Origin of the sequence: Staphylococcus cohnii subsp. cohnii (genome assembly GCF_002902365.1) — a bacterium.
Taxonomy (GTDB): Bacteria; Bacillota; Bacilli; order Staphylococcales; family Staphylococcaceae; genus Staphylococcus; species Staphylococcus cohnii.
Window position 1 is genome coordinate 1 of sequence record NZ_PPQC01000068.1, and the last position, 43,564, is coordinate 43,564.

34 protein-coding genes, 1 pseudogene and 1 riboswitch are annotated in these 43,564 nt (G+C 32.9%); of the genes and pseudogenes, 30 read left to right on the top strand and 5 right to left on the bottom strand.

The window, feature by feature from the left end; translation table 11 throughout:
• Positions 1-720: 720 nt before the first annotated feature.
• Complete coding sequence (locus tag CD032_RS11975) at positions 721-2,031, bottom strand: LLM class flavin-dependent oxidoreductase (RefSeq protein WP_019468470.1); 1,311 nt, start codon at positions 2,029-2,031, stop codon at positions 721-723.
• 19 nt (positions 2,032-2,050) lie between these two features.
• Positions 2,051-2,803, bottom strand: coding sequence for a 3-oxoacyl-ACP reductase (locus CD032_RS11980; protein WP_019468469.1), 753 nt, complete (start codon positions 2,801-2,803; stop codon positions 2,051-2,053).
• 106 nt (positions 2,804-2,909) lie between these two features.
• Positions 2,910-3,008: riboswitch (TPP riboswitch) on the bottom strand.
• A 203-nt stretch (positions 3,009-3,211) separates the two neighbouring features.
• On the opposite strand from CD032_RS11980, the gene rpsP reads away from it, so the two are divergent.
• From rpsP to rplS, 4 genes are all read left to right on the top strand, one after another.
• Positions 3,212-3,478 (top strand): 30S ribosomal protein S16, encoded by a 267-nt coding sequence (gene rpsP / locus CD032_RS11985; RefSeq protein WP_019468468.1) that lies wholly within the window; start codon positions 3,212-3,214, stop codon positions 3,476-3,478.
• A gap of 403 nt (positions 3,479-3,881) precedes the next feature.
• On the top strand, positions 3,882-4,388 hold the full coding sequence (rimM, locus tag CD032_RS11990) for a ribosome maturation factor RimM (protein ID WP_019468467.1): 507 nt from the start codon (positions 3,882-3,884) through the stop codon (positions 4,386-4,388).
• On the top strand, positions 4,388-5,125 hold the full coding sequence (gene trmD / locus CD032_RS11995; RefSeq protein ID WP_103211515.1) for a tRNA (guanosine(37)-N1)-methyltransferase TrmD: 738 nt from the start codon (positions 4,388-4,390) through the stop codon (positions 5,123-5,125). Before rimM ends, trmD begins: the two co-directional genes overlap by 1 nt.
• 103 nt (positions 5,126-5,228) lie before the next feature.
• Entirely contained in the window at positions 5,229-5,579 is a 351-nt protein-coding gene (rplS, locus tag CD032_RS12000; RefSeq protein ID WP_019468465.1) for a 50S ribosomal protein L19, read from the top strand.
• A gap of 89 nt (positions 5,580-5,668) precedes the next feature.
• Here rplS and CD032_RS12005 read toward each other — a convergent pair whose 3' ends face one another.
• Positions 5,669-8,293, bottom strand: a complete 2,625-nt coding sequence (locus CD032_RS12005; RefSeq protein WP_103211516.1) for a YfhO family protein — start codon at positions 8,291-8,293, stop codon at positions 5,669-5,671.
• A gap of 28 nt (positions 8,294-8,321) precedes the next feature.
• Positions 8,322-10,898 carry a YfhO family protein gene (locus tag CD032_RS12010; RefSeq protein ID WP_103211517.1) on the bottom strand — a complete coding sequence of 859 codons (2,577 nt, stop codon included), beginning with the start codon at positions 10,896-10,898 and terminating at the stop codon, positions 8,322-8,324.
• A 346-nt stretch (positions 10,899-11,244) separates the two neighbouring features.
• On the opposite strand from CD032_RS12010, the gene ylqF reads away from it, so the two are divergent.
• The 26 genes from ylqF (at position 11,245) to CD032_RS12140 (ending at position 43,073) form a co-directional block, all read left to right on the top strand.
• Positions 11,245-12,105 (top strand): ribosome biogenesis GTPase YlqF, encoded by an 861-nt coding sequence (gene ylqF / locus CD032_RS12015; protein ID WP_046467717.1) that lies wholly within the window; start codon positions 11,245-11,247, stop codon positions 12,103-12,105.
• 9 nt (positions 12,106-12,114) lie between these two features.
• Positions 12,115-12,885, top strand: a complete 771-nt coding sequence (gene rnhB / locus CD032_RS12020; RefSeq protein ID WP_019468461.1) for a ribonuclease HII — start codon at positions 12,115-12,117, stop codon at positions 12,883-12,885.
• A 107-nt stretch (positions 12,886-12,992) separates the two neighbouring features.
• Positions 12,993-14,159, top strand: a complete 1,167-nt coding sequence (gene sucC / locus CD032_RS12025; RefSeq protein ID WP_019468460.1) for an ADP-forming succinate--CoA ligase subunit beta — start codon at positions 12,993-12,995, stop codon at positions 14,157-14,159.
• A 21-nt stretch (positions 14,160-14,180) separates the two neighbouring features.
• Positions 14,181-15,086 carry a succinate--CoA ligase subunit alpha gene (gene sucD / locus CD032_RS12030; RefSeq protein WP_019468459.1) on the top strand — a complete coding sequence of 302 codons (906 nt, stop codon included), beginning with the start codon at positions 14,181-14,183 and terminating at the stop codon, positions 15,084-15,086.
• 226 nt (positions 15,087-15,312) lie between these two features.
• Positions 15,313-16,185 (top strand): DNA-processing protein DprA, encoded by an 873-nt coding sequence (gene dprA, locus CD032_RS12035; protein ID WP_019468458.1) that lies wholly within the window; start codon positions 15,313-15,315, stop codon positions 16,183-16,185.
• A gap of 191 nt (positions 16,186-16,376) precedes the next feature.
• Positions 16,377-18,443: a type I DNA topoisomerase gene (gene topA / locus CD032_RS12040; RefSeq protein WP_040030611.1), complete on the top strand. Its 2,067-nt coding sequence runs from the start codon at positions 16,377-16,379 to the stop codon at positions 18,441-18,443.
• Between the two features lie 149 nt (positions 18,444-18,592).
• Positions 18,593-19,900 carry an FADH(2)-oxidizing methylenetetrahydrofolate--tRNA-(uracil(54)-C(5))-methyltransferase TrmFO gene (gene trmFO / locus CD032_RS12045; protein WP_040030610.1) on the top strand — a complete coding sequence of 436 codons (1,308 nt, stop codon included), beginning with the start codon at positions 18,593-18,595 and terminating at the stop codon, positions 19,898-19,900.
• Between the two features lie 119 nt (positions 19,901-20,019).
• The gene (gene xerC / locus CD032_RS12050) at positions 20,020-20,910 is read left to right on the top strand and encodes a tyrosine recombinase XerC (RefSeq protein ID WP_019468455.1); all 891 of its coding nucleotides are present in this window, start codon (positions 20,020-20,022) and stop codon (positions 20,908-20,910) included.
• A 3-nt stretch (positions 20,911-20,913) separates the two neighbouring features.
• The gene (gene hslV / locus CD032_RS12055) at positions 20,914-21,456 is read left to right on the top strand and encodes an ATP-dependent protease subunit HslV (RefSeq protein WP_019468454.1); all 543 of its coding nucleotides are present in this window, start codon (positions 20,914-20,916) and stop codon (positions 21,454-21,456) included.
• A gap of 111 nt (positions 21,457-21,567) precedes the next feature.
• A complete protein-coding gene (hslU, locus tag CD032_RS12060; protein ID WP_040030608.1) occupies positions 21,568-22,980 on the top strand; it encodes an ATP-dependent protease ATPase subunit HslU in 1,413 nt (470 codons plus the stop codon).
• Between the two features lie 23 nt (positions 22,981-23,003).
• Positions 23,004-23,777, top strand: coding sequence for a GTP-sensing pleiotropic transcriptional regulator CodY (gene codY / locus CD032_RS12065; protein WP_019468452.1), 774 nt, complete (start codon positions 23,004-23,006; stop codon positions 23,775-23,777).
• A 368-nt stretch (positions 23,778-24,145) separates the two neighbouring features.
• Positions 24,146-24,937: a 30S ribosomal protein S2 gene (gene rpsB, locus CD032_RS12070; protein WP_040030607.1), complete on the top strand. Its 792-nt coding sequence runs from the start codon at positions 24,146-24,148 to the stop codon at positions 24,935-24,937.
• 93 nt (positions 24,938-25,030) lie between these two features.
• Entirely contained in the window at positions 25,031-25,909 is an 879-nt protein-coding gene (tsf, locus tag CD032_RS12075) for a translation elongation factor Ts (protein ID WP_019468450.1), read from the top strand.
• A gap of 134 nt (positions 25,910-26,043) precedes the next feature.
• Complete coding sequence (gene pyrH / locus CD032_RS12080; protein ID WP_019468449.1) at positions 26,044-26,766, top strand: UMP kinase; 723 nt, start codon at positions 26,044-26,046, stop codon at positions 26,764-26,766.
• A 16-nt stretch (positions 26,767-26,782) separates the two neighbouring features.
• Complete coding sequence (gene frr / locus CD032_RS12085; RefSeq protein ID WP_019468448.1) at positions 26,783-27,337, top strand: ribosome recycling factor; 555 nt, start codon at positions 26,783-26,785, stop codon at positions 27,335-27,337.
• Between the two features lie 227 nt (positions 27,338-27,564).
• Positions 27,565-28,326: an undecaprenyl pyrophosphate synthase gene (gene uppS, locus CD032_RS12090; protein ID WP_040030605.1), complete on the top strand. Its 762-nt coding sequence runs from the start codon at positions 27,565-27,567 to the stop codon at positions 28,324-28,326.
• A 17-nt stretch (positions 28,327-28,343) separates the two neighbouring features.
• Positions 28,344-29,120: a phosphatidate cytidylyltransferase gene (locus CD032_RS12095; RefSeq protein WP_019468446.1), complete on the top strand. Its 777-nt coding sequence runs from the start codon at positions 28,344-28,346 to the stop codon at positions 29,118-29,120.
• 307 nt (positions 29,121-29,427) lie between these two features.
• Positions 29,428-30,714, top strand: a complete 1,287-nt coding sequence (gene rseP, locus CD032_RS12100; protein WP_040030604.1) for an RIP metalloprotease RseP — start codon at positions 29,428-29,430, stop codon at positions 30,712-30,714.
• Positions 30,715-30,731: 17 nt separating this feature from the next.
• Positions 30,732-32,432 carry a proline--tRNA ligase gene (locus tag CD032_RS12105; RefSeq protein ID WP_103211518.1) on the top strand — a complete coding sequence of 567 codons (1,701 nt, stop codon included), beginning with the start codon at positions 30,732-30,734 and terminating at the stop codon, positions 32,430-32,432.
• A gap of 386 nt (positions 32,433-32,818) precedes the next feature.
• Positions 32,819-37,135: a PolC-type DNA polymerase III gene (locus CD032_RS12110; protein WP_019468443.1), complete on the top strand. Its 4,317-nt coding sequence runs from the start codon at positions 32,819-32,821 to the stop codon at positions 37,133-37,135.
• 207 nt (positions 37,136-37,342) lie between these two features.
• Entirely contained in the window at positions 37,343-37,810 is a 468-nt protein-coding gene (rimP, locus tag CD032_RS12115; RefSeq protein ID WP_019468442.1) for a ribosome maturation factor RimP, read from the top strand.
• Between the two features lie 23 nt (positions 37,811-37,833).
• Positions 37,834-39,030, top strand: coding sequence for a transcription termination factor NusA (gene nusA / locus CD032_RS12120; RefSeq protein WP_019468441.1), 1,197 nt, complete (start codon positions 37,834-37,836; stop codon positions 39,028-39,030).
• Between the two features lie 15 nt (positions 39,031-39,045).
• On the top strand, positions 39,046-39,330 hold the full coding sequence (gene rnpM / locus CD032_RS12125; RefSeq protein ID WP_019468440.1) for an RNase P modulator RnpM: 285 nt from the start codon (positions 39,046-39,048) through the stop codon (positions 39,328-39,330).
• Positions 39,327-39,644, top strand: coding sequence for a L7Ae/L30e/S12e/Gadd45 family ribosomal protein (locus tag CD032_RS12130; protein WP_019468439.1), 318 nt, complete (start codon positions 39,327-39,329; stop codon positions 39,642-39,644). Before rnpM ends, CD032_RS12130 begins: the two co-directional genes overlap by 4 nt.
• 4 nt (positions 39,645-39,648) lie before the next feature.
• Positions 39,649-41,763, top strand: coding sequence for a translation initiation factor IF-2 (gene infB / locus CD032_RS12135; protein WP_019468438.1), 2,115 nt, complete (start codon positions 39,649-39,651; stop codon positions 41,761-41,763).
• 314 nt (positions 41,764-42,077) lie between these two features.
• Positions 42,078-43,073, top strand: coding sequence for a hypothetical protein (locus tag CD032_RS12140; RefSeq protein WP_230620731.1), 996 nt, complete (start codon positions 42,078-42,080; stop codon positions 43,071-43,073).
• Here CD032_RS12140 and CD032_RS12145 read toward each other — a convergent pair.
• A pseudogene (locus CD032_RS12145) lies at positions 43,070-43,503 on the bottom strand (transposase); the annotation flags it as partial. The gene CD032_RS12140 and the pseudogene CD032_RS12145 overlap by 4 nt on opposite strands.
• Between the last annotated feature and the right edge of the window lie 61 nt (positions 43,504-43,564).

Here is a 43,564-nt window from a genome sequence, read left to right on the forward strand (position 1 = left end):
CTCCCTTCAAAGTTTACATTTTTAAGTGTCTACTTTGAAGGGAGCATATCAAGAAATGGATTAGTCCTTTTTATATGGATAACTTGCGATTTTGATCGTGCATGCTTGCCTAGGGATATGGCTCGAGCCTATTGTCTCTCGTCCATATCATTTCCCCGGGCGTCAGCACGATGCAAAATCGTTTGAAATATTTCTCAAGATATAAAAGCAAAGGCTCATTTAAAACAATTCAGTAATCCTAATAAATTAATGATGTTCTTATTTTATAAAGTTAATAACATGAATTGAAATCATAAGTAATAAAGAATTAGTCCTTTTTATATGGATAACTTGCGATTTTGATCGTGCATGCTTGCCTAGGGATATGGCTCGAGCCTATTGTCTCTCGTCCATATCAATTCCCTGGGCGTCAGCACGATGCAAAATCTCTATAAGTGATGTGTTTTAATACAATAGAAAAAAGCTTCGTATTATTTAACTCATACAACTAATAAAAAGTCATGTTTTTAATTAACCAAAAGATATAACTAAATATGAATACACATGATGGATTGGTTCTTTTTATATGAGACTAACTTGCGATTTTGATCGTGTATGCTTGCCTGGGGATATGGCTCTAGACTGTAGTCTCTCGTCCATATCATTTCCCCGGGCGTCAGCACGATGCAAAATCGTAGGAAATATAAAATTATGAATTTTCATTTGTGAATGACGTGTTATTTAATTTGACTTAGGTAAATTCATATTTTCCCTAAATGTCGTACCTTCATATTCTGTTCTAAAAAGATTTCTTTTTTGTAATTCTGGAATGATGTAATCTACAAAATCTTCTAAGCTATTAGGAAAAGTTGGCGGCATTAAATTAAATCCGTCGGCTACCCCCTCATTAAACCAATGTTCCATTTCATCAACAATTTGTTCCGGGGTTCCGATAAGCGTTAAATGTCCACCACCTGCACTAAGATATCCTAACAATTGTCTTAAAGTTGGATTTTTGTCTTTTATAATTTCTAATACAGTTTGATAACGACCTTTAGGACCTTTAAAAGCTTCTAATGGTGGTAAAGGTGGCACTGGTTCATCCAAATCCCAATTATGACAATCTTGATGGATGAAAAATTCTAATTGATTTAATGCTGTTTCAATTGCTAAGTTTGCATCTAGTTTTTGCTTTTTAGCATAAGCTTCTTCGTATGTTGGGGCGACATATGTGACTAACCCCGGAAAGACTTTTAAACTGTCTTCTGATTTACCTGCTAATTTTAGTTGATGATTTAATCTTTTTTTAAATGCAGTAGCCTGCTGTATGTTCCAAGCTACTGCATAAACGGCATCTGCGTATTTAGTAGCTAATGCAATGCCAGGATCTGATGCGCCTGCTTGCATAGCAACAGGTTTACCTTGTAGGCTGCTTGGTGTTGTTAAAGGCCCTTGTACTTTGAAGTGTTCTCCTACATGATTGATCGCATGGATATGGTTTGCATTGATTAGAATATCTTGTGCCTTGTCATGTACAAAATCTTCTAAGCTCCAAGATGTTAATAGTTGATTCATAACACAGGCAAATTCATCTGCTTTTTTATAACGTTCTTGATGTGCAGGTAAACGAGACATGCTATGATTTGCAGCTTCTAAATCTGTCATAGAGGTTACTAAATTCCAACCTGCACGTCCTTGACTCATATGATCAAGACTCAATAATTGTCTTGCAGCAGTAAAAGGATTCGAAAATGTACTTGAGATAGTCGCAACAAGACCTATATTTTGTGTTACTTGTGCTATTGCTGCTAAATTCATTAATGGATCAAACCAAAAAGCTGGCATATCATTATCCGTTTTTGCAGGAAAAGATTGATTATCAGCAAAAAATATAGCATCTAGCAAGCCTCGTTCTGATAGTCGAGCTAACGATTGATAATAATTGATATCGCCAATTCGATCAATACTAGAATCTTGCATACGCCATGCAGCTTGGTGATGGCCACAACCGTAAATTAATACACCTATATTGAGATGTTGATCGTGCGTCATAATTGATGCCCTCCATATTTTAGTTCATTGTTAAACCGCCATCTACGGTAATATTTTGACCAGTGATACCATTAGCTTGATCGCTAACTAGAAATGCCACCATATTTGCTACATCTTGTGGTGTTGTTACTTTATGTAATGGTGTAGTCTGTTCAATTAAATCAAATACTTCATCTGAAGTGGCAGCACTGGCGTCTGTGGTTTTTAATAAACCACCAGAAACGACATTAGCTTTGATGCCATACTGACCAAGTTCAGCAGCAATATTTCTTGTAAAACCGATTAAACTTGATTTAGCGGTAGTATATTCATGATAGGGTACGACAGGATTTTGGTATAAATTCGTTCCGATAGATATAATGTTACCTGATTTGTGCTTAATAAATTGATCGATAACACTTTGGGTTACATTAAAAGCACCTTTGAGCGTACCGTCAATTTGTTGTTGGTAATCTGACCAGCTTAAGTCTTTAAATGATTTTTGACTAGAAGGATCAAATTTAAAACCTATAAGCGCATTATTCACAACGGCATCTATTTTTCCAAAATAATTAGTAGCTTCCGTGATTAATTGATCAACTTGTGTTCTATCTGTGACATCAGCACATATCGCAATTGCTTGATCGTGACCAATTTCGGCCACAACTTTTTCTGCTAATGCTTTATTTTGAAAATAATTGATAATTACATTATGTCCTTTCTTAGCTAAAGTTTTTGCTATTGATGCACCTAACCCTCTACTGCTACCAGTTATAAGTATTGTTTTAGTCATCATTTCACTCCTAGAATTATTTATTAAATAAAAAATACACAACCTCCGTGAGAGAAGTTGTGTACTAAAAATCTACAATCTATAGTTAAGACATTAAAATAGTTTTGTCATTTTTGTAACACTTCCCTCCGCTAGTATGGACTAGATCAGGTTCAAAGGATTTGAGTAAACTCATCTCAGTTAAAAAACACCCCTAGTGCATTTCATATTTAATTTATTCTCAATTTATAGTGTTTAATGATCTATGTCAAGTTTATGTCGAAATCGTAAGCTATATTGATATAATTAATTGTCTAAAAGTAAAAATATAAAATGGTAAAGAAGAAACTCTTTACAAAGTTCTAAATAACTGTTAATATTATTTCTTGTAGAAAATAAAAATTAGAACAATCAAAGGAGAGAATATAAATGGCAGTTAAATTACGTTTAACACGTTTAGGCTCAAAAAGAAATCCATTCTATCGTATCGTAGCAGCAGATGCTCGTGCGCCACGTGATGGTCGTAACATCGAACAAATTGGAACTTATAATCCAAATAATGTAAATGCTCCAGAAGTTAAAATTGACGAAGAATTAGCATTAAAATGGTTAAAAAATGGTGCTAAACCAACAGATACTGTACACAATATCTTATCAAGAGAAGGTATCTTGAAAAAATTTGACGATCAAAAATAATTGTCATCATTTACACATATTAAATTTATAAAAGGAGAGGCGTAGAAATCTCAGTGATTTAAAATGATTTCGTCGTCTTATCTCCGCATGGATGACTAAGGTGAAATGTTTACCATAGTCCATGCCAATATAATGATAAAAGGCTGAGACAATACATTTGTCCCAGCCTTTTAAATTACCATATTAGTGAAAATTTATATAAATTTTCACCAGCATTTAGTGCACGTTCACTAGTTAATAAGATTGTTTAAAGGAATAATTAAAATAATCAATACACATTTTACCACGTGGAAGTATAGTGAAGGCTTAAAATAATTATGACAATTCATGTTATAATTATTTTAGTCAAAAAATGAAAAAACGAATTTCAATGATATATTTATACATTATCGGAGGAGCTTAAATGAAAGTAGAAATAGGTAAAATTATCAATACACATGGTATAAAAGGCGAAATCAAAGTCCAATCTCACTCAGATTTTACAGATATCCGCTTTCAACCAGGTGAAGTTGTGTTGATAGAACGTCAAAATGAACCAACAATAGAATTGAAAGTTGCGACATATCGCATGCATAAAGGGTTACACATGTTGACTTTTGAAGGAATCAATAATATTAATGATATTGAGCATTTAAAAGGGGAAATACTTTTACAAGAACGCGACCATGAAGAAATTGAATTAGGTGAACATGAATATTATTACTCAGATATTATTGGTTGTACCGTATTCGATGACAAAGAAACGCCTATTGGACGCGTGATAGAAATTTTTGAAACGGGTGCGAATGATGTATGGGTTGTCAAAGGTGATAAAGAATATCTCATACCATATATAGAAGATGTTGTTAAAGATATAGATGTTGAAGGTAGACGTATTGATATTACGCCTATGGAAGGATTGTTGGAATAATGAAGATAGATTATTTAACTTTGTTCCCTCAAATGTTTGATGGCGTATTAAATCAATCGATTTTAAAAAGAGCGCAAGATAAGGAAATGCTACAAGTCAATACTGTCGATTTTAGAAGTTTCGCTGAAAATAAACATAATCAAGTAGATGACTATCCATTTGGCGGTGGACAAGGCATGGTGCTCAAACCAGAACCTATATTTAATGCAATGAAGTGCATTGAAAAAACAGAAGATACACGAGTGATTTTAATGTGTCCACAAGGTCGGCCATTTAATCAGGAAATTGCACAGGAACTCAGTCATTCAAAACATTTGGTTTTTATTTGTGGACATTATGAGGGGTATGATGAACGAATTCGACAGCATCTAGTTACTGATGAAATTTCTATGGGAGATTATGTTTTAACAGGTGGAGAATTGCCTGCTATGGTAATGACTGATGCAATTATAAGGTTAATACCAGGTGTTTTAGGCAATCAACAATCGCACGAGGATGATTCCTTTCAGGATGGTTTGTTAGAATTTCCACAATATACAAGACCACGTTCATACCAAGATATGAACGTGCCAGATGTATTATTGTCAGGTAATCATGCGCATATTGATCAATGGCGTCATGAGCAAAAACTGATACGTACGTGGGAAAAGCGTCCAGATTTATTAGAAAATTATCCACTTACGGATAAAGATAAAGATATTTTAGAAAGATATAAAAAGCAATTGAAAAATGAATGACAGTGTGCTAACATAATTTAAGTGTGCGACACACGAAAATCACTATGATCCGCTGCTATATATTTGTCTAGGCAAGAACATAGGTTGAAGGAGAGAAAAAATAATGAGTAATCACAAATTAATCGAAGCAGTAACACAATCACAATTACGCACAGATTTACCTTCATTCCGTCCAGGTGACACTTTAAGAGTTCACGTACGTATTATTGAAGGTACTCGCGAACGTATCCAAGTATTCGAAGGTGTTGTAATCAAACGTCGTGGTGGAGGTATTTCAGAAACTTTCACAGTACGTAAGATTTCTTCAGGTGTAGGTGTGGAACGTACATTCCCATTACACACTCCAAAAATCGAAAAAATCGAAGTTAAACGTCGCGGTAAAGTACGTCGTGCTAAATTATATTACTTACGTGAATTACGTGGTAAAGCTGCTAGAATCAAAGAAATTCGTTAATCAGCATAAAAGTCATAAAAAAGAAGCAGTTCCTATTAGGAACTGCTTCTTTTTTGCTTTGCAACAATTTGACGAAGGTGATAAAGATATTATTTTGATTTTTTAGCATAAATCCATTTTGTATATATGAAACTTAAAACGACGCCAATAACACTAATTACGATCAATAACCATGTATAGGGTGGTGTATATTTAAGCGTAATTGTCTTTTGTCCTTGTTCTACAGGGATGATTGTCATGATGCCATTTCCTTGTTTAACTAGTAACGTTTTGCCTTTGTCTGTATAAGCTTTCATTCCATCTCTATATGGCATTGGCAACACGAGATAACCTTCATCATTTTTATTTTTTTCAATTGTATAATTACGGGCATTTTGTGAAACTTTCACTGAATGTAGTTGTTTATGCGCTTTATTTAATACGTCGTAGTTTTCTCCGTAAATGCCTTTAATATTAAAACGATAAGTACCTTTAGATAATTTTATATTCAAATCTTGAGCAGATTTTATGCGCATTGTTATAGGAGTGACGAAACGTCTGTACTTATAAGATAAGTTATTACGATGTTGATTATATTCATTTACGCCAACATTGTGTTCTTTATCTGGTCCCAACAATTCAACATCCATCTCTACATAAAGGTCTTCATATTGATTGGCAATAGATGGTGGTAACTTATACTGGATACCACCGCCGTCCTTAGAAACGGATAATTTATTTTTATGTGTACGTTTTGCATTAACTAAATGAGTTGAAGTTTCTGCAAGTAAGTTTTTATTCGGTGTGAACTGTTGATTGGTAGGGTATGCGTCTGTCTGGTCAAAAACGACCCCTTGTAACATTGCTTGTTCTTTATCCAAAGGTGATTTAAGATCTTTTTTATTAAATACTTTATTTGTAATATGTGCACTTGGGTAATCGATTTTATTTTTTGAGTGTATAAAGGATTCATCATTAGAATGTTTGATTGTACTATGCTTAGAAAAACCGTAAGGCATGTTTTTGTCTTCTGGACGTCGTATACGATCATTGACATCCCAAAGTGCCATCAAATTAGCTCTATTTGAAAGTAAACGGTAAGTGCTGTTTTTATCCGTATGCATATTGATTTGTAATGTTTTATCATAATATTTTAAAATATCACCATCAAGAATACTTGAATATAATGCAATGCCGTTGAAATGATATATCATTGGTGAATTCAAACCGTATTGTGACATGTAATCGATTCTACTGAATGGATTATCTTGACTCTGTTTAATCTTATCAATTTTTTTGGCTAATGCAGGACTTTTATATTTTGAATCATGCATTGACGAAACTGTCGATTCGTATTTTTGAACATTATTGACATGGTCGTTCTCTAAAATAATTGCTTGTTGAATAATGAATAATATTACAAGTACAACAGATGGCCATTTTAATTTGAATAGTGATTTTTTATAAAGCAATATACCGATAAAAATCATAATTACAAGGCAGACGCCCATCCATGACATTCTTTGTTCTTTAACTATAATTTGCATAATACCCATAATCATTAATACGGGTAAGCAAGCGAATATATACGACTTCAATGATAATTCAGATAAATGCTGAATAAATAATGCAATTAATCCAGCAGTAGTTAGCGCAAATATATAAACCCAGCGGCGCTCAGGTGTTGAGAACCCATTGAACATACTATCGAAAAGGGGAGTTAGAGATCCTATTAGCATCACCCAAGTTGCGATAGCGAAAAGTCTATAATAATAATGTCGATATAATTTAAAAGATAGTAAAGCAATGAGTGCAATGATAGTAACAGTGATATAAAATCCATTTGTGAAAAAATGTTTTTGTCGTGCGAAATCTGTAATGATACCAAAATTAAAATAAGGATTACTTACTCTATCATTATTTAAAAAAGAAGAAACTCCAGTATAAAAACCCCATATAGCAATTAAGGTACTTAATATAACTGTTATAGGTATCATCCAAAGTTGTTGTTTCCTTGTGACGATATCTTTTGCATGTGGGAAGATACATCTGTAGATAAAGTAACTCAAAATGACAATAGCTTCGTAATAACTAAAATAAAAATTAGAAAATAATGTTAAAGCAATAGCAAAAATAAATAATCCAATTTTTCTTTCTTTATAAAACCGTTCAATACCAAGCAAAGATAGTGGGAGAAAAATTAATAAATCTCCATAATATGACCAAGTAAAATTAAAATAAATGACGGTTGTTGAAGCTGCATATAACATTGAAGCCAAAAATACTATGTAGTTTTTGAGCTTGATATAATTAAAGAAATAGAACGCAAGGATAAATGTAGCAATACCTTTGACAAAAGCTACAATCAATTGGTTACTTGCCCAATATGTGATATTGCTAGGGTTGCTATTAAATATTACTTCAGATAACCACACGAATAAAAAATTAATTATTACAAAAGGTGAGGTTGCATAGTAATAGGATAAATCTTTAACATAATCTCCACCTAAACCAAAAGAATGATCATAAAAACTTTTGAATTGGCTAAAGTGTTCGTAAAGATACATTTGGAAAGGCATCATTTGCCTAAACCCATCACCATGACCACTGAATACGACACCGTCAGTTAAATAGCGATAAATATATGGTGTGAACGTTAATAAAGCTACGCCAACGCCCATTAAAAGGATCGTTAAAAATCTTGTTAGTTTGTGGGACCAAATTCTATGAAACACGGTCATACCTCATCTCAGATAAACTCCTTTATTTAAATTTAGATTTTTGTTTTAGACACCAAAAAGCACTTATTAAGATACTTATACTTGAAATGATAATCATCGTAAACCAATATTTCGGTCGATATTTAATGACAATTTCACGATCTTGTTCTGAGACTGGCACACCAGTCATCATATAATTTACTTTTTTAGGTTTTACTTTTTTATGATCTATGTAGGCCATCATACCGTCACGATAAGGAATGTTAATCGTTGCGATACCCTTAGAGTGTGGCGCTAACTTCACTTTAACTCCATTGTTAATATCATTATAATAATGATTTTGTTTTGTGTTATAGGCTTTTTTAAGTTTATTATAGTTTTCTCCATGAAGACTTTGAATTTCAAAATAATAATTACCTCTAGGATTAATAGCTATGTTAATATTACCATCTTTATCTGGTTGCGTCCTATATAATTGGTTTTCAACGCCAGTTTTATAGGTTGAATTGTTATATAAACGGTGGTTAGCATAATTATTGATATTAATTGTGTAGTTGCTATCGGGTTGGCCACGTTGAACTTTTAAACTTAAATAAAAGTCTGAATAACGTTTTCTTAAGTGATTTGGAATATGAATTTTAATCTGACCTTGGTTTTTGGGCAGATAGATTTGATTATGATTTTTCACTTTTATATTTTTATAAACTATTTTAGTTGAATTGATAAGGTTTTGTGCATTATCCGTATAAGTCTCACCTTTATTTTTTATAACAACACCATCTAACATCGCATGTTCTCGATCGATAGGTGTTTTTAAAGCGTCGGTATTATAGATTTGATCAGTCACTTTTACGGAAGGTAAGTTTAAAGTATTCTCATAAATGTGATATTGTCCTTCACTTTTTACTTTTTTAAAATAACTAGGAACATTGTTTTCATAATTTTTTAACATTAAATATTTCATTGAAAATAAACTGCTAATATTTTGTCGCCCATTAGTACTTTGGTATCTACTCACTGATTCAGACTGCAGGTTAATTTTTAAATCATCGTAGTAATAGTCTAAAATATTATGGTGAAAGATACTTGAGTATATACTTGAACCTTTAAAAAATTGATACATAGGTGTGTTATCTTGTTCATTAACACGCCAATCGATACGTTCGTCTTCGGTCTTAGCATGTTTCATTTCAGAGACTAACTGTCTTTGTAACGGTGTGTTAAAAAGACTTGCATTGACATAATAACGATTTGCGCGTTCAACATGATCTTCAAAATAAATTTGATTGCGTATAAAAACAGCTACAACGAGTGTTGCTAATATCAATATGGCAGTATAGTAAAAATAAGCTAAACGTTTACGATAAGTTGGGACTTGAATACATAATACTAATAAGCCTATTAAACTAACAATAGGTGTAAACCAAAGCCAAGAAACGAAATCATCATAAACCCAAGCGCTTATAAAGATAAAACTTAAACTTATGATTGATGAAAAAAGATAGTTTTTAACCGTTAAAGTGCTAAAGTATTTTGCATATAGTCCAATGAGCAATGCAGCGTTAAAAGCTATTAAGTAATGCCATCTTTTTTGTGGAGCAGAAAAGCCGTTAAAGAGCTGATCGACAAATGGTAAATAATTAGCACCTATCGTAAGGATCATAAAGATAGCGAATAACTTAAAATAAAAATGTTTGTACAGTTTAAATGATAACAGTGCTTGTATCACTATAAATAAAATCACTATTAAGTAATTGTCATAAAATAAATTCGTATTTTGGTTGAAGGGTTCAAAAGCATCTACGTCTCCATTAAAAGGTATACGTCTATTATTGGTATAAGCACGTAAGCCATGATAAAAAAAGAAAAGACTACAACCAAGTGCTAAAATTGCAGCAATGAGGATTGTGTATATTGCTTTAAATCTAGGAACGATATCATGTTTATGCTTATATATTAATCTAACCGTGAAATAGATTAGGCCTACGATTAATTGATAATATGCAAAATAAAAGTTATTAATTAATGAAACTGTGACTACTATAATAAACATAGCTTTTTTTTCTTTTTGCAAAAATAATTCAATAGACCATAAGAGTAGCGGTAATAATATAAAAATATCACTGAAAAAAGGCCAATATACAGTAAACCTAAAATAGAGTGGTGATATTACAAAAAGATATGACGATAGTAGTGCAATGCTTCTACTATGTGTAATGTAACGTACAAAACCAAAAGTTGCTAACATCGCTAATGTTGATTTAAATACTGATATTACAATAGCATTTGTCATCCAAAACATGATGTCTTGCGTATTTAAATTGACCACTAATTTAATGATAAAGATAAAAAACACATTAATTATAAATAAAATATTAGTTGAAAAATAATAACTTAAATCAGTAAAAAAATCTCCACCTAATCCAAAATCAGTGGCGTAAAACCATTGTCCATGACTCCATTTATCATACAAGTACATTTGCATTGGAATCATTTGTTCCATGCCATCGTTGGGCCCTGTAAATAAAACACCATCATTTATAAATCTATAGATGACATATCCATGACCAATGATTGCTAATATAAAGCATAATAATATGTAAAAAAGCATCCTTTTCATGAGTAGTCTCCTGTAATTGAAATATTTTAATTCTATTGTAACGATTTTTTAGATTTATTGATAAAAATTACTATTATTTTATTTCAAAAAAATTAATCACAAGATTATATTTATTTTGGTGTTTAGTATTGAAGGGCACAAATTTGCTTAATTTAAGGTCTGTTCTAGACAATTGGGCATTTATTATAGGAAAATAGTGGAAATTAGTTTTTTAAATAAAGTAAATACAAGTTTTTATTTATCTCTATTCACCGCTCGTGTTATGATTTTAAGGTCAATGAATGGTATGAATAAAATATAAAATTTTGAAAACAAATGAATAAACGTAAAAAGAAAGGTGAAGTAAATGGTAATCCAATGGTATCCAGGACATATGGCAAAAGCAAAACGCGAAGTTGCTGAACAATTAAAGAAAGTAGATGTTGTTTTTGAACTTGTTGACGCCCGTATTCCTTATAGTTCAAGAAACCCAATGATTGATGACGTGATACAACAAAAACCGAGAGTAGTCATTTTGAATAAAAAAGACATGGCGAATTTAAAAGAATTAGAAAAATGGGAGTCTTATTTTAAAGAAAAAGGCTATTATCCAGTGGCAATCGATGCTAAACATGGAAAAGGACTAAAATTAGTAGAGCAAACAGCTATTAAAGCAACACAAGAAAAATTTGACCGTGAAAAGAAAAAAGGACTAAAACCACGTGCGATACGTGCGATGATCGTCGGCATTCCTAATGTTGGAAAATCTACACTCATTAATAAGTTAGCACACAAATCCATTGCTAAAACTGGAAATACACCTGGTGTTACAAAGCAACAACAATGGATCAAAGTTGGAAATTCACTTCAATTATTAGATACGCCAGGTATACTTTGGCCTAAATTTGAAGATCAACTTGTAGGAAAAAAATTAAGTATTACCGGAGCGATTAAAGATAGTATTGTACATTTGGATGAAGTTGCGATTTATGGTCTTGAATTTTTAAAAGCTCATGATTATGAAGGATTGAAAAATCACTATAAGGTCGATGTGCCAATAGAAGCTGAAAATTTAGAATGGTTTGATGCTATAGGACGTCGTAGAGGATTGTTGCGTAGCGGTAATGAGGTTGACTATGAAGCGGTCATTGAATTAATCATCCATGAAATTAGAAATGCGAAAATCGGAACATATACGTTTGATGTTATTAAAGAAATGGATGTGTAGCGTAAATTTATGAAACAAACGATAAAAGAAATTAAAGACCAATTAGCAACGATAGATAACATGGACGACATTCAACATCTACCATTTTATAAGGATGAACGTATTGGAGTTCAAAAAGCAATAGCAACAAGAATAAAACAACTAGATAAAGAACAACAATTATTAAATCAATATCAAGCCATGACTTTTTATGAAAATCAAATATTAGCAAATGATGAAAGTGCGATAATTTGTGGTATTGATGAAGTGGGAAGAGGTCCACTTGTAGGACCAGTTGTTGCTTGTGCAGTGATATTAAATCATGATCATCACTTTACAGGTCTTAATGATTCGAAACAACTTACTGCCAAAAAAAGAAAAATATTAGAACGTCAATTATTAGAGGAATTACATGCTTATGCATTCGGCTATGCCACCGTAGAGGAAATTGATGAAATCAATATTTACGAAGCGACAAAATTAGCAATGAAACGTGCTATTAATGGGCTGTCAGTTCAGCCAACGCATTTACTCATTGATGCGATGACTTTAGAAACAGATATCGATCAAACATCTCTTGTGAAAGGCGATGCTAAAAGTGTATCGATTGCTGCAGCAAGTGTCTTAGCCAAAGAAAATAGAGACAGGTATATGAAGCAGCTTGCCCAAAAATTTCCAGAGTATGGGTTTGAAAAAAACGTTGGCTATGGGACTCAGCAACACTTAGATGCAATTAAAAATCACGGCATTTTAAATGCCCACAGAAAAACATTTCAACCAATTAAATCTCTTTATAAATAATCTAAAAATTAAAAGAATTGAAATAAGTAGTTTAAATCAGTTTACAATAGCGCTTTCATTTCCTATAATTAAATATGAACTTAACCTAAGAAACAGGAGGATGGAGAATGAATATCCACGAGTATCAAGGTAAAGCAATATTTCGTTCAATGGGCGTTGCTGTCCCAGAAGGACGTGTAGCATTTACTGTTGAAGAAGCAGTTGAAAAGGCAAAAGAATTAGATTCAAATGTATATGTTGTAAAAGCGCAAATTCACGCCGGGGGTAGAGGCAATGCAGGCGGTGTTAAAATTGCAAAATCACTATCTGAAGTGGAAACATATGCAAAAGAATTGTTAGGAAAAACATTAGTAACACATCAAACTGGACCAGAAGGTAAAGAGATTAAGCGCCTTTACATAGAAGAAGGCTGCGATATTCAAAAAGAATATTATGTTGGATTTGTAATTGATCGTGCAACTGATAGAGTTACTTTGATGGCATCAGAAGAAGGCGGTACTGAAATTGAAAAGGTTGCTGCTGAAACACCTGAAAAAATCTTCAAAGAAACAATTGATCCAGTTGTTGGATTAGCACCTTATCAAGCCAGAAGAATTGCTTTCAATATTAATATTCCTAAAGAATCTATTAATAAAGCAGCTAAGTTTTTAGTATCACTTTATAACGTATTTATTGAAAAAGATTGTTCAATTGTTGAGATTAACCCACTTGTAACTACAGGTGATGGACAAGTACTTGCATTAGATGCAAAACTCAACTTTGATGACAATGCGTTATTTAAACATAAAGATATCCAAGAATTACGTGATTTAGAAGAAGAAGATCCAAAAGAAATCGAAGCTTCTAAATATGATCTATCATACATTGCATTAGATGGCGACATTGGCTGTATGGTAAATGGTGCTGGTCTTGCAATGGCGACAATGGATACAATCAATCACTTTGGTGGTAATCCGGCGAACTTCCTTGACGTAGGGGGCGGCGCAACGAAAGAAAAAGTTACTGAAGCGTTTAAAATCATATTAGGTGATGAAAATGTAAAAGGTATCTTTGTTAATATCTTTGGTGGCATTATGAAATGCGACATTATTGCTGAAGGTATTGTTGCTGCAGTTAAAGAAGTTGAATTAACTTTACCGTTAGTTGTACGTTTAGAAGGTACAAATGTTGAAAGAGGTAAAGAAATTCTGAAAGAATCAGGGTTAGCTATTGAACCAGCTGCAACAATGGCAGAAGGCGCACAAAAAATCGTAAAACTTGTAAAAGAAGCGTAAGGAAAGGATGGGAACGCTAAGATGAGCGTAATGATAGATAAAAATACAAAAGTAATTGTACAAGGTATCACAGGGTCTACTGCACTTTTCCATACAAAACAAATGCTTGAATATGGTACGCAAATTGTTGCAGGGGTAACTCCAGGTAAAGGTGGACAAGTAGTTGAAGGCGTACCAGTTTTCAATACTGTTGAAGAAGCTAAAAAAGAAACTGGTGCAACTGTTTCAGTAATCTATGTACCTGCTCCATTTGCAGCAGATGCTATTTTAGAATGTATCGAAGCTGAGTTAGATTTAGCGATATGTATCACAGAACATATTCCAGTTATCGACATGGTTAAAGTGAAACGTTATTCAGAAGGTAAGAAAACACGTGTGATTGGACCAAACTGTCCAGGTGTTATTACTGCAGACGAATGTAAGATTGGTATCATGCCTGGTTATATACACAAAAAAGGTCATGTGGGCGTAGTTTCACGTTCAGGTACATTGACTTATGAAGCTGTACATCAGTTGACTGAAGAGGGCATTGGTCAAACTACTGCAGTAGGTATCGGAGGAGATCCAGTTAACGGTACTAACTTCATCGACGTATTAAAACAATTTAATGAAGATGATGAAACGAAAGCAGTTGTTATGATTGGTGAAATTGGCGGTACAGCAGAAGAAGAAGCTGCTGAGTGGATTAAAGCTAATATGAACAAACCTGTAGTAGGTTTCGTTGGTGGCCAAACAGCACCTCCAGGAAAACGTATGGGTCATGCTGGCGCAATTGTTTCTGGTGGTAAAGGTACTGCAGATGAGAAAATCAAAACATTAAATAGTTGTGGTGTGAAGACCGCAGATACACCATCAGAAATTGGTACAACGTTAATTGATGCTGCAAAAGAAGCAGGTATCTATGAACAGTTACTTACTGTTAAATAGTATAAATTAACAATGCAATAGTATTAAAATGAGCACAAACTCCCAAAATATGTTGGAGTTTGTGCTATTTTAAGTGTACGAATTTTGTATGATATGTAGGTCATGTACTGTACTCATTTAAATTTCTTTTTAAAAATAGATTACAAATGTAGCCTAAATGAATTTAATTTGTAAACTGACTTTATATCGATTTACTTTATAATGATTTTATAAAGGAGTACGATATATGAACACAGATTATCTATTTTTAAAATTACGTTTCTCAGGACTGTCCACACAGCAAATACATCGGTTATTTAAATTTAAAAGCAATTTTCTGTCATATACTAAGCGTGAACAACAAAAGATACTAAAACTATATTTATCAACTACCAAATCTCAAAAGAAATATCAAATATATCATGATTTTGTTAACTATCACATTGATGCTATACTGATGCAATTATATAAATGGAATATTAATTTTATTGGAATTAACCATCCATCTTATCCAAATTTACTTCGTGAAATACATGATCCCCCATTCATACTTTTTTATAAAGGAAATATCGCGTTAACTGCACGTGACCAAACCCTTGCAATTGTTGGCTCTAGACATGCTACTGATTATACAAGGGATGCTCTGAAATTCCTTTTTCCTTCATTTAAAAAGAAGAATTTAACTATCGTTTCTGGATTAGCAGAAGGTGCAGACCAAGTAGCACATCAATACGCTATAGAAAATCATATGGCAGCTATTGCAGTGTTAGCCTTTGGCCACCTTAATCATTATCCAAAATCAACACAAAAAATAAGGGAACAGTTAGAACAAACAGGGTTAGTCATCAGTGAATATCTGCCTTATCAAAAACCGCTTAAACACCATTTTCCAGAAAGAAATAGATTGATTAGTGGTCTTTCAAAAGGTGTATTGATAACAGAGTCTACAATTAAAAGTGGTACTTTAATTACAACAAATTGCGCTTTAGAACAAAACAGAGAGGTATATGTTTTACCAGGGTCAATGTTTAATGATATGACAATGGGCAACCTAATGAGTGCACAAGATGGCGCGAAAATTGTAATATCACCGAAAGATATCATAGATGATTTTGGCTAAAATTGATATCAATAAATTTGTACGAGAACACTTTTGATTTGAAAAAAGATGTGAATAATCGGTGTCTTTTCCAATATTTAAACCTAAATATGCCTTTGTTTAAATGAATTTAAAATTAAAAACATTGACAAAAACAAAATAGACCGTTTATCATTTATCTTTGTAATTAGAAATGCAAGGGGGTAACTACTTTGGCAGAAAATTTAGTCATAGTTGAATCGCCTGCAAAAGCTAAAACCATTGAAAAATATTTAGGTAAAAAATATAAAGTTATCGCATCTATGGGGCATGTAAGAGATTTGCCAAGAAGCCAAATGGGCGTAGATGTAGAAAATGACTATGAACCCAAATATATTACTATACGCGGCAAGGGTCCTGTTGTTAAGGAATTAAAAAAACATGCTAAGAAAGCAAAAAATATATTCTTAGCAAGTGACCCCGATCGTGAAGGTGAGGCAATTGCTTGGCATTTAGCGAATATATTAAATTTAGAAGACTCAACTGAAAATAGAGTAGTATTTAATGAAATAACAAAAGATGCAGTAAAACAAAGTTTTAAACATCCAAGAGGTATAGAAATGGAACTCGTGGATGCACAACAGGCTAGAAGAATTTTAGACCGTTTAGTAGGTTATAATATTTCTCCTGTTTTATGGAAGAAAGTTAAAAAAGGACTTTCTGCGGGTCGCGTACAATCAGTCGCTTTAAGATTAGTCATAGATCGTGAAAACGAAATCAGAAATTTCAAGCCAGAAGAATATTGGAAAATAGAAGGGGAATTTAGATATAAAAAATCAAAATTTAGCGCTAAATTCTTACATTATAAAAACAAACCATATAAATTAACTAATAAAAATGAAGTTGAGACGATTACATCACAGCTTGACGGAGATCAATTTGAAGTTACAAAAGTAACGAAAAAAGAAAAGACACGTTATCCTGCAAATCCATTTACGACTTCAACACTACAACAAGAAGCTGCAAGAAAATTGAATTTCAAAGCGCGTAAAACAATGATGCTTGCTCAACAATTATATGAAGGTATCGACTTGAAAAAACAAGGCACAGTTGGTTTAATCACTTATATGCGTACAGATTCTACAAGAATTTCTGAACAAGCCAAGAGTGAAGCTAAGGGTTATATTCAAGATACTTATGGTGATGAATATACTTCAAATCGTAAATCTAAAGGTCAAGGAGACCAAGATGCCCACGAAGCTATTAGACCATCTAGTACTTTGCGTACACCTAGCGAAATGAAAAATTATTTAACTAGGGATCAATATAGATTATATAAATTAATTTGGGAGCGTTTTGTTGCAAGTCAAATGGCACCAGCTATTTTAGATACGGTAGCATTAGACTTAACACAAAATGATTTGAAATTTAGAGCAAATGGACAAACGATTAAGTTCAAAGGTTTTATGACTTTATATGTAGAAACAAAAGATGATGGAGATGAAGGTAAAGAAAATAAATTGCCTAATATAAAAGAAGGTGAAATGGTTACAGCAACAAATATTGAACCTTCACAACATTTTACACAACCTCCACCACGTTATACCGAAGCAAGATTAGTAAAAACCTTGGAAGAAATGAAAATAGGGCGTCCATCAACTTATGCACCTACAATTGATACAATTCAAAAAAGGAACTACGTAAAAAATGAAAGTAAGCGCTTTGTTCCTACCGAATTAGGTGAAATTGTTCATGAACAAGTTAAAGAATACTTCCCTGAAATTATTGATGTAGACTTTACAGTTAATATGGAGACATTACTCGATAAAGTTGCAGAAGGTGAGATAGCATGGAAAAAAGTTATTTCAGATTTCTATAATAGCTTTAAGCAAGATGTTGAACGTGCAGAAGAAGAAATGGAAAAAATAGAAATTAAGGACGAACCTGCTGGAGAAGATTGTGAAGTTTGCGGTGCACCTATGGTTATCAAAATGGGTCGATATGGTAAATTTATGGCATGTTCTAACTTCCCTGATTGTAGAAATACTAAAGCAATCGTCAAAACTATTGGTGTGACTTGCCCTAAATGTAAAGAGGGCGATGTCGTTGAACGTAAGTCTAAGAAAAATCGTATCTTCTATGGTTGTTCTAAATATCCTGAATGTGATTTTGTAACTTGGGATAAACCAATCGGACGTGATTGTCCAAAATGTGAACACTATTTAGTTGAGAAAAAACAAGGGCGTAAAAGTCAGGTTATTTGCTCAAACTGTGATTACAAAGAAGAAGAACAAAAATAACAATTATATATAAATTGATTATTAGGAAAAGAAAGTATTTTTTTAATAATATTTAGCAACTTATGATTCATATTTATAATGTAGAAATATGTTATTAAACTTATAAATTAGTATCGTAGTTGCTATTTTTTTGTATAGGAGGATAATATATGATTCAAATTGTCAATGTTGTAGGAGCTGGTTTAGCTGGCTCAGAAGCCGCTTATCAATTAGCGCAAAGAGGCATAAAAGTAAATTTAATTGAAATGAGGCCGGTTAAACAAACTCCAGCACATCATACAGATAAATTTGCTGAATTAGTATGTTCCAATTCATTACGTGGCAATGCGCTAACTAATGCCGTGGGTGTATTGAAAGAAGAAATGCGCCGAATGGATTCACTCATTATAACTGCAGCAGATAAAGCACGTGTTCCCGCTGGTGGAGCACTTGCTGTAGATAGACATGATTTTGCAGGTTATATTACAGAAACGTTGAAAAATCACCCGAACGTAACTGTAATGAATGAAGAAATTAACACTATACCTGATGGATATACGATTATTGCTACTGGTCCGCTTACGACAGATCAATTAGCACAAGAAATTGTTGATGTAACAGGTAAAAATCAGCTATATTTTTATGATGCTGCAGCACCGATTGTTGAAAAAGACAGTATTGACATGAATAAAGTTTATCTAAAGTCACGTTATGATAAGGGTGAAGCGGCTTATTTAAATTGTCCAATGACCGAAGAAGAGTTTAATAGATTTTATGATGCTATATTAGCAGCAGAGGTCGCACCTGTGAATGAATTCGAAAAAGAAAAATATTTTGAGGGTTGTATGCCATTTGAAGTAATGGCAGCACGTGGCCGTAAAACGTTATTGTTTGGTCCGATGAAACCAGTTGGCTTGGAAGATCCTAAGACTGGTGAAATGCCTTATGCTGTTGTACAATTACGTCAAGACGATGCTGCTGGTACTTTGTATAATTTAGTAGGGTTTCAAACTCATCTAAAATGGGGTGCACAAAAAGAAGTGCTTAGATTGATACCGGGTTTAGAAAATGTAGAAATCGTTAGATATGGTGTCATGCATAGAAACACATTTATTAATTCTCCTGATGTACTTACAGAGACTTATGAATTAAAAGGAAAAGAAACACTTCACTTTGCTGGCCAAATGACTGGTGTAGAGGGTTATGTAGAAAGTGCGGCAAGTGGTTTGATTGCTGGTATCAACGTAGCACATAAAATTAAAAATAGAGGAAAGGTTATTTTCCCAAGAGAAACGATGTTAGGTAGCATGGCTTATTATATTGCTCATGCAAAAAATGAAAAAAACTTCCAGCCGATGAATGCTAATTTTGGTTTGCTACCAGTTTTAGATGAAAAAATTAAAGATAAAAAAATAAGATATGAACAACTCGCTCATAGAGCTTTATCATATTTGGACAACTTTAAAGAAACATTATGATTTTAATATAATGAAAAAGTGATTCAGAAAATTAAAAAAAGTTTTTCTCAATTTAATAGTTATGTTTCGCAGTTCCCTCCACCGATATGCTACAATTTATATCGATGGAGGGGTTTTTATTGGAAGAAATCCAACAAGCTTATTTATATATGCTTAAAGTAGAACGGCATTTTTCAGATCATACATTGAAGTCATATCATGATGATTTAGAACAATTTAATGATTTTTTAAATCAAGAGTATTTAAGCTTAGCTAATTTTGAATATAAAGATGCGAGAAATTACCTGAGCTTTTTATATTCAAAAAACTTGAAAAGAACATCAGTTTCTCGTAAAATTTCTACGCTGAGAAGTTTTTATGAATATTGGATGGTACAAGATAAAAGTGTCATAAATCCATTTATACAATTAGTTCATCCAAAAAAAGAACAGTATTTGCCACATTTCTTTTATGAAGAAGAAATGGAAGCATTATTTAAAACAGTAGAGCAAGATTTAAAAAAAGGTTTAAGAGATCGTGTTATTTTGGAACTTTTATATGCAACTGGCATTAGAGTTTCAGAGTTAGTAAATATCAAAGAACAAGATTTGGACATGAATTTACCAGGTGTTAAAGTTCTAGGTAAGGGTGGTAAAGAAAGGTTTATTCCTTTCGGCGAATTTTGTAAACAGAGCATTGAACATTACTTAGAAACATTTAGTCCCAAAAAAAATACCGAACACGATTATTTGTTAGTTAATATGAACGGTGCGCCTATCACTGAGCGTGGCGTTCGTTATGTGTTGAATGATGTAGTGAAACGAACTGCAGGCGTGACAGATATACACCCGCATAAATTAAGACATACGTTTGCTACACATATGTTAAATCAAGGCGCTGACTTAAGAACAGTGCAATCGTTATTAGGACATGTCAATTTATCGACGACAGGTCGTTATACACATGTTACGAATGAGCAGCTTAAAAAAGTATATTTAAATGCACATCCTCGTGCAAAGAAGGAGAATTAATATATGAGTACATCTATTCATGCGACAACTATTTTCGCAGTACAACATAATGGACATTCGGCAATGGCTGGTGATGGTCAAGTAACACTTGGAGAACAAGTTATTATGAAAAAAACTGCTAGAAAAGTTCGACGCTTATATAATGATAAAGTGTTAGCTGGATTCGCAGGCAGTGTGGCAGATGCATTTACATTGTTTGAAAAATTTGAGACAAAATTACAACAGTTTAGTGGTAATTTGGAAAGAGCCGCTGTCGAATTAGCACAAGAATGGAGAGGCGATAAACAGCTAAGACAACTGGAAGCAATGCTTATTGTTATGGATAAAGAGTCCATCCTTGTCGTGAGTGGTACAGGAGAAGTGATCGCACCAGATGATGATTTGATTGCAATTGGATCAGGTGGTAATTATGCACTAAGTGCAGGTAGAGCATTAAAACGTCATGCGACTGATTTAAGCGCACGTGAAATGGCTTATGAAAGTTTGAAAGTTGCATCAGATATTTGCGTATTTACGAATGACCAAATCGTAGTAGAAGAACTTTAAAAATTCATGTTTTAAAGTAAGTAGAAATAACAAAAACTGAAAATTTATGAAATAAATATATAATAAATGACAAGTTTTTGAAGAAAATATAGTAACGGAGGTATTTATCTTATGGAGTCGAATGGTATTAAATTAACGCCAAAAGATATCGTTTCAAAACTTAACGAATATATAGTCGGTCAAGATGACGCTAAACGTAAGGTAGCAGTAGCATTAAGAAATAGATATAGACGTAGCTTGCTTTCTGATGAAGAGAAACAAGAAATTGCACCTAAAAATATTTTAATGATTGGACCAACTGGTGTAGGGAAAACAGAAATTGCGAGACGTATGGCTAAAGTGGTTGGCGCTCCTTTTATTAAAGTAGAAGCCACGAAATTTACAGAAGTAGGTTATGTTGGTCGTGATGTTGAGAGTATGGTTAGAGACTTAGTTGACATTGCTGTTAGATTAGTTAAAGATCAAAAGAAAGCGTTAGTTAAAGATGAAGCGAGAAATAAAGCAAACGAAAAATTAATTAAACTTTTAGTACCAAGTATGAAGAAAAAAGCGAATAGCAGTAATAGTAATAATCCCTTAGAGTCTCTTTTTGGTGGAGCAATACCAAATTTTGGTCAAAATAATGAAGATGATGAAGAAGATACACCAACAGAAGAAATCAAAACAAAGCGTTCTGAAATCAAACAACAATTATTAAATGGTGAACTTGAAGAAGAAAAAGTGAGATTAAAAGTCGAGCAAGACCCAGGTGCCTTAGGTATGTTAGGAACAAATCAAAATCAACAAATGCAAGATATGATGAACCAACTTATGCCTAAGAAAAAAGTGGAAAGAGAAGTACCAGTCAAAACAGCTCGAAATATTTTGACAGATAAATATGCTGATGAACTGATTGATCAAGAAACTGCCAACCAAGAAGCGATTGAGCTAGCTGAACAAATGGGAATCATTTTTATTGATGAAATAGATAAAGTGGCTACAAACAATCAAAATTCAGGTCAAGACGTATCACGGCAAGGTGTTCAAAGAGACATTTTACCTATACTTGAAGGTAGCATGGTTCAAACCAAATATGGTACTGTTAATACTGAACATATGCTATTCATTGGCGCAGGAGCATTTCATGTTTCAAAACCAAGTGATTTAATACCTGAATTACAAGGTCGTTTCCCAATTCGTGTTGAATTAGAAAGCCTATCTGTGGAAGACTTTGTAAGCATTTTAACAGAACCTAAATTATCATTAATTAAACAGTATGAAGCGCTACTTCAAACAGAACAAGTAACAGTTAATTTCACTGAAGATGCGATTAAACGTCTGGCAGAAATTGCTTTTCAAGTTAATCAGGATACAGATAATATTGGCGCGCGTAGATTGTACACAATACTTGAAAAAATGTTAGAAGATTTATCGTTTGAAGCACCGAGCATGCCACATGCCGTTGTAGATATCACACCTCAATATGTTGATGATAAGTTGAAATCTATTTCAACAAATAAAGATTTAAGTGCATTTATTTTATAATATAAACAAAAAGGAGAAGTAATATGAGCTTATTATCAAAAACAAGAGAATTAAATACACTTTTGCAAAAGCACAAAGGAATCGCTGTAGACTTTAAAGACGTCGCACAAACAATAAGTAGTGTAACAGTGACAAATGTTTTTATTGTGTCAAGAAAAGGTAAAATTTTAGGATCAAGTTTAAATGAATTGTTAAAAAACGAACGTATTATTCAAATGTTAGAAAATAGACATATACCTGTAGAATATACAGACAAGTTAATGGATGTAAAAGAAACGAAATCTAACATTGGTATTGATAATGTACTTTCAGTTTTCCCACCTGAAAATGAAGATGTATTTAAAGATAGTAAGTCAACTATCTTTCCAATACTAGGTGGAGGAGAAAGACTAGGTACGTTAGTGCTTGGGCGTGTACAAGACGATTTTTCTGAAAATGATCTCGTTTTAGGTGAGTACGCAGCTACAGTTATTGGTATGGAAATTCTGCGTGAAAAACATAATGAAGTTGAACAAGAAGCAAGAGATAAAGCTGCAATTAATATGGCAATCAATTCGTTATCATACTCAGAAAGCGAAGCCATTGAACATATTTTTGAAGAGCTAGGTGGTAAAGAAGGCTTGCTAATTGCGTCTAAAGTAGCTGACAGAGTTGGTATTACACGTTCTGTGATTGTTAATGCATTGCGTAAGTTAGAAAGTGCAGGAGTTATTGAATCACGTTCATTAGGCATGAAAGGTACGTTTATTAAAGTTAAAAAAGAAAAATTCTTAGATGAATTAGATAGAATAAAATAAAACGTATAATAACTAATTTATGCATTTGGTATTTACACTATTCACATCACTTTGTATATCCATGCGATATGCGTTGATTAGATAAATATGTAAAAAATAAATACAATGTCATTTTTAAACTTAAGCATCTCATACTGTAGTGGAATCGTGTTATCTGAATTTGTAAAAATACAAATTCAGACCATGCCATTATGAATGAGAAATTATAAGCAGAACTATTGCTTTATATGTATGAATATGATATATTTATTCACGGCTATTAAGCCAATACGCACATAAAGAGTGGAAGTATAAAGGGTGCGATAACTTATTATCGTGTTTATATGAGCTTTTTATGGAGGTAAAAAACCAATAGGAGGATTTTATTTATGGCAGTAATTTCAATGAAACAATTACTAGAAGCAGGTGTTCACTTCGGTCACCAAACACGCCGTTGGAACCCAAAAATGAAAAGATACATCTTCACTGAAAGAAACGGTATCTACATTATCGATTTACAAAAAACAGTGAAGAAAGTAGAAGAAGCTTACAACTTTATTAAACAAATTTCAGAAGATGGCGGAAAAGTTTTATTCGTTGGTACGAAAAAACAAGCACAAGAATCAGTGAAAGCTGAAGCAGAACGTGCTGGTCAATTCTATGTTAACCAAAGATGGTTAGGTGGAATTTTAACTAACTATAAAACAATTTCAAAACGTATCAAACGTATTTCTGAAATTGAAAAAATGGAAGAAGATGGCTTATTCGAAGTATTACCTAAAAAAGAAGTAGTAGAACTTAGAAAAGAATATGACCGTTTAATTAAATTCTTAGGCGGAATTCGTGATATGAAATCTATGCCTCAAGCATTATTTGTAGTTGACCCTCGTAAAGAGCGCAACGCAATTGCTGAAGCACGTAAATTACACATCCCAATCGTTGGTATTGTGGATACTAACTGTGATCCAGATGAGATCGATTATGTTATCCCTGCAAACGATGATGCTATCCGTGCCGTTAAATTATTAACTGGTAAAATGGCAGATGCAATCTTAGAAGGTCAACAAGGTGTATCAAATGAAGAAGTAGCAGCTGAACAAAACATTGATTTAAATGAATCAAAAGAAGAAGCTACTGAAGCAGAAACAACTGAAGAAAACACTTCTGTTGAATCAAACTAAGAATAATGTAAAATGGGTGATAAGATATATAAGCTTATCACCTTTTTTTAAAATAAATATATTAAAATTCATTAAATAATGGAGGAATATGAAATGGCAATTTCAGCTAAACTTGTAAAAGAATTACGTGAAAAAACTGGCGCTGGTATGATGGATTGTAAAAAAGCGTTGACAGAAACTGATGGTGATATTGATAAAGCTATTGATTACCTACGTGAAAAAGGTATTGCAAAAGCAGCTAAAAAAGCTGACCGTATCGCTGCAGAAGGACTAGTACATGTAGAAGAAAGAGGAAATGAAGCAGCAATCGTAGAAATTAATTCAGAAACTGACTTCGTAGCACGTAACGAAGGTTTCCAAGAATTAGTAAAAGAAATTGCTATCCAAGTGTTAGATAGTAAAGTAGATACTGTTGAAGCTTTATTAGAATCTGAATTAGCTGACGGTAAAACTGTAGATCAACGCATGAAAGAAGCAATCTCTACAATCGGTGAAAAATTAAGTATCCGTCGTTTTGCAGTTAGAACAAAATCAGATAATGATGCATTTGGTTCATATTTACACATGGGTGGACGTATCGGTGTATTAACAGTTGTTGAAGGTACTACTGATAGTGATGCTGCTAAAGATGTAGCTATGCATATTGCTGCGATTAACCCTAAATATGTTTCATCTGAACAAGTAAGTGAAGATGAAATAGCTCATGAAAAAGAAGTATTGAAACAACAAGCTTTAAACGAAGGAAAACCAGAAAAAATCGTTGAGAAAATGGTTGAAGGTCGTTTACGTAAATATTTACAAGAAATTTGTGCAGTTGACCAAAACTTTGTTAAAGATCCTGATCAAACAGTTGAAGCTTTCTTAAAATCAAAAGGTGGAAAACTAGTTGACTTCGTACGTTATGAAGTAGGCGAAGGTATGGAAAAACGTGAAGAAAACTTTGCTGACGAAGTAAAAGGACAAATGAAATAATTTTTCATAGTTTGAACAAGAAAGAAGACACCTTTTTGTGCTCCATATGAAAGACTTACTTTTATATTGGAAGTTCTACTGTGTCTTCTTTACTTGTATCAAATACATATTTTCACAATAGAGAGGATAAGACAATGGCTCAAACTTCTAAATATAAACGTGTCGTTTTAAAATTAAGTGGTGAAGCACTAGCAGGTGAAGACGGATTCGGCATTAATCCGATAATTATTAAAAGTGTTGCTCAACAAGTAGCTGAGGTAGCAAAAATGGATTGTGAAATTGCAGTGATTGTTGGCGGAGGTAATATCTGGAGAGGTAAAACTGGTAGTGACCTTGGTATGGATCGTGGCACAGCCGATTATATGGGCATGTTGGCTACTGTTATGAACGCTTTAGCACTTCAAGATAGCTTAGAACAATTAGAGTGTGATACACGTGTGTTAACTTCTATAGAGATGAAACAAGTTGCAGAACCTTATATTCGTCGTCGTGCAATTAGACACTTAGAGAAAAAACGAGTTGTGATATTTGCAGCTGGCATAGGTAATCCATACTTCTCAACTGACACAACTGCAGCTCTGCGTGCTGCTGAAGTAGAAGCTGATGTTATCTTAATGGGCAAAAATAATGTTGATGGTGTTTATTCTGCAGATCCTAAAAAAGATGAAAATGCAGTTAAATATGAACATTTAACACATATTCAAATGTTACAAGAAGGATTACAAGTCATGGACTCAACAGCATCTTCTTTCTGTATGGATAACAATATTCCATTGAATGTGTTCTCTATTACAGAAGAAGGAAATATTAAACGTGCTGTAATGGGTGAAAAAATAGGAACATTAATTACAAAATAATTTAGAGGTGTATAATATGAGTGACATAATTAATGACACGAAAACAAAGATGAGAAAATCAATTGATAGTCTTTCAAGAGAATTAGCCAACATTAGTGCTGGTAGAGCAAATTCAAACCTTTTAAACGGTGTTACGGTTGATTATTATGGGGCACCAACACCTATACAACAACTTGCTAGTATCAGTGTGCCAGAAGCACGTCTTTTAGTCATTTCACCATACGATAAATCATCAGTGGCTAATGTTGAAAAAGCAATTAATGCAGCAAACTTAGGTGTGAATCCATCTAGTGATGGTGAAGTAATCCGTATCAGCGTGCCTGCATTAACAGAAGAACGTCGTAAAGAACTTGTAAAAGAAGTTAAAAAAATTGGCGAAGATTCTAAAGTTGCAGTTAGAAATGTGCGTCGCGATTCTAATGACGAGCTTAAAAAGCAAGAGAAAAATGGTGACATCACTGAAGATGACCTAAGAACTCAAACAAATGAAGTTCAAAAAATAACTGACGATTCTATCAATGACATTGATAAATTATTAGAAGAAAAAGAACAAGATATTATGTCAGTATAAGCATGGTAATTATGATATGAATTTTTGTGAGTAAATAGCTATCTTTTAGTTGTTTGATATTGAAAATAAAGCATATTATAAATTTATCTGAACTGTATCAAATCAGACTTTGGTACAGTTTTTTTATTTGTTTATTCATTGCGCTTATCTAGTATGATAAAATGATAGATAATTGCATTTAGAAGCTAATATAAAAAGCAGAGATGATAACGCTCGGAGGAAATACCATGTTTAAAAAGCTAAACAAGAAAAAAAACCAGCCTAACGCATCCAACATTGACTTGGATTTACATAGTGTACCTAATCATATAGCAATTATTATGGATGGCAATGGACGCTGGGCTAAACAAAGAAAGCTGCCTAGAATAAAAGGACATTACCAAGGTATGCAAACAATCAAAAAAATAACTAAAGAAGCTAGTGATTTAGGTATTAAATATTTAACGTTGTATGCATTTTCAACTGAAAATTGGACTAGACCTAAAAATGAAGTTAATTATATTATGAACCTACCAGTTAATTTCTTAAAAACCTTTTTACCAGAATTAATAGAAAATAATGTTAAAGTAGAAACCATTGGTTTTTTAAATGATTTACCAACTGCAACACTTGAAGCTATAAATAAAGCAAAAGACCAAACCAAAGATAATACGGGTTTAAAACTGATTTTTGCAATTAATTATGGCGGACGTGCTGAAATTGTCCATAGTTTAAAGTCAATTTATGAAAAATTATCTTCTGAAGGGTTATCCAGTGAACATATTACAGAACAACTGATTAACGAACATTTAATGACCCACCATTATCCTGATCCAGACCTTTTAATTAGAACCTCAGGTGAACAACGAATTAGTAACTTTCTTATCTGGCAAGTATCTTACAGTGAATTTATATTCAATGAAAAATTTTGGCCAGATTTTGACAAAGAAGAATTAATAAACTGTATTAAAATTTATCAATCTCGTCAAAGACGTTTTGGGGGATTATAGATAGTTAGGAGAATAGTATGAAAGTTAGAACTTTAACAGCAATAATAGCACTTATTGTTTTTCTACCTGTATTATTAAAGGGTGGCCTTGTACTAATGCTTTTTTCATATTTATTAGCGTTTATAGGTCTCAAAGAATTGTTGAATATGAATATGATAAAGTTCTTATCCATCCCAGGAATTATAAGTGCATTAGGAATTTTAATTATTATGATACCGCAAGAGGCAGGTACATGGGTAAATGATTTACAATTAAAATCTTTGATAGCAATGAGTTTTATTTTATTAAGTTATACTGTGCTATCTAAAAATAGATTTAGTTTTATGGATGCTGCTTTTTGCTTAATGTCTATAGCTTATGTAGGCATAGGTTTTATGTATCTTTATGAAACAAGATCAGAGGGATTACATTACATATTGTTAGCTTTCTTAATTGTGTGGTCTACTGATACTGGTGCATACATTTTTGGTAGATTAATGGGCAAACATAAATTATGGCCTGTAATCAGTCCTAATAAAACAATTGAAGGATTTATAGGTGGTATTATTTGTAGTTTGATCGTTCCACTTATAATGATGATGTTTATAGACTTTAACATTGCAATATGGTTATTGCTATTATGTACAGTTATTTTGAGTATGTTTGGGCAACTAGGAGATTTAGTGGAGTCAGGTTTTAAACGCCATTTTGGTGTGAAGGATTCTGGACGCATTTTACCTGGTCATGGCGGTATATTAGACCGATTCGATAGTTTTATGTTTGTTTTACCATTATTAAATATATTCTTAATTTAAGTGATTTTGAAAGAAATGATATGCTTTTAAAATTGTATAATTGAAAAATAAAAGGAGTTATTAATTTAAATGCTGATGATTGATCATATGAGACATTTAAATTTTTAACTCCTTTTCATAAGTTTATAAAATGAATCGTATATATTTTAAGAGGTAAGTCGTGAAAATTTATTATACTGTATAAAGTTACGTGTATCAGTCGGTAGTGTTATGTTATAATTTTATAATCAAAAGCATTAAATTTCTTGTATATTATAATAATATAAAATAATGGAACAATCTTACGGAAAATATGAGGTGTATCAATTTGAGTTTTCTAGTGACAATTATTTCTTTTATAATCGTATTTGGTGTTCTTGTAACAGTTCATGAATACGGTCATATGTTTTTTGCAAAAAGAGCTGGCATTATGTGTCCAGAATTTGCAATTGGAATGGGGCCAAAAATTTTCAGTTTCAGAAAAAATGAAACTTTATATACCATTCGTTTATTGCCAGTTGGAGGGTATGTAAGAATGGCAGGTGACGGGTTGGAAGAACCTCCCGTTCAACCAGGTATGCATGTAAAGATAAAATTAAATGATAAAGATGAAATCACACACATCATTTTAGATGATCAACATAAATTCCAACAAATTGAAGCAATGGAAGTTAAGCAATGTGATTTTAAAGAAGATTTATATATAGAAGGTGTAACTGCATATGATCAGCAAAGACATCATTATCAGATTGCTGACAAAGCTTACTTTGTTGAAAATGGTAGTTTAATTCAAATTGCTCCTAAAAACCGACAATTCACACACAAAAAACCTTATCAAAAATTCTTAACACTGTTTGCGGGTCCATTATCTAACTTCTTACTTACATTAGTATTATTTATTGGCTTGGCTTATTATCAAGGTACTCCAACAAATACAGTTGATAAAGTTGCGCAAGATAGTCCAGCAGCACACGCTGGCTTAAAAACAGGTGATACTATCGTGAAAATTGATGACCAATCTATCGATAGTAAATCTGATATAGATCAAGCGATGTCGCAGGTTAAAGACAAAAAGACGCAAATTAAAGTAGAACGGGATGGCAAAACAGAAAACTTACAAGTAAAACCTAAAAAATATGAACAAAAAGTAACTAAAACACATTCAGAAACTAAATATTTATTAGGTTATACTCCTTCTATTGAACATACTTTATTTAAACCAATTGTATCTGGTGTAGAACGTTCATTAGTAGCTGGAAAACTGATTTTTACTGCGATTTTAAGTATGATTGCGAGCATTTTTACAGGTCAATTTTCATTTGATATGTTAAATGGTCCTGTCGGTATTTACCATACGGTTGATTCTGTTGTTAAAACAGGCATCATCAATTTAATTTCTTGGACAGCATTGCTCAGTGTCAATTTAGGTTTGATGAATTTATTACCAGTTCCAGCACTTGATGGCGGACGTATCTTATTCGTTATATATGAAGCGATTTTCAGAAAGCCATTAAACAAAAAAGCAGAAACTACCATTATTGCGATTGGTGCAGTATTTGTCTTAATTGTTATGGTCTTAGTGACATGGAATGACATTCAACGTTATTTCTTATAAAAGGAGAGAGCATGTAAATGAAACAATCTAAAGTATTTATACCAACGATGAAAGAAGTACCGGCTGCAGCCGAAGCTTTAAGTCATAGACTTTTGCTAAAAGCAGGATTAATTAAACAAAGTACGAGTGGCATATATAGCTATTTACCGTTAGCTGCAAAAGTTTTGAATAACATTGAAACAATTGTAAGACAAGAAATGGAACGTATCGAGGCTGTGGAAATTTTAATGCCAGCGTTACAAAAAGCAGAACTATGGGAAGAATCAGGTCGTTGGAATGCATATGGTCCAGAACTAATGCGTTTAAAAGATAGACATGGCCGTGAGTTTGCACTTGGGCCAACACATGAAGAGCTTATAACGTCTGTGATAAGAGATGAGCTTAAATCATATAAACAATTACCACTTACTTTATTCCAAATACAATCTAAGTTTAGAGATGAAAAACGTCCGCGTTTTGGACTGTTACGTGGTCGTGAATTTATTATGAAAGACGCATATTCGTTTCATGCAGATGAAGCTTCTTTAGATGAAACATACCAAGATATGTATCACGCATATGATCGCATATTTAAACGTGTCGGAATTAATGCACGACCAGTAGTTGCAGATTCAGGTGCTATTGGTGGAAGCCATACACACGAATTTATGGCTTTAAGTGAAATTGGTGAAGACACAATTGTGTATAGTGAAAATAGTGATTATGCTGCCAATATTGAAAAAGCTGAGGTTGTATATCATCCTAATGAAAAACATGATGATGTAGCGCCATTAACAAAAATAGAAATACCTCAAGTACATACAGCACAAGCATTAGCAACATTTTTAGAAAAGCCATTAGATGAAATTACAAAATCTATGGTATTTAATGTCGATGGTGAATTTATTATGGTACTTGTACGCGGTCACCATGAAATTAATGATGTGAAATTAAAAGCATTCTTTGGTACTGATCACATCGAATTAGCAACAGAAGATGAAATTAAAAATTTATTAGGTGCATCTCCTGGTTCACTTGGACCAATTTTTGATAAAAACATCAAAGTATATGCAGATAACTTTATAAAAGATTTAAATAACATTGTTGTAGGTGCTAACGAAGATGGTTACCATTTATTGAATGCAAATGTAGGGCGTGACTTTGAAATAGAAGCGTATGGTGACTTTAGATTTATTTTAGAAGGTGAAGCTTTAGCTGATGGATCAGGTGTCGCTAAATTTGCTGAAGGAATTGAAGTCGGGCAAGTATTTAAACTGGGTACAAAATATTCAGAAGCAATGAATGCAACATTTTTAGATAATCAAGGCAAGGCTAAACCTTTATTAATGGGATGTTATGGTATAGGTGTTTCTAGAACTTTAAGTGCGATTGTTGAACAAAATAACGATGAAAATGGTATTATATGGCCTAAATCAGTAACGCCATTTGATTTACACTTAATTACAATCAACCCTAAAAAAGAAGAACAACGCGAATTGGCCGATCAACTATATACACAATTAAAAGAAACATACGATGTACTCTATGATGACCGTAAGGAACGTGCAGGTGTTAAATTTAATGATGCTGATTTAATTGGGTTACCAATTAGAGTAGTGGTTGGTAAAAATGCTGCAGAAGGTATCGTAGAAGTTAAACGACGTGATACAGGTAAAAGTGAAGATGTTCAAATTGATAACTTAAATCGTTATATTAATGACTTATACCTAAGTATATAAGTCAGCAATTTACTTTAAAAAAGTAATTGCTATGACATATGATGTTAAAAATGATATGTATGTTAAACAATTAATAGCAAAGATAATTTATAACAATAAATATGTTTGTATACAGGTATTGTTGAATGTTTAAAATTAACCTGTAATTTGGTAAATAATCGCCTTATATAGGGGAGCGGGAAAGCGAAATCGAATGAGTCATATTTGATTTCATTTCCGCTCTTATTTATTATTAGTAACCATATTGTAAAAGTAGTAGAGTTTAAGTATTAGAAATTAATGCTTTTCCGTTATAAGATAGATAATGTAAAAAATACATACGCGACAGTTAAAGCAATGATTTGAAATAGTAACGTAGTGTAATTAATAGTAAGGTGGTTATCGTCATGTCAATGACAAATCAAGAAAAATTTAAGGTCTTAGCTGATCAAATTAAAATTGCAGATCATTTGGATTCAGAAATTTTAGCACAAAGTGAATTAACGCGTGTAGATGTTAAAACAACTGATCGTATTTGGGTATTTCAGATAACATTTCCATATTTTTTACCTATAGAAGATTATCTGTTATTTATGAATGCAATTACTGAAGAATTTAAAACAATTGCCAAAGTTGATTGCAATTTTACAATTACGAATAAAGTGAATCAAGATGAATATGCCTTGAAATACTTTAGTTATTGTATTGATCAAATGCAATTATCACCAAAAGTAAAAGGTCAGTTGAAGCAAAAGCGCTTAATTATGTCAGGTGATGTTCTCAAAGTCATGTGTCAGAATGATATAGAACGTGATCATTTTGATAAAGCTTGCAATGGGAGTTTGATTAAAGCATTTCAACAATGTGGATTTGCAATCAGTAGTATCATTTTTGAAACTGATCACACTTCAAATGGGGACGATTTAGCCTCATTAGAGGCACATATTCAACAAGAAGATGAAAAAAGTGCTCGTGAAGCTACTGAAAAATTAGAAAAGATGCGCGCTGAAAAAGCCAAGCAACAAGATAATAACGAAAGTGCTGTAGCAAAATGTCAAATCGGTAAACCGATTCAAATAGAAAATGTAAAACCTATAGAATCGATTATCGAAGAAGAATTTAAAGTTGCGGTAGAAGGTGTTATCTTTGATATTAATTTAAAAGAATTGAAAAGTGGACGCCATATTGTTGAATTAAAAGTTACAGATTATACTGATTCATTAGTGCTGAAAATGTTCACTAGAAAAAATAAAGATGATTTAGCTCATTTTAAAGCGCTCAGTGTTGGTAAATGGGTGCGAGCACAAGGTCGAATAGAAGAAGACACATTCGTACGTGACTTAGTAATGATGATGTCTGATATTGAAGAAATAAAAAAAGCAGTTAAACAAGACAAAGCAGATGAGAAACGCGTAGAATTTCACTTGCATTCATCCATGAGTCAGATGGATGGCATTCCAAATATAAGTGCATATGTAGATCAAGCAGCCAAATGGGGCCATAAAGCGATTGCAATTACTGATCATAATGTGGTTCAAGCATTTCCAGATGCGCATGCTGCAGCTGAAAAAAATAATATTAAAATGATATATGGTATGGAAGGCATGTTGGTTGATGATGGTGTGCCCATAGCTTATAAGCCACAAGATATTGATTTAAAAACTGCAACATATGTTGTTTTTGACGTTGAAACAACAGGTTTATCTAATCAATATGATAAAATTATCGAACTCGCAGCTGTAAAAGTAAGAGAAGGAGAAATCATTGATAAGTTTGAACGTTTTAGTAATCCACATGAACGTTTATCTGAAACAATCAAGAATTTAACGCATATCACAGATGATATGCTCGTCAATGCGCCTGAAATTGAAACAGTATTAACAGAGTTTAAAGCGTGGGTCGGTGATGCGATATTTGTAGCACACAATGCATCATTTGACATGGGATTCATTGACACCGGTTATGAAAAAATTGGGCTAGGTGCATCAACGAATGGTGTGATAGATACACTTGAACTTTCCAGAACTATCAACACAGAATATGGTAAGCATGGTCTGAATTTCTTAGCTAAAAAATATGGTGTAGATTTAACACAGCATCACAGAGCGATTTATGATACTGAAGCAACAGCTTATATTTTTATAAAAATGTTAAAACAATTAGAAGAAGCGGAAGTTTATAATCATCAAGATATTAATAAATCGTTATCTAATGAAGATGCGTATAAACGTGCACGTCCAAATCACGTAACACTTATAGTGCAAAATCAACAAGGCTTGAAAAATTTATTTAAAATAGTAAGTGCATCTTTAGTTAAATATTATTATAGAACACCTAGAATTCCACGATCATTATTAGATGAATATCGAGAAGGTATTCTTGTTGGTTCTGCATGTGATGAAGGTGAAGTATTTACTGCAGTAATGCAAAAAGATCAATCGCAAGTGGAAAGAATAGCAAAATACTATGATTTCATTGAAGTACAGCCACCTGCATTATATCAAGATTTAATAGATAGAGAACTTGTGAGAGATAATGAGACATTGCATGAAATTTATCAACGTCTTATTCAAGCTGGAGATGTAAATGATATTCCTGTTATTGCGACAGGAAACGCGCATTATCTAAACGAACATGATGGTATTGCACGTAAAATTTTAATTGCATCACAGCCAGGTAACCCGTTAAATCGTAGTACTTTACCTGAGGCACATTTTAGAACAACAGATGAAATGTTAGACGAATTACATTTCTTAGGTGAAGCAAAAGCACATGAACTAGTTGTTAAAAACACGAATGAATTAGCAGACCGTATCGAACGTGTAGTTCCGATAAAAGATGAATTGTATACGCCGCGTATGGAAGGTGCTAATGATGAAATACGAGATATGAGCTATGCCAATGCTAGAGCATTGTATGGCGAAGATTTACCACAAATTGTAATCGACCGATTAGAGAAAGAACTTGAAAGTATTATTGGGAATGGATTCTCCGTTATATATTTAATTTCGCAAAGACTTGTTAAAAAATCACTGGATGACGGTTACCTAGTAGGTTCACGTGGCTCTGTAGGTTCGAGTTTTGTAGCGACAATGACTGAAATTACAGAAGTTAATCCATTACCACCGCATTATATTTGTCCACAATGTAAAGAAAGTGAGTTCTTTAATGATGGATCTATTGGCTCTGGTTTTGATTTGCCAGATAAAAAATGTGGCACATGTGGTTGTGAATTGATTAAAGAAGGGCAAGATATTCCTTTTGAAACTTTCTTAGGCTTCAAAGGTGATAAAGTACCCGATATTGATTTGAACTTTAGTGGTGAGTATCAACCTCAAGCTCATAATTACACAAAAGAATTGTTTGGTGAAGACAAAGTCTTTCGTGCCGGTACAATTGGTACGGTGGCAGAAAAAACAGCTTTCGGTTTTGTAAAAGGATTTTTAAACGACCAAGGCATCCACAAAAGAGGTGCTGAAGTTGATAGACTCGTAAAAGGTTGCACGGGCGTAAAACGTACAACAGGACAACATCCAGGTGGTATCATCGTTGTCCCAGATTATATGGATATCTACGATTTTACACCGGTTCAATTTCCGGCAGATGATCAATCATCAGCTTGGATGACAACACATTTCGATTTCCACTCAATACATGATAACGTATTGAAACTGGATATATTAGGACACGATGACCCGACGATGATCCGTATGTTACAGGATTTATCAGGTATTGATCCTAAAACGATACCTGTTGATGATAAGGAGACCATGGGTATTTTTAGTTCACCAGAACCATTAGGTGTAACATCCGAGCAAATTTTATGTAAAACTGGAACATTTGGTGTGCCTGAATTTGGTACAGGATTTGTTCGTCAAATGTTAGAAGATACCAAGCCAACTACATTTTCAGAATTAGTTAGAATATCTGGATTATCACATGGTACAGATGTTTGGCTAGGTAACGCACAAGATTTAATACGTTCAGGAACTTGTGATTTATCAAGTGTCATTTGTTGTCGTGATGATATTATGGTTTATTTAATGTATAACGGATTAGAACCATCACTAGCCTTTAAGACAATGGAATTTGTGCGTAAAGGTAAAGGACTTACGGATGATATGGTTGAAGCAATGGTAGACAATGAAGTGCCCGATTGGTATTTGGACTCATGTAGAAAAATTAAATATATGTTCCCTAAAGCGCATGCTGCAGCATATGTGTTGATGGCGGTACGTATTGCATATTTCAAAGTCCATTATCCACTTTACTACTATGCAAGTTACTTTACAGTGCGTGCATCTGATTTTGATTTAATCTCAATGATTAAAGATAAAGAAGGTATTCGAAATACAGTAAACGATATGTATTCACGCTACATGGATTTAGCAAAAAAAGAAAAAGATACATTAACTGTATTAGAAATCATGAATGAAATGGCGCAACGTGGTTATCGTATGCAACCGATTAGTTTAGAGAAGAGTAAAGCATTTGATTTTATCATTGAAGATGATAGTTTGATTCCGCCATTTATTGCTGTTCCTGGATTAGGAGAAAACGTTGCACAACGTATAGTTGAGGCACGTGAAGAAGGGCCGTTTTTATCTAAAGAAGATTTAAATAAAAAAGCAGGTTTGTCACAAAAAGTCATTGAATATTTAGACGAACTTGGTTCATTACCTAACTTGCCAGATAAAGCACAATTATCAATATTTGATATGTAATCTGTCAATATATTGATTAAAATTGAATGTCAAAATGCCAAATGTATAAAAATTTGATATTAGTTAATGTCATACTATATGAAAGATATAGTTGTTTGTATAGGAAATAAACATATGGTATAATAATATTGCTTAAAAAATTAGACTCAGGCAGGAAGAGTGGGCGTTATACCCGCTCTTTTCTATTTGCCAAAAAAGGAGGTCAGTATGAGTAAAGTAACTGAGCAAGTTGAATCAATTATTCAACCCGTCCTTGACGACTTAAATTTCGAATTAGTTGAAGTCGAATACACAAAAGAAGGAAAAGATTACTTCTTAAGAGTATCCATTGATAAAGAAGGTGGCGTCGATTTAAACGATTGTGCCCTAGCTTCTGAAAAGATTAGTGAGGTTATGGATGAAGAAGATCCTATTCAAGAAATGTATTATTTAGATGTAGCTTCTCCAGGTGCTGAAAGACCTATAAAAAAAGAAAAAGATTTCCAAAATGCTGTTTCAAAACCGATATACGTTTCTTTATATGCGCCTATTGAAGGTGGAAAAGAATGGTTAGGTATCTTAAAAGAAGTAACTAGTGAAACGATTATTATGGAAGTAAAAGAAAAATCAAAGAAGAAACAAGTTGAAATTCCAAGAAATAAAATCGCTAAAGCACGTCATGCTGTAATGCTTTAATGTGATGAGGAGGATGATAAATCGTGTCAAGTAATGAATTACTATTAGCAACTGAATATTTAGAAAAAGAAAAAAAGATTCCAAGAGAAGTTTTAATTGATGCAATTGAAGCAGCGTTGATTACTGCATATAAAAAGAACTATGACAGTGCAAGAAGTGTACGCGTTGAGTTAAACATGGATGAAGGTACATTTCATGTAATTGCGCGTAAACAAGTCGTGGAAGAAGTAATGGATAATAGAGAAGAGATCGACTTAAGTACAGCACTAGTTAAAAATCCAGCATATGAAGTTGGTGATATCTACGAAGAAGACGTAACGCCAAGTGATTTTGGACGTGTAGGTGCACAAGCTGCGAAACAAGCTGTAATGCAACGTTTACGCGATGCTGAGCGTGAAATATTATATGATGAATTTATTGATAAAGAAGATGATATTGTTAATGGTCTTATTGATAGAGTCGATCATCGTTATGTTTATGTTAATTTAGGACGCACAGAAGCTGTATTATCTGAAGCTGAAAGAAGCCCTAATGATAGCTACATTCCTAATGAGAGAATTAGAGTGTATGTCAATAAAGTAGAGCAAACTACAAAAGGGCCTCAAATTTACGTTTCACGTAGTCATCCTGGATTATTAAAACGCTTATTTGAACAAGAAGTACCAGAAATTTTTGACGGTACAGTAATTGTAAAATCAGTTGCTCGCGAAGCTGGAGATCGTTCTAAAATCAGCGTTCATTCAGATAATCCAGATATCGATGCTGTAGGTGCATGTGTAGGCGCTAAAGGTTCCCGTGTTGAAGCGGTTGTAGAAGAATTAGGCGGCGAAAAAATTGACATCGTTCAATGGAATGAAGATCCGAAGGTATTTGTTAAAAATGCTTTAAGCCCTTCTCAAGTACTACAAGTCATTGTTGATGAAGAAAACCAATCAACGGTTGTTGTTGTGCCTGACTATCAATTATCTTTAGCAATCGGTAAGCGTGGACAAAACGCACGTTTAGCTGCCAAATTAACTGGTTGGAAAATTGATATAAAATCAGAAAGTGATGCTAGAGCTGAAGGCGTTTATCCTACAGATGAGGCGATTGAAACTGAGGATGTTGAAAATATTGAGCAAAACACAGACATTGATTTAGAAGAAGTTAATACAGAAATTAATGACTTCAAAAAAGATGAAGAAACAGATAGCTTAGATGAAGAAGACGCTGAAAAATAATTTGGAGTGAGCTTTATGAAAAAGAAAAAAATTCCAATGCGTAAATGTATACTTTCAAACGACATGCATCCTAAAAAAGATATGATTCGAGTTGTTATTAATAAAGAAGGCGAAATTTTTGCTGATGCAACTGGAAAGCAGCAAGGTCGTGGTGCATATGTATCAAAAGATGTTAAATTAGTAGAAGATGCACAAAAAAAAGGTGTATTAGAAAAATACTTTAAAGTTGATGCAGAAACTCTAAATCCTGTATATAAGGAAATTATACGTCTTATTTATCGTGAAGAGATACCTAAATGACTATAGAGAAAATTGTGAATTTTTTAGGGTTAGCAATGCGTGCTGGAAAAGTTAAAACAGGTGAATCAGTCATTTTAAATGACATTAAAAAAAATAGATTGAAGCTCGTAATTATTGCAACTGATGCTTCTGAAAATACAATGACAATGTTTCAGAACAAGTGTGAAAGTTACCATATATCATTTCGCATATTTGGAACGAGAGCTGAATTAGGACAAGCTTTAGGTAAAGCAGAACGAGTTAACATTGGAATCACTGATCAAGGCTTTGCTAAAAAGTTAGTGTCAATGATAGATGAATATCGTAAGGAGTGACTATATGAGTAAAATAAGAATTTACGAATACGCCAAAGGTTTAAAATTAAAAAGTAAAGATATTATAGATGAGTTAAAGAAGATGGACGTTGAGGTAACGAGCCATATGCAAACGTTAGAAGACGACCAAATAAAAGCATTAGATAAAGTTTATAAACCGGAAAAATCCAATCAAGCAGAACAAAAACAACAAGGTCAAAATCAACAAAAATCATCAAATAGCAAGTCTAATGCTAATAAAAAAGATAATAATAATCAAAATCACAAACAAAATAATAAGAATAATAACAAAAATAAGAAGAACAATAAGAACAACAAAAATAATAATAAAAACAAACAAACGAAACAGGAAGAACCAAAAGAAATACCTTCACACATCATTTATCAAGAAGGTATAACTGTTGGAGAACTTGCTGAAAAAATTAATGTTGATTCTTCAGAAATTATTAAAAAGCTATTCTTATTAGGAATAATGGCTAACATTAATCAAGCATTAGATGATGAAACATTAGAATTGATTGCTGATGATTATGGTGTAGAAGTGGAAAAAGAAGTTGTTATTGATGAAGAAGATTTATCAATTTATTTTGATGATGAATCTGAAGATGAAGATGCAGTAGAAAGACCAGCAGTCGTTACTATTATGGGACATGTTGACCATGGTAAAACAACATTATTGGATTCTATCCGTCACACACAAGTAACAGCAGGTGAAGCTGGTGGTATTACACAACATATCGGTGCTTATCAAATTGAAAATGATGGCAAAAAAATTACTTTCCTTGATACACCAGGACATGCTGCATTCACAACGATGCGTGCACGTGGTGCACAAGTAACTGATATTACAATTTTGGTAGTAGCAGCAGATGATGGCGTAATGCCTCAAACGATAGAAGCTATTAATCACGCCAAAGAGGCGAATGTACCAACAATTGTAGCTGTCAATAAAGTTGATAAACCAACTGCTAACCCGGACAGAGTAATGCAAGAATTGACTGAATATGGTTTGATTCCTGAAGCTTGGGGCGGCGATACAATTTTCGTACCACTTTCTGCTTTAAGCGGTGATGGTATTGAAGATTTAATAGAAATGATTGGCCTTACATCTGAAATACAAGAACTAAAAGCTAATCCTGAGAAAAAAGCAGTAGGTACAGTGATAGAAGCAGAATTAGATAAATCACGTGGTCCATCTGCATCACTTCTAGTGCAAAATGGTACGTTACATGTCGGAGATGCATTGGTTGTTGGTAATACGTACGGTAGAATTCGTGCGATGGTTAACGATTTAGGACAAAGAATTAAATCTGCAGAGCCATCTACTCCTGTTGAAATTACAGGTATTCATGATGTACCACAAGCTGGGGATCGTTTTGTTGTGTTTAAAGATGAGAAACAAGCAAGACGTATTGGAGAAGCACGTCATGAAGCCAATGTTTTACAACAACGTCAAGAAAGTAAGAGCGTTTCACTAGATAATTTATTTGAACAAATGAAACAAGGTGAAATGAAAGATTTAAATGTCATCATTAAAGGTGATGTCCAAGGTTCTGTAGAAGCACTTGCAGCTTCATTAATGAAAATTGAAGTAGAAGGTGTTAATGTTCGTATTATTCACACTGCAGTAGGTGCGATAAACGAATCCGATGTGACCTTAGCGAATGCGTCAAATGGTATTATCATTGGTTTCAATGTAAGACCGGATACGGGTGCCAAACGTGCAGCTGAAACAGAAGGTGTAGACATGAGATTACACCGTGTCATTTATAGCGTTATTGAAGAAATAGAGGCTGCAATGAAAGGCTTGCTAGATCCAGAATATGAAGAACAAGTGATTGGTCAAGCAGAAGTACGTCAAACATTTAAAGTTTCAAAAGTAGGTACAATTGCTGGTAGTTATGTTACAGATGGTAAGATTACTAGAAATGCGGGTGTCCGTGTTATCAGAGATGGTATTGTACAATTTGAAGGTGAATTAGACACGTTAAAACGTTATAAAGATGATGCTAAAGAAGTAGCTCAAGGCTATGAATGTGGTATCACAATTGAGAAATATAACGATTTAAAAGAAGGCGACATTATAGAAGCTTTCGAAATGGTTGAAATTAAAAGATAAAGTCAGTTATCTTAAATAAATAAGAAAAATAAACCGTAGGCTAATTTATAGTGTTAGCTTACGGTTTTTTTCTTTTAAATATGTTATCTTTTGGGTAATAGCATGTATACCTTTGAATCATTTAAAATAATTGTTTACTTTTATAATTTATTTTAATGTTTTGCTTTAAGTGCATAGTTACTTGAATATTTAACCATTTATTAAGCATTGTGAACGAGTTAAAAAATTTTAAGTAAAATTGCTTGTTACCTTAATCTGGACACTAACTGTCTATGTACTTAATTAAACTTAGCATAAATAGGAGGTTATAAGTGATGAGTGAATATTTAAAAGAAATAAATGAATTTTGGCAAGAATACTTGGATCAATATAACTCTATTTATGACTTAGATACGTTAAATGAAATAATAAAAAGACATGACACAACTGCTTTCTTACACCCACAAGATTTAGCATACTTCAAAAAAAATTTCGGTGAAGATTTTAGTAATATCCCAAGATTTAAAAAGTTGATTGATTTTGCAAATGGGAAAGTGAAAATTAATAAGCATAGACAACGAATTGTACAAAATGATGCAGTATTAAGCCCAGCCATAGCAAGACCATATTTTGGAAATCCTGAAATAGCAGATATAGTAATTTTGAAAAAAAAGGCTGAGAACGATTTTATAATTAATGATCCTTCATTACCAGAAGAAATGATAGTACATTATCGTAATAGAATATTGCAAGATATCCAAGGTAAGTTGAATTTAAACGGACAAAAAGTATTTCTTCCGTATATAGATCATCATTGTTGGTTTAAGAAATATATCTATAGTAATGGGTCTATATTAAAACAATTTAATATTAATCCAAATAGAGTGATGGTTATGAATTTCTTTCCATATCAAACTGGCCATACAGCAGGTATACCAAAAGATTTTTTAACATTTAATCATTATCTACCATCACAAGTTATGAATTTTGAACTATTATTAAAAATTATAAATGATGATAAGCGGAGGATTTATATTGTAAGTGAAGAAGAACTCTTTATTTCAATCTTTAAAAATTTTACCAATAGTGAATTACATCAATACCTTGTTGACAATTTGTTTGTACTTTCATCTAAACAGAATAGACACATCACTGCATGTAATGTATTGAGTTATAAAGAGCATGTTAAGCGTTTAAAAAAGAAAGAATCATTAAATAAAATAGATTATTATAAGTGGAATCAACAACAAAAAAAAGAGCGAGAGTTAGGGAATTCGGATTTTATAAGAAAACTTAAAGCAATCCAATATAAAGAAGCCTTACCACGTTAGTAAAATTGAAAATGACTAAAAAGGTTCGGGACATAAATGTCTCTGACTAAACAGAAAACGATAATTTCTATTGAAATAATGTAGAAATTGTCGTTTTCTTTATTTCTATCAAATAGTGTAGTTCGTTGAGCTGCTATTTTCCTTACATTCAATGCCATAAAGACAAACCATAATTCTCTTTTGACTTTGTCTATCCCTCGAACTGGCATTCGAGTGAAACCTAAAATAGCCTTCATAACTCCAAAAACTGGTTCTACATCAATTTTTCTTTGACTGTAGATTTTTAAGTTTCTGTTTCTGAAAACTGCTGATTCATTTGAGATTTAAAATACTCCCAATTAAAATGCTTTATTATCATCTTATTAGTTTTTGAATTGTTTTTCATTCATAAATTATTAAATGGATATTTTAAACAATCATCACATGCGTATCATTTGAGTCATGTTATTAATTTTATAAAATAAGAACTTCATCAATATATTAGAGGTAAT

Excerpts from the sequence above, each read along its gene's own strand:
- rimP (WP_019468442.1), top strand. The coding sequence starts at position 37,343 with ATGAGTAAAGTAACTGAGCAAGTTGAATCAATTATTCAACCCGTCCTT.
- codY (WP_019468452.1), top strand. The coding sequence starts at position 23,004 with ATGAGCTTATTATCAAAAACAAGAGAATTAAATACACTTTTGCAAAAG.
- tsf (WP_019468450.1), top strand. The coding sequence starts at position 25,031 with ATGGCAATTTCAGCTAAACTTGTAAAAGAATTACGTGAAAAAACTGGC.
- dprA (WP_019468458.1), top strand. The coding sequence starts at position 15,313 with ATGAACACAGATTATCTATTTTTAAAATTACGTTTCTCAGGACTGTCC.
- rplS (WP_019468465.1), top strand. The coding sequence starts at position 5,229 with ATGAGTAATCACAAATTAATCGAAGCAGTAACACAATCACAATTACGC.
- CD032_RS12095 (WP_019468446.1), top strand. The coding sequence starts at position 28,344 with ATGAAAGTTAGAACTTTAACAGCAATAATAGCACTTATTGTTTTTCTA.
- rnhB (WP_019468461.1), top strand. The coding sequence starts at position 12,115 with ATGAAACAAACGATAAAAGAAATTAAAGACCAATTAGCAACGATAGAT.
- rimM (WP_019468467.1), top strand. The coding sequence starts at position 3,882 with ATGAAAGTAGAAATAGGTAAAATTATCAATACACATGGTATAAAAGGC.
- pyrH (WP_019468449.1), top strand. The coding sequence starts at position 26,044 with ATGGCTCAAACTTCTAAATATAAACGTGTCGTTTTAAAATTAAGTGGT.
- trmFO (WP_040030610.1), top strand. The coding sequence starts at position 18,593 with ATGATTCAAATTGTCAATGTTGTAGGAGCTGGTTTAGCTGGCTCAGAA.
- CD032_RS12140 (WP_230620731.1), top strand. The coding sequence starts at position 42,078 with ATGAGTGAATATTTAAAAGAAATAAATGAATTTTGGCAAGAATACTTG.
- CD032_RS12105 (WP_103211518.1), top strand. The coding sequence starts at position 30,732 with ATGAAACAATCTAAAGTATTTATACCAACGATGAAAGAAGTACCGGCT.
- CD032_RS11980 (WP_019468469.1), bottom strand. The coding sequence starts at position 2,803 with ATGACTAAAACAATACTTATAACTGGTAGCAGTAGAGGGTTAGGTGCA.
- hslV (WP_019468454.1), top strand. The coding sequence starts at position 20,914 with ATGAGTACATCTATTCATGCGACAACTATTTTCGCAGTACAACATAAT.
- CD032_RS12110 (WP_019468443.1), top strand. The coding sequence starts at position 32,819 with ATGTCAATGACAAATCAAGAAAAATTTAAGGTCTTAGCTGATCAAATT.
- rpsP (WP_019468468.1), top strand. The coding sequence starts at position 3,212 with ATGGCAGTTAAATTACGTTTAACACGTTTAGGCTCAAAAAGAAATCCA.
- rpsB (WP_040030607.1), top strand. The coding sequence starts at position 24,146 with ATGGCAGTAATTTCAATGAAACAATTACTAGAAGCAGGTGTTCACTTC.
- rnpM (WP_019468440.1), top strand. The coding sequence starts at position 39,046 with ATGAAAAAGAAAAAAATTCCAATGCGTAAATGTATACTTTCAAACGAC.
- hslU (WP_040030608.1), top strand. The coding sequence starts at position 21,568 with ATGGAGTCGAATGGTATTAAATTAACGCCAAAAGATATCGTTTCAAAA.
- infB (WP_019468438.1), top strand. The coding sequence starts at position 39,649 with ATGAGTAAAATAAGAATTTACGAATACGCCAAAGGTTTAAAATTAAAA.
- trmD (WP_103211515.1), top strand. The coding sequence starts at position 4,388 with ATGAAGATAGATTATTTAACTTTGTTCCCTCAAATGTTTGATGGCGTA.
- uppS (WP_040030605.1), top strand. The coding sequence starts at position 27,565 with ATGTTTAAAAAGCTAAACAAGAAAAAAAACCAGCCTAACGCATCCAAC.
- frr (WP_019468448.1), top strand. The coding sequence starts at position 26,783 with ATGAGTGACATAATTAATGACACGAAAACAAAGATGAGAAAATCAATT.
- CD032_RS11975 (WP_019468470.1), bottom strand. The coding sequence starts at position 2,031 with ATGACGCACGATCAACATCTCAATATAGGTGTATTAATTTACGGTTGT.
- sucD (WP_019468459.1), top strand. The coding sequence starts at position 14,181 with ATGAGCGTAATGATAGATAAAAATACAAAAGTAATTGTACAAGGTATC.
- sucC (WP_019468460.1), top strand. The coding sequence starts at position 12,993 with ATGAATATCCACGAGTATCAAGGTAAAGCAATATTTCGTTCAATGGGC.
- CD032_RS12010 (WP_103211517.1), bottom strand. The coding sequence starts at position 10,898 with ATGAAAAGGATGCTTTTTTACATATTATTATGCTTTATATTAGCAATC.
- CD032_RS12130 (WP_019468439.1), top strand. The coding sequence starts at position 39,327 with ATGACTATAGAGAAAATTGTGAATTTTTTAGGGTTAGCAATGCGTGCT.
- ylqF (WP_046467717.1), top strand. The coding sequence starts at position 11,245 with ATGGTAATCCAATGGTATCCAGGACATATGGCAAAAGCAAAACGCGAA.